Origin of the sequence: Anabaena sp. FACHB-1237 (assembly GCF_014696225.1) — a bacterium.
Taxonomy (GTDB): Bacteria; Cyanobacteriota; Cyanobacteriia; order Cyanobacteriales; family Nostocaceae; genus FACHB-1237.
Map to the genome: position 1 here is coordinate 1 of NZ_JACJPV010000031.1, position 44,835 is coordinate 44,835.

Genomic DNA, 44,835 nt, shown 5'->3' on the forward strand with positions numbered 1-44,835 from the left:
TAATTAAGTTTAGTAAATTTCATCGTTAATTAATTTCTTAATGTACCCTATCATCATTCTCTCATAAAATTAATACCCGTCATTTATTTAATCTATTACTATTAACAATTCTCAATCAGTCTGATTCCATAACATCTTCATTATTGCAGTACACATATACTAATAATTAGCGATCGCTGTGCCAGTTGCGTAAGTCCTGGTTATAAGTGAAGGTTGTCATGAGGATTGATTAACCTATATTTAAAGATAAGATACACTACTAAATTGGCACTGCTGAGTTGGTTTGTGATATTGGCTTCGTGTATCAACCTAAGTTAAGTGAAGCACTTTCATTGCGTTAGACCTCAAGGAGCTACGAGCAAAGTTGCAAATTTTGAACTTCTCAATTTCATAGCTAAGTTCAGCAACACCCCAAATTCAAATCAGATACGTATTTTTCAGAATCTTTTTAGAAATATTTCACTTATAAGGATTCTTCACTTTACGTTTTTTCCGATATGTCTAACAGACACTTTTGACTAATACCGTCTCATTGATATCATATCAAAAGCAGAAATGTTGAATGTCATTACAAAAGTTTACATATTCAGTTATAGTAGTTCTATTAAGGGTGAAAATGTCAACATCTCATGACATCTTCCATCCAATGAACATAACTGATTTGTTGACACATACAAGCTTGAAGATAGCGGAATTTATCTAACATTTTATTACCCCATTCTTTAGGAACTGATACAAGTTGTAAAATTAGATAAGCGATGAGACTTGCATAAATTTGTATGCCAATACCATTAACATTTTTAGTAATTAATCTATCTAGTTTTAGAGGATGTTTGAAAAGTCGGAAAGGATGTAAAAAAGCTCTCTCAGTATAAGCTGTGAATAGATAATAAACAGAACCGAGAGAGTAGTATGAGTAAAGCATACCCCAGTAACCTGACCCGCGACCAATATGAATTAATCAGCGACCTGATTCCAGAGCCTAAACCTGGAGGACGCAAGCGTGAAGTCAATATGTGGGAAGTCCTAAACGCGATTTTTTATCCCACATTCCGCACTTCAAATTGTAGTACATATACAAGTATTATAAGCAGCATAAAGACTTAAATATAAATACGCAATTAAGACAGTAAAAATATAGACGTTAATTTACATTTGACTACTAAAGAGAAATTCATAAGGCATTGATAATAAATTCGGGAAAAAAATGAGAGAATAAGACTGAATTAAATAAAAATGCCAAGAAATATGAATTACCAAAAAGAAGAAATGGAGAGCAAAAACATAGATCACTTAGGAATAATAGCAGGAATAATAGATGAAATAGGAATAGTAGAAAAAATCAACGAGATATTTTCAATAGATATCACAGAGAAAGTAAACACAGGAGAAGTAGTTAAAGCAATTATTCTCAATGGACTAGGCTTTGTATCAAGACCACTATATTTATTTTCAGAATTCTTTAAAGATAAAGCTGTAGAACATTTAATAGGAGCAGGGATAAAAGCAGAAGATTTAAATGACGATAAAATAGGCAGAGTAATGGATAAGCTCTACAAATATGGCTTAACTAAATTATTCCTAATAATCGCCTTAGAAGTAGTAAAAAAATATGGAATAGACACAAAATATTCCCATTTAGACTCAAGCTGATTACATTTACATGGAAAATATGATAATTGCCTCAATAATCTAGAGAAAGAATTAGGAATAAATCGAGAACATCCCATCCAATTATGATTACACAAGGATATTCTCGTGACCATCGCCCAGACCTAAAACAATGTATCTTAGATTTAATAGTAAGTAGTGATGGGGATATACCATTATTTTTTAGAAGAGCATCAGGAAACGAATCAGATAAAGCAGTATTCGCTCACATCTTAGTAGAATATTCCCAACAAATAGATTTTGAAAGTATCATGGTAGCTGACAGTGCATTATATAGCGAAAGTAATTTAAAATTAATGTCAAACATGAAATGGATAAGTCGAGTACCATTATCCATTAAAAAAGCCAAGATAAGAGTAAAAGCCTTTATAAATAAAGACCTGAAAGCCTCTAAAATAAAGGGTTATAGCTATCTCGAAGAGAAAGTATCTTATGGAGGAATAGAGCAAAGATGGTTATTAGTAGAAAGTGCAGAAAGAAAAAAAGCAGACTTAAATAAACTAGACAAAAAAATCCAAGAAGAGTTATTAAAAACTAACAAACAAATAGCGAAATTAGAACAGGAAGAATTTACAGATGAATCTTTGACCGAATTAAAAGTCAAAGAAATAACAACCAAATTAAAATATCATCAAATATCAGATCCTCGAATTACTGAAACCAATAAAGGAAAAACAACAGTTTATAGAGTGAAATGTAAATTAAGAGAAAATCAGGAGTTAATTACACAACAGCAAAACTCTTGTGGCAGATTTATTTTAGCCACCAATATTTTGGATACACAGGAGTTAGAGTCAGAAGAAATCCTCAAAATATATAAAGAACAACAATCTACAGAAAGAGGATTTAGATTTATCAAAGACCCATTATTTTTCACGGATAGTCTATTTGTGAAAAATCCCCAAAGAGTAGAGACAATGATGATGTTAATGGCATTATGTCTTTTGGTTTATAATTTAGGACAAAGACAATTAAGAATATCATTGAAAGCACAAAAATCCACAGTTAAAAATCAATTGAATAAACCCACAGAATCTCCCACATTAAGATGGATATTTCAATGTTTTCAAGGGATTCATCTTTTAATGACACAAGGATTTCAACGAATTCTTAATTTAACGGAGTCGCATTGTCATATCTTGCAATTCCTACCTGCTACTTGCCAAAAATATTATTTATTATCTTAGTTGTTCTCTCTGGTTTGACGATTTCATTGGTTATCTTTTTGATAACTGATTGCACACCTTGAATTAAATATTATTGTTTAAACAGCTTTTAAACACAAATAAAAGCTCAACTTTGTGTGTTCATAATTTTGTTTTCCACTGATACGTAATTGTTCAAACCATAAGTTTTAATTGACCATTAATGTAGTTTAATTATGCTACTTTATGAAGTGCGGAATGTGGGTTAAATCATACTACTTTTTGAAGTGCGGAATGTGGGATAAAAAAAGCCCGTAGTTACGGACTTAATTTATCTTAATATTTAACTGGGGTTATTTGGCATCATCTTGATAGGAAGTGTAATAAACCTTATTTCCTGTATCTGGAACAAAATGACAAACCTGAGAAGAATGTAATAAAGCCTTCCAAATAGGAACATCAGACTTGTGATAGTAATCGCCTAAAATTGGTTTAATCGCCTCAGTTGCCTTTAATAAATTATAATGAGGCATATTCAAAAAGATATGATGGGCAACATGAGTACCGATATCATGATGGATATGATTAAAAATGCCATAATCTCTATCAATAGTAGAAATTGCACCTTTTAAAAAAGTCCAATTATCACCACGATACCAAGGTAAATCTTGTTCTGTGTGATGTAAATAGGTTACTAAATCTAGCCAAATTACAAACACAATGTAGGGTACTGCATAGTTCTTTAATAACCACATTCCACCCCATTGATAGGTTAATAAACCTAATAAACCTACCATAGCAATCCATAGGGTAGTGCTAGTAACAATATCCCACTTTTCATTAGGTTTAAACAACTCACAACTAGGAGAAAAATGTGAACCACTTTTACCAGGAGTACGTTGAAACAAGTAAATAGGATAAGCTAGAGGTAAAAACAGATAATACCTAACTAACTTTTGCAGAAAAGGTAATTCTTGATAAGCAGACTCACTTAAAGGATACCAACTTTCATCATTTTCCAAACTGCCAGTATTTTTATGATGGGTTCTATGGCTAATTCTCCAACCATGATAGGGTACAAGAATGGGAGTATGGGAAAGATGACCAATTAAATCATTTAACCATTTATGCTTAGAAAATGATTGATGTCCACAGTCATGGCCAACCACAAATAAAGCCCAAAACATTGTACCTTGCAAGAACCAAAAAATTGGCCAAAAATACCAAGAATCTAAATAATTGGCCACCGCATAAAGTCCAGCAATAATGGCAATATCACGAAAGAAATAATAAAGAGATTTTGCCACATTGGGTTGAAAACATTCTGCTGGAATAGCCGCTTTTAAATCTTGCAAAGTAAAGGGCAGTTTATCTTCTTGTGAAGATGTAGTTTGAGAATTGACGTTGAGTCTAACTGAATCTAATTGCACTGGATTTTAGCTTGTTGAATGTGAACTATTTACAGATATTGAGAAAATATTAACAGGCAAGATGCCTGTACCACAATTGTAGAGAATTGGTTATTTTTGGGCGTAATATTTGTCAAAAGTTGTATAACCAATGTCAGTTTCATAAAGTTGACATTCGTTAGTAATTTTGTTCATTAAATCCCAAGAAAATGTTAATTCATCATGGAGATATGGACCCCAATTCTCTTTGATACTATCATAAGCTAACCGCAAATTATAGGAAGGAATAGCGGTGGAAATATGATGGGGAACGTGAACATTAATATCGTGACAAAGAACTTCTACCCAACGTGGATAATCACAATGAATAGTACCAAATAGTTGGGCTAAAGCCTCATTCCACTTATTAGCAGAAAGGAAAGGAACATCAGCAATAGTGTGATGAACAATAGTAAAGGTACTCATCCAGAAATGGTAAACCATCCAGGGAATAAACCAGAATTTAATAAAGCCCCAAAACCCAGTAGTAATAATTAAAGTTGGGAACACAATAGCCGCAAAAGCTACAACTACCGCAATGGATAATTTAACGCTTTTATGGTCTTTTTTATGGAAATTATTCAAATTAAAATGAATAACCGCCCAATGGCCAATAGAACCTACCCACCACAGTTTCTTTTTCATAAACAATTCAAAAGCGGACTGTCTAGGTTTATCCCAACTAGCAAAAACTTCTGTTCTTATAGGATGCCAAGCATTATCTTCATCAAGTTTATTAGTATGTTTATGATGATGATTATGTTTAATTCTCCAACTGTGAAAAGGATATATTAAAAACATCATGAAAAAATGACCAACTAAGTCATTTACCCACTTACGATCAGAAAAAGAACGATGTCCACAGTCATGGCCAATAACAAAAAATCCAGTTAACGCCGTTCCGGTGAAAATCCATGCTATGGGTAGAAGAAACCAGGGAGAAACTGCTAGAAAATAATAACCTAATGCTGCCATAGATAGACTAAGAATTACACTAGTCCAGGCTTTACGGCTATCTTTTTGGAAACATTCCTTGGGAATACTCTTGATAATATGTTTTAGTTTAATTTCGTTTTTGGGAATGTTGTTAAAAACGAAAGTTTCCTGGTTTTTGATAATGGATGTAGTCATGAATACCTGAAAAACAACAAGCTAAGTTACAAACCCGTGAAACTTCTCGTTCCTGAGTTTGTTGCGAAGTTTTGTAACATTAATTTCTGAGATTATAGCAACATAAGAGTCACTTAACATAGCAATTAAAAAATAAAAATTTTTCAGAAATTTTTCGGAAATTTTATATTTTAACTGCTGGAGTTAATGGGCGGTTAGAAACCGCATCTACACAAACAAAACCCTTTATTGCTGATAGCTGAAAGCACACAAAAAGCCAATAGTTTCGCACTCCAATGTAGCATCCAAAACTATTGACTTTAAGTATAAATTATGACTTATGCTTTTTTCTCTGCCAGCTTGATATTTGTAGCTAGACCTAGTAATTGCAGTAATTGAATAGTCATCCAAGTCATATCAATTTCCCACCATTCTAAACCATGACGGGCAGAATACTGAAAAGCATGGTGATTATTATGCCAACCTTCTCCAAATACTAACAAAGCAACCCACCAGCAATTAGTGGACTTGTCTCCAGAATCATAACTTTGATAGCCAAACTGGTGTGTAGCGCTATTTACCAACCAAGTACAATGATAAACCCAAACGATGCGAACAAAAATACCCCAAACTACGAAGGACCAACCGCCCAAAAGTAATAAAGCTATTCCCAAAGCGACTTGAATGAGAATAAAATATTTTTGTAAAAACTGGTAAACTGGGTCTTCGGAAATGTCTTTTGTAAACCGAGGAACTTGAGAATGTGACGGAGAATGATAAATTAACCAACCGATATGACTCCACCAAAAACCTTTGTTAGAATCATGGGGATCTTCCTGAGTATCAGAATGTAAATGGTGTATTCGGTGTGTACCCACCCATTCAATTGGTCCACCCTGACAAGCCAGAGTACCACATAATACTAAAAAATATTCTAACCACTTAGGGGTTTGAAAACTACGGTGAGTAACCAGACGATGAAAACCGAGAGTAATACCTAAACCACCGCTAACCCAGTAAAGAAATAAAGCCACAGCAACCGCTTTCCAGCTAAAATTACCAGGAACGAAGGCCAATAAAGCGCCGATGTGTAAAGCGATGAAGAATAGGGTATTAACCCAGTTAATTTGAGGTTTAGTGGAAGTAGCCGTTGTCATGCAGTAACCTTGATATGAGTTGTCAAGCCCAATCTGCGAGATGCATAAATCCGCATATTTATTATTTTGTTTAGTGAGGAAACAATGAACAGCGTAGAAATGCTGCGAGTAGCAGAACAGGCATTAATAGAGATTTTTTCCGTAATGGACACCCAGGTTAAGCATAACCTAAAAAGAGTGCTAGATGCCTTTCGTGATCATCGAGTGGGCGCACACCATTTTGCTGGAGTAAGCGGTTATGGACACGATGATTTAGGCAGAGAGGTATTAGATCAAGTATTTGCTCAAGTCATGGGTGCAGAAGCAGCGATAGTGAGAGTACAGATAGTTTCAGGAACTCATGCGATCGCTTGTGCATTATATGGAGTATTGCGTCCTGGGGATGAAATGTTAGCAGTAGCGGGATCTCCCTACGATACATTAGAAGAAGTGATTGGCTTGAGAGGACAAGGCCAAGGCTCCCTAATTGATTTTGGCATAAAATACCGCCAATTAGAATTAACCCCAGAGGGAAAAATAGATTGGCCAACTTTAAACAATAGCATAACAGAAAATACCAAACTAGTTTTAATTCAAAGATCCTGCGGATATTCTTGGCGGCCAAGTTTATCCATAGCTGACATAAAAAATATTGTTCACGTTGTCAAACAGCAAAATCCTAACACCATATGCTTTGTAGATAACTGCTATGGAGAATTTATCGAAACGCAAGAACCTACTCATATTGGTGCTGACTTGATAGCGGGATCATTAATTAAAAATCCTGGGGGTACACTCGTTACAGCAGGTGGTTACATAGCTGGACGCGCTGACTTAGTAGAAGCAGCCGCTTGTAGACTTACCGCTCCAGGAATAGGGAGTGCTGGTGGTGCAACCTTCGATCAAAATCGGCTATTATTCCAGGGACTATTTTTAGCACCGCAAATAGTTGGAGAAGCGATGAAAGGGACATATTTAACCGGATACGTATTTGATAAACTAGGTTATTCCGTCAATCCTGCACCCCTAGCGCCAAGAGGGGATGTAATTCAAGCCATTAAACTAGGTTCAGCCAAAAAGCTGATAGCATTTTGTAAAGCGATTCAACAAAATTCACCCATTGGTTCATATTTAGACCCTGTACCTGACCAAATGCCAGGATATGAAAGCCAGGTAGTGATGGCTGGAGGTACATTTATCGAAGGAAGTACCTTGGAATTATCAGCAGATGGGCCATTAAGAGAGCCTTATATTGTGTATTGCCAGGGAGGTACACATTGGACTCATGTATCTATTGCGTTACAGGCGGCTATTGATGCTGTGGGGGAAATATAGGAAGGGTTTCGCGCAAAGTCGCTAAGGAGCGAAGGCGCGAAGGAAGGGTTTCGCGCAAAGTCGCTAAGGAGCAAAGGCGCGAAGGATGCGTTTCGCGCAAAGTCGCTAAGGAGCAAAGGCGCAAAGGATGCGTTTAAAGTTTGTTGGCTATTCGTGTAATACCGTTTTTAATGAGGACTTCACCAAAGTTGATGAGTAGACCAAGGCGTTTATTAGCAAGAGTAACATAAGTAATTAGCTGTTTTTTGTGGACGGGATGCAGGGTTTCTAGTGATTTGAGTTCAATAATGACCTTATTTTCAACTATCATATCTGCCCGAAACCCTTCATCTAAATGAATATTCTCATAAACTACAGGTATTGCTTGTTGTCTTGCTACCTCTAAACCTCTACTCTCTAACTCATAAGCCAAAACAGTCTCATACACAGATTCAAATAACCCAGGTCCTAATCTAGTATGAATCTTATATGCAGCATCAACAACCTGAGTTGCTATTTCATTCTCTGTCATCTCAACCTCCTTTTTCTTACCTTTGTATCTTAATTCTTAACTCTGCGTCTTTGCTCCTCTGCGTCTTTGCGCGAAACTTTTCTTATTCCGGTAATTTATACTGCGCTACTATCTGCTTGGCAAATTCTGGTACGTGCGCTGCTAATTTCTCAGCATAATTTCGCTTAACATATAAGTAGTTTCTTGTAAAGTGGGAATCTATGGAAAATTTGGCATATTCTAAGCCTCTAGGTCCAATTTTATCTATGACTACTCCCATCAATTTGGCTACCCACATCGGTAAAGTGACGGCTTTATCGTAGGCTTCTATACCTTGTTGTACCGCAGCTTTGCGATCGCCTTGGGACATAACTGGCTGGGTTTGTAGTTGATCTTTCACCAGTTCTAACATTTCTTTACCTGTATCATTTCTCACTACTATCCATTGCCAGGGGTAGGGTGCGCCCATATAACCCACTACTAAATCAGCAAGGGAGTTAACGTAATCAAAGCAACTCATACAAGATGGGGCAAAAACATCTTTAAGCACATTGGTTTTTAAACCAAAGAAGGGTACTGTTTCTTCTGATCCGTCTTCGTGTTTGAAGTGTACTCGGAAGTCTTGCATAAATTCGTAACTTACCACTGTTTGCGGGGATCTGCTGGTGGTTTCTAGGAATTTTTGCAGTCCAGAGCGGGTAACATTGTCTACGCAGGGTGTTCCCAGTACATAGAGTTTTTCTAAACCGAGTTTTTTCTCAACTGCCCGTAATGCTTGGATTTGACAACCTACTCCGATCACTAATAACCGTTTCATTCCTGATTTTTCTATCTGTTCTAATACGGATAGATTGGGGGATAATGTGGGTTTATTTACTTTAGCTGCTAGTATTTCTGCGGGTGTACGGGCAATGATGGGTACTGGTTGAAAGCGATCTTCTTTGGAGTTTTGGACACATACAACGCCTTCTACTAGTCCGCGATTGAGCATTTCTATGGCTAGGGTGCTGACTATTCCTGTCCATTGTGCGCCTTCTATGGGTTGTGTTTTGCGGGCGGCCATCATTTCTTGATGTACACCAAAATAGAGTTCGTTTTCGTTTTCTATGTTGCGGGGGCGGTTATGGGTGCTGGTTTCTAGTTCGTCTATTCTTTGGGTAATAAAAGCGCAGGCTTCTTTTACGTAGTGGATGTAGTAGGTGTCACATAGTCCACATTCGCTACAGAGTTCTTTGGCGGGGCGTTTGCTTCCGGGTTTGAGGGCTTTGGCTTTTTTGTGGGATTCTATGGATGTCATTGATTTTGTTGATTTTTGCTAAATATGGCTTTTATTAAGATACCTTTACAGGTTGTGAAGTGGGTGTTTAAGGTTGAATAAGAGGATTCGCTCACCCAGAGACGCGGAGAGTATAAAATAGTAAAATTTAGTTTCTATGTACTACTTGCTAGGCTTTTTTGATGTGTGCCAGTTCAGGGTGCGGAATGTGGTTTATAATTTTTGTTATGTTTGATGATGTGGACTCCAGAACGTCCTATGTCTCGTTTGACCGAGTTACGACCCTGGCGTAAAGAAATTAATTAGTTTTCAAGTACAGCCCCCTAGATGCGATATTTTTAGGGGGTTTGTCTTTAATAAAATAAATAAATTAAAATCTTTTATTTAGTAGAGCATACCATATAAAATATACAACAATCTGGCAATATTTAGTTAAATTACTGAAGATTTCACGTAAGTCCTAATTTTAAAATTCTATCTGTTGCGTTTTTTAAATCATCCTCATACTCGCAAGTCATCAAATCCCAGATTTTGAACAAGATATCAAGAACTTGCAGGAAATGGGTAGAATAATGATTATTGTCAGCGATACTTCACCTATTAATAATCTTGCAGCTATTAACCATAGACAACTTAACAAAAGTTAACAAATGTCCAGAAAAGATATTTTCCATGATTTGGTGAAAGATGCTCTTACTCAAGACGGTTGGAATATCTCTCATGATCCTCTATACTTAAGCATGGGCAATTTGAATATTCAGATTGACTTAGGTGCTGAACAACTTATTGGTGCTGAGAAAGATAACCAAAAAATTGCAGTTGAAGTTAAAATTTTCCTCAGAGCTTCAAAAATTACAGATTTTTATGGTGCTTTGGGACAATATCTTTCCTACAAAATTGCTCTCCAGGAAAACGAACCAGATAGGATATTATATTTAGCAGTTCCTGATTCAACTTATGAGTCATTATTTAGAGAAATTTTGATCCAAAAAGTCTTAGAAAACTATCCTATTAAAATAATCGTTTATGATGAAATAACAGGAGTAATCAATTTATGGATAAACTAAATTACTATCGTCAATGTTTGCGAAAATTTCTTACACAATACGCTAGTTATGGTTCACAGAATCAAAATATGGAAACTCAATTGATATTTGATGGTGAAAATGATCATTACCTTTTACTGCGAACTGGTTGGGATAAAAAACGGCGAGTTCATTCCTGTATATTTCATTTTGATATCAAAGATGGTAAAGTTTGGATTCAGGAAAATAATACAGATATTGATGTTGGCGAAGAATTAGAAGAAATGGGAATTTCTAAACAAGAAATTCTGATTGGTTTTCATTATCCTTCACTTAGACAATATTCTGAATATGCTGTTTCTTGATTAAAATATCTTAGTTCAGCTTTAAATGTAAACTATAAGATCCTGAACTTCTTTAAAAAGTCCGGGATCTGAAGATAAAAATTTTCGTATGATAATCTCATCCATAATATGAATAAACCTACATCAATTAACAGTATAGCAGTGAAGCAAAAAGCTCAGGAGTTGGGTTTTCATCGCGTGGGTATTACTACAATAGGTGAAGATCATCAGGCACAAAACCGTTTACAATCTTGGTTAGATGCAGGTTTTCACTCTCAAATGGCTTGGATGAAAAACCCTGCTCGTGAGAATATTAAGTTAGTTATGCCGGATGCGCGATCGCTCATCTGTGTAGCATTAAATTATTATACCGATCATGCACATTCCTTAAATCCAAAACATGGTAAAATCTCCCGCTATGCTTGGGGTAGGGATTATCATAAAGTAATGGGTAAAAAATTAAAAATGTTGGCCAGTTGGTTGCAATCATTAGATCAAAATATTCAAGTTCGGTATTATGTTGATACTGGACCAGTGCAAGATAAAGTATGGGCAGAAAAAGCGGGTATTGGTTGGATCGCTAAAAATGGTAATTTGATTACTAGAGATTATGGTTCATGGGTGTTTTTAGGAGAGATATTAATTAATATAGAATTAGACAGCGATCGCCCAGCAACACAACACTGTGGTACTTGTACAAGGTGTTTAGATGCTTGTCCAACTCATGCCATTATCAAACCTTATGTAGTAGATGCAAATAAATGTATTGCCTATCATACCATAGAGAATAGAGATGAAAAATTACCGCCAGCGATCGCCCAAAATTTGCAAGGTTGGGTAGCAGGATGTGATATTTGTCAAGATGTTTGTCCTTGGAATCAAAGATTTGCTAAAGTAACTGATATAGAGGATTTTCAACCTTATCCTGGGAATTTATCTCCTCATCTGGTAGAATTAGCGCAAATATCAAATCAGGAGTGGGATCAACAATTTACAGCATCTGCTTTAAGAAGGATTAAACCAGAAATGTTCAGACGTAATGCTCGCGCTAACCTTGACGCATCCAGACAAAATAATGACCCAAAAAGTAATAATTTTTGATTTTGATGGGACGATTGCTGATACACTAGATGCTCTTGTAACTATTGCCAATCGTTTAGCCTTAGAATTTGGTTATATTCCCATTAATGCTCAAGAACTGGCCTTATTAAGAAACTTAACCGCTAGAGAAATTATCAAATATTCTGGTGTTTCGTTGTTTAAAATGCCGTTCCTTGTGAAAAAAGTGAAAGGAGAATTAAAAGCTCACATTACCGAATTACATCCGATAGAGGGAATTGAGCAAGCATTAATGCAATTGTATAAACGTAATTATCGCTTAGGAATTATTACCTCTAATTCTCAAGAGAATGTCATCGCATTTTTGCAATGTCATAATTTAAATTATTTATTTGATTTTATTTATTCAGGAGTAACTATTTTTGGTAAAACTACAATTATTAATAATGTATTGCGACAAAAACAACTCAAACCAGAAACAGTAATTTATGTAGGAGATGAAACCAGAGATATAGAAGCAGCTAAAAAATCTAATATTCAAGTAATTGCAGTGACTTGGGGGTTTAATTCAGCCGCAGCATTAGCTGATCAAAAACCAAATTTTTTAATTCATCATCCTAGTGAATTATTAGAGGTAATTAGTTAGTTGGATGCAGAGTTGCGAATTAGTAAGTAGTAAGCTGTTGTGCATTTAATTTGTATAACTTTAGCAGGCAAGATGCCTGCACCACAGAACTTAACAATATCAGGATTATTGGATTTAGCTGCGTAATAGCTTATAATTAGTCGGTTTTAAAGGAATTGAGCTTTTACACAGGGAATTTATTCCCTGGCTAATGTCGAAGAGTGCGGAGTCAGAATAAAGAACCTCCTCCCCCGCACTCCACACACTTTCATCTATCATCTGCAAATAAACGAAAAATAGGAGCAAGAATAATACCAAAAATAAAACCTCCTAAATGCGCCCAATAAGCAACTCCCCCAGTTTCCACAGTCATATTAGCCGCAGTTTGCAAACTGGCAAAACCTGCAATGAGATTTTGAATCACAAAAATTCCAATCATTACCATCGCAGGAACATTAATAGTAGTGATAAAAAATCCTAAAAAGATTAAAGTGGTAATTTTTGCACGGGGAAACCAAATTAAATAAGCTCCTAATACCCCAGAAATTGCCCCACTAGCACCCAAAGAAGGAATTACAGAATTGATGGCAATAGACCATTGACATAAAGCTGCTAATACTCCACAAAGGAGGTAAAATAGCAGATATTTAAAATGTCCTAATCTATCTTCGATATTATTACCAAATACCCAAAGATAGACCATATTAGAAATTAAATGCCACCATCCGCCATGAAGAAATTGTGATGTAAATAACGTCGTCCATTCTCTTGGTAAATTAGTGGTTAATTGTTGTGGTACTACTGCATATAATTGAAAAAATTGCTCTAATTGTAAGTTAGATAAACTAATTTCATGCACAAATACCACAATATTAATTCCTATTAACCCGTAGGTAATATAGGGAGTGATGCGAGTAGGGTTTTCATCATAGAGGGGAAACACAAATGTTAGTCCTCACATTATCGTAATTGGTAATTGGTAATTGGTAATTGATGATTCGTTGATCTCCTGACAACTGACTCCTGACTACAACAGATTTGCTGATTCATAGAGTCTTCGCAAAATAGCAACAATTTTTACACCATAATCTAAATCTGCTGACCAACGGCCAGATAATTGATAAATTGAAGGTGCAACTCCTCTAGTGACAAAGCGAAATCTCGGATCTACTTCTTCTTGTACTAAAGGTTCTAAATTAGCGTAGGCCTTTAAATGTTGAATATGCGCTCTCACTCCTATTCTAGCACTAGGAAATGATGCTCCCTCTGCTCCTCCACCTACTGCTCCTAAACCTGCAAAGTTATTTTGTTGAGGTTTAATATCTACACCAAATCTTAAAAATCCTGTTTCTAAACACATTTGACAAAATGCTATATCGTGATTTACTCCTTCAATCGCGCCTTCTTCTCGATAAAGTTTGGGTAAGTCGGAAAATTGTGTAATTGCTGCTTCATTATTACTTTTTAGAAATAGTTGTAGTTGTACTTCTGTGGTGTTACCATTGGACATAATTTTTTCAATTTGTCCAGGACAAATGATGGAAATAGAACGCAATTTTACTGTGCGACTAGCAGCATCCCAATTAACAGAAACATGAAAATCTCTTAATTCAACAGCTTTGATATAAACTATTTTTCGGTATGTGATGCGGCCAATATTAGGCGATTTAGAAATATCTACTCTGAGGCGATCTACTAAATCAATGGGAATATAGGCATTACCATTAATTAATACTCCTTGTTCTGAGTTATTTTGACCATTAATGTTAATATTAATATTGGTATAGGCGGGTTCATTGGGGTTAGTTTGTGGAGACTGTACTGTTTGATTCCATGCTGCTAAACCTTCAGCAATTCCTATGGCAAAATCACGACGACGAGTTTGTAATAAGTTACGATCATCAGGGTTAGTGAGAAAGCCTACTTGTAAGGATAATGCAGCGATCGCTGTTTGTCTACAAAATTGTAAACTACCAAAACCCGTTTCTGTATCTGGTTTTACCCCCCGGTTGGGTAATTGCTGCACACGACGCAAAAGTGCCATGAGTAAGGTTTCAGCGTGTTGTTTACGTTGTTGGTTTGTAGCAATATAAAATACACTTGCTCCCCGTACTGATGGAGCGCTGGCAGCATCACAGCTAATTTCTAAGGCTATATCTTTATTTTGAGCGCGGGAGTTAATCCAAGAAATTGTTTGAGCCGCACTTAAATCATCAGGAACGGCTAAAACTTCTATGTTACGGCTTCGCAATTCTCTAACGATTAAATCACGCAAGAGGATCATTTCTTGGGCTTCTGTTGTACCTCCAGCGATCGCTCCTGGATCTTTTTTACCACCTTCTATGCCACCATGTGCAGCAGAAATAAAAATACGTGCCATTTTTGTATGTTGTTAATTTTTATACAATTGGTAAGCATTCAGCTAAGGGCAGTAAGAAGGTTAAATTGACTTCTCACTCCTGAATTATTACTGTAATTGTAATTTTATCTAGGATTTTGCATTTTGCAAGATCCCGAACTTGTCAAATTAGCTGATAATTTATTGATATAATTAAAATATCTGAACAACAAGATCCCCGACTTCTTAAAGAAGTCGGGGATCTGACCCTTGCAATGTTTATAAATAAAAAAGGACTGCTATAATTAAAATATCATCAAAATATCTTTGGAGGATCTGATCATTAATGAAAGTTCCCACTTTACATCAAGATACCATTGAAGAAGTTAAAAGTCGGGCTGATATTGTAGATGTCATTTCTGACCATGTAGTATTGCGAAAACGAGGTAAAGATTTTCTCGGTTTATGTCCTTTTCACGATGAAAAAACTCCTAGTTTTACCGTTAGTCCCACTAAACAAATGTATTATTGTTTTGGTTGTCAAGCTGCGGGTAATTCCATTAAATTTCTCATGGAATTGGGAAAGCGTCCTTTTGCTGAAGTAGTATTAGATTTAGCGAAACGTTATCAAATTCCTGTGAAAACTTTAGCACCAGAACAAAGACAGGAATTACAAAAACAAATATCATTAAGAGATCAATTATATACTATTTTAGCTACCACTGCCCAATTTTTTCAACATACTTTAAAACAATCTCATGGTAAAAATGCTTTAGATTATATTACCAAAAAACGGCATTTTTCAGAAGCAACGATTCAACAATTTGGTTTAGGTTATGCTCCCGCAGGTTGGGAAACATTATATCATTATTTGGTGGATAAAAAACAGTTTCCAGTGCAATTAGTGGAACAAGCAGGACTAATTAAACCCAGAAAAGAAGGGGGAGGATATTATGATGTATTCCGCGATCGCCTAATGATTCCCATTCGGGATATTCAAGGAAGAGTCATCGCTTTTGGAGGCAGAACATTAACAGAAGAACAACCAAAATATCTCAATTCTCCTGAAACTGAATTATTTAATAAAGGTAAAATATTATTTGCTTTAGATGCAGCAAAAGACAATATTTCTAAATTAGATCAAGCAGTGGTTGTAGAAGGTTATTTTGATGCGATCGCCCTGCATCAAGCTGGAATTAATAACGTAGTTGCATCATTAGGAACAGCATTAAGTATCGAACAAATTCGCCTCTTATTACGTTACACAGAATCAAAACAATTAATCCTTAATTTTGATGCCGATAAAGCTGGAAATAACGCCGCATCCAGGGCAATTGGAGAAGTAGAAACCCTTGCATATAAAGGAGAAGTACAGCTAAAAATATTGAATATTCCTCATGGTAAAGATGCAGATGAATACTTACAAAATAACACAGCAGAAGACTATAAACAATTATTAATTAAAGCCCCATTATGGTTAAATTGGCAAATTGATAAAATCATTGAAAATAAAGACCTAAAACAACCAGCAGACTTTCAGCAAACCACCCAAAGAATAGTTAAATTATTACAAAATATTCAAAATCAAGATACTCTAAATTATTATATATCTCACTGTGCAGAAATTTTGAGTTTAGGAGACTCTCAACTAATTCCCTTAAGAGTAGAAAACCTAGTTACACAAATTAAACCACAAACATATAAACCCAGTAAACCACAAATAACAAATCAGGAGAAAAAACCAAAATTAACAATAGTAAATAGTGAAGCTGGGTTATTAGAAAAAGCAGAAGCATTAATATTAATTATCTACCTACATGATGTAGATCACAGACAAATAATTATGGAAGAATTAGAAAACCGTAATTTAGAATTTAGTCTTTCCCATCATCGCTTATTATGGCAACAAATAGCAGAATTTTCTATAGAAGAAAATGATTTAATTTCTCATATACAAACAAGATATTTACAAATAGATGAAGAATGGAGATTTATTTCTCATTTATTTCATCTCAACGAAAAAATGAAAAAGGAAATATTAAGAAGTCCCCAAGTAATTCAAGCAGCATTAGCTTGTATGGAAAGAGTATATAGAGAAAAACGTTGTCGTTATTTTCGAGAACAATGGGAAAAAATAGATCCTCAAACAGAACCAGAAAAAGATAAATATTATGCAGAAGCGATATATATAGAGAAACTGCATTTACAAGATTTAGAAAAACAAAGACAATTTGCTATTACTGATTTATTGTAATTATAAAAATAGATTACAAGAGTCAGATACCCAACTTCTTTAGGATATTTTTCCGCTAAGAGTTTACAAACGTTGTCAAAACTCATGGATTTATTAATTTTGATGTGATGATGAAAATTATAAGTTAAATGTGCTTCCCCATTTTCTTTCTTTTTGACTCAATTATTTCTTAATCTTCGTTAATCTTTATTAACTATTTGTAAGCTAATATAAACTAATGTAAACTAATATAAATTAAACTTTAAAATCCAGTAAAGTTGGGATATTTTTGATATTATTTTGATATTAATATTAATGAGAATTACTCAAAATTATGTTTAACTTTAATCAATACATCCAAAACCTACAAAAAAATATTAAACATGGTGGAGAACGCAGTCACTACTCCAGTTTACAAAGTTTAATAGAAGGTTTAGAAATTGGCATTAATACCATAGTAGAAGAAAAAGGTAATCAAGCGGGAATACCCGATTTAACTATCAGAAAAGATGATAGAGTTGTGGGATATATAGAAGCTAAAGATATTGATGTCACCATCACTAAATTAACTAAAAAAAATGAACAGCAAGTTAAACGTTATTTAGAATCAAATATAGGTTATAACTTCATTTTAACTAATTACCTACAATTCCGTTGGTATGTAGATGGAGAATGTGAAAAAATCGCTGAATTAGCTACTTTAGAAGAAGGAGAAATTACTCTAGTTGATGATTTAAAACCTATCAAAGAATTATTACAATCATTTCTGAATCAAAAAGCTAAAGATATTAATAATTATTATGATTTGGCTAAGGAAATAGCCGCTTATACTAAAACTATTAGAAATGCCATTGAATTATCTTTAGTAAGAGAAGATGCTACCGAAGAATTAAATCAGTTAAAAGAAACATTTAAAAAATTGCTATTGTTAGATATAGATAATGATAAATTTGCAGATATGTACGCCCAAACTATTGCTTATGGGTTATTTACTGCAAAAATTGGTCATACACAAAACCCTGAAGAATTTGCATTTAATCGCACTACAGCCAGTATTTATATTACTGATAGAATCCCTTTTTTAAAAGGTTTATTTGATTTAGTTTTAGGAACTGGTAGCGTTAGTAAAATTCACAAATCAATTGAAAATTTAATTGAATTATTTAACAGAATAGATATGGCCAATATTTTAGAAAATTTTGGTCGAGAAACGCGCACAGAAGATCCTGTAATTCACTTTTATGAAACATTTTTAGCAGCTTATCAAGCATCATTAAGAAAAAGTCGCGGAGTTTATTATACTCCTGAACCTGTGGTTAAATTTATTGTGCGCGCTGTGAATGATATTTTAGTAGATAGAACAATTTTTGATTTAGAATATGGTTTAGGAAATAGAAGAGTAACAATTCTTGATCCGGCAACAGGAACAGGAACATTTTTATATGCAGTTATTCAACAAATTTGTCATAATTTTGCTAAATATGATGTTCGTGGTTTGCATAATTTATTAAGAGATACAGAACTTTTAAATCGTCTTTTTGGTTTTGAGTTGTTAATGACTCCTTATACCATAGCACATTTAAAAATAGGTGTATTATTGGGATATTTACAATATAAATTTGCACCAAATGAAAGATTAAAAATCTATTTAACTAATGCGTTGGAAGAAGGAATAAAACAAGGTGATTTAATCTCTGGTATTACCCAAATTATCGCGGAAGAATCAAGTCAAGCAGCAAAGGTAAAAACAGAAATTCCCATTACTGTGGTGTTAGGAAATCCTCCCTATTCTGTCAGTTCTCAAAATGCTAGTAAACGCAAAAGAATCTTAAATCAAGATGAAAAATATTTAGCAGATGTGGAATATACTGGTTTAGCTTGGAATAGAATTTATAAAACTGGTAAAGCAGGGAAAACTATTACAGAATTAACCCATATTGGGGAACTGTTAGAATTATATAAAGGTAGGGTAAGATTAGAAGGGGAGAAAAATATTCAACCTTTGGATGATGATTATATTAAATTTATCAGATTTGCCCAATATCAAATAGAAAATAATAGTCAGAATGCGGGTATTATTGGTTTTATTACTAATCATTCCTATCTTAATGGTTTAATTCATCGGGGAATGAGGGAGGAATTATTAAAGTATTTTGATACTTTATATATTATGGATTTACATGGTAATTCTTTATTAAAAGAAACTACTCCAGATGGTAATATTGATCAAAATATTTTTGATATTCAACAAGGTGTAGCAATTTTAATTGCTGTGCGCGAAAAAAGTAAACCTGATCTTTTTTCTAGTGCTTATAAATCCAGAAATGGTATTAAGGAAATGGCTAAGGTGTTATATTATGATTTATGGGGAAATCGTGAGGATAAATATAATTTTTTAGAGTCTGCAAGTTTAGATAACGTTGATTGGATAGAGGTACAAGCTACTGAACCTAATTACTTTTTTGCACCGAAAAATTTTGATTATGAAGATGAATATAAAAGAGAGTTAAGTATTACTGATATTTTTTCCATTTATGCTGCGGGAGTGAAAACTAGAAGAGATAATGTATGTGTTGAATATGATAGGGAACAATTAATAAATCGTTTTCATGATATTGCTACAAACACTAACTTAGAAGAATTAAAAGAAAAGTACAATATCAAAGATACAGAATATTGGACTTTAGAAAAAGCTAAGTTAAATATCCAAGAAAATGAAGTTGAATCAAATATATTATTATATGCTTATCGGCCATTTGATAATCGTTGGGTTTATTATAATCCTAAGATTATTGAAAGAGGGGATAGTCGTCAAGAATTAATGACACATTTATTAAAAGGTAATAATATTGCTTTACTTTCATGTCGTCAACAAGTTGAACCAGGTTTTTATCATATATTTTGTTCAGAAATTTTAACAGAACATTGTACTGTCTCATTGAAAAGTAGAGAAGCAACTTATGTTTTTCCTCTTTACACTTATCCAAATACAGAAAATAAACAAACTAACCTTTTCTTAGAAAAAACTCCTAATTTATCCTCACAATTTTTAGAAGCTATCAAAGCTAAACTGGGTAAAATACCAACTCCAGAACAAATATTTTACTATGCTTATGCAATATTTCATAGTCCCACTTATCGCACTAGATATGCTGAATTTCTCAAGATTGATTTTCCTCGTCTTCCCTTAACTAGTAATTCTCAATTATTCAACTCTTTAGCTATTAAAGGAGAAGAATTAGTTAATGTACATTTAATGAAATCGGATATATTCAATAATTTAATTACAACCTATCAACAAATAGGAGATAATCAAATTACCGAAATTACTTATCATGCAGAATTACAAAGAGTTTATATCAATAAAAAAAGTTATTTTACCGATATTCCTGCACATATTTGGCAATTTAAAATCGGTGGATATCAAGTATTAGATAAATGGTTAAAAGACAGAAAAAACGCAAGTCGAAAATTATCAAATGAGGAAATTATCCATTATCAAAAAATTGTTATTGCGTTAACTAGAACTTCAGAAATAATGCAGCAAATTGAGACAATGATTCCATCATTTCCCATTGAATAATAAATAAAAAAATCAAGAAAAGAAAAAAATCAAGATCCCGGACTTCTTTAAGAAGTCCGGGATCTGAATTAAATGAATTAAAGATATTTTTGCTTTACATACTCAAGTAACCCGCTACAAGCATCCATCAATAAATCAATTACTTGATGAAAACCCTCTGTTCCTCCATAATAAGGATCAGGAACTTCTTTAAGAGTAAATTTAGTACAAAAATCACACATTAATCTCACTTTATCATCATATTCACCATAACGATCAAGTTTGATAATTTGATGATAATTATCTTCATCCATCGCTAAAATTAAATCAAATTCCTTAAAATCAGAAACTTGAAATTGTCGCGCTTCTCCACGCAGTTTAAACCCTAATTTATTATATGCTGCTGCACTCATTCTTGAATCAGGAGATGCACCAATATGGTAACTGGAAGTACCCGCAGAATCGCAAATGATTTTATCACTTAAACCCTGTTTTTCTACGAGATGATTCATAATATTTTCTGCTGACGGAGAACGACAAATATTACCCAAACAGACAAATAACAATTTGTAGGCCATGACTAACTCCTATAAATTAATAATTACCAATGATCATTACCAAGTTACCATATTTTCCCACTTTTCTAAAGTTTTTTGACTAATTCCTAATACTCTATCTAAATCTTTCAATGATGTAAATTTTTGCTGTTCTCGTGCTAAAATTATTTTTTGGGCTAATTTTTTACCTACTGCGGGAGGTTGTTCTAATTCTGCTGTGGTTACGTTGATTTTCTAAAGATAAGCTGTTGTGCCTTTAACTTGAATGATTAATACAAGCAAGATGCTTGTGCTACTGTAACTTCAGGTTTTTTAATTATACAGTGAGTGCTGCACATTAGCTTATTACTTTTTTAATTTGTGGACATGATTTTTCTTCCGCATCTATTTTAGATTTAATTCTCGCTGGTAAACCTATTCTAGCTTTTTGATAAAGACGGTTAAATTCTTGTTGATAATGCGCTGCGATGACAGGATTTTCAATGATAATTAATGTTTCATCATTATTATTATTACCTGCTGCTGACCAATTATGAGATCCTGTAATTACTGTTTTATTGTCAATAACTGCAAATTTATGATGTAATAAATCTCCTTGTGGTAATATGGGAACTCCTACGGTAGTGAGAGGATTTTTCCAGGGTTTATTATCAATTTGATATTGGCATTTATTACTTAATGCTAATCCCATCATATCCAAAATATCACTATAATCACGATATGCAAATTGGGGTTCAATTAATGCTTTAATATCCACTTTTTGATCATGTTTTTTTTCCAGAATATTGGCAAGTTTTTGTTCCGAAAATATAAACAATGCAATATCAATATTTTTGGTCGCTGTATTTAGGGTTTTTCCTATTAACCCATTACTGGATTTTTCCCAAGTTTGAGTAGGAGAAATTGGAGAAAAATTCACGGTGATTTGACTATTTCCCAAGGTAATTTTTTGAGGTTCACGGATGGGTTTTTGTAAACCAAATTTACTATCTTTTTGTTTTCCTACTCCATCTCCCCACATTATATTAAATTCTTGAGTAAATAATTTTGCTAATTCGGGACTATCTATTTTTAATAGGTTATTAGCATTACCTAAACTTTGATTATTGCTAATATCTCCCGATGTGTCACTAAAGGTAAAATTTGCTGAGGTAATAATTACAAACTGATTATCAACAATGGTAAATTTATGGTGCATTAAACTACTACCTTTTGAACCATCTTCTGTATCATCTATCCAAGGAATTTGGGCATTTTTGATAATTGCGATCGCGTCTTTTTCGTTAATTTCATTATTGGTAAGTTTTCCATCTTGGTTAATATCAGCAAATTTGATAAATTCTTGATATTTTTCCTGTTCTCTTGTTTGTAATTTGGCTATTTCCTGTGGTGTCAAACTACTCCAAGGACGAGAATAGTTATTTTCTAATATTAATCTAATTTTGACACCTTCTTGCTGTTTTTTAGCTAATGTTTGGGCAATTTTTGGTAATCTTAATTCTTGTACTGCTATATCTATGGTAGATTTTGCGGTAGATATGGTATCTATTATTTGTTTTTCTAAATCATCTCCTAAACGGGTTTTTTGACGGTAATTTTCTTGATAGGAGGAAGTTTGAGAATTGTTAAAATAAACTTTGATTAATTCATCTTGGGGAAGTGGAGGTAATGTTTGATTTGATAATTGATTTGATGATTGCACTTGTTGACAACCAATGAGAGATAAAATTAATAAAAATATATAGGTAAAATAATAAAAATTATGAATTTTCTGCATAGTGTCCACCTAAATCTGATAAAATTAAATCACTAAATAACAAACACACACTACAATATACATTACTATCCTTTGACAAATTATGCAAATCTATTTAGATTATAGTGCAACTACTCCCATTCGTCCAGAAGCGATCGCTATCATGGAAACAGTTATGAAAGAACAATGGGGTAATCCTTCTAGTTTACATGAATGGGGAAATCGTGCAGCTTTAATATTAGAAAAAGCGCGTATTCAAGTGGCAAGTTTAATTAATGCTGTTCCTGAATCAATTATTTTTACATCGGGAGGAACAGAAGCAGATAATTTAGCAATTATGGGGGTAGCAAGAAGTTATTCTGTTCCCCAACATATCATTATTTCTCGTGTAGAGCATTCGGCTATTGCTGAACCTGTGAAAATGTTAGAAAATTGGGGGTGGGAAGTAACCCGTTTACCAGTAAATCATCTGGGAAAAGTTAATCCTGATGATTTAAAAAAGGCTTTACGACATAATACAGTGTTAATATCAATTATTCATGGACAAAGTGAAGTGGGAACTATTCAACCAATAGCTGAATTGGGAGAAATTGCTAGAAGACATGGAACTTTATTCCATACAGATGCAGTACAAACTGTGGGAAGATTACCCATAGATGTGCAAAATTTACCTGTAGATTTATTGAGTTTATCTAGTCATAAATTATATGGTCCGATGGGATCTGGTGCTTTATATATTCGTCCAGATTTACAGGTAAATTCTCAAATTTTACCATTATTATGTGGAGGAGGTCAAGAAAAAGGACTGCGTTCAGGAACACAAGCAACTGCGATAATTGCAGGTTTAGGAATAGCCGCAGAATTAGCAGCAAAAGAGCTAGAATTAGAGAGGTTAAGATTAATAGAACTACGCGATCGCCTATTTACTAAACTATCACAAATTCCCCAATTAATTCCTACTGGAGACTTAGTTGATCGCTTACCTCATCATCTCAGTTTTTGTCTACAATATGATCATGATCATCTTCATGGAGAAAAAATTACGGGTAAAACTTTAGTACGTCAATTAAATTTAGCTGGTATTGGTATTAGCGCAGGTGCGGCTTGCAATAGCGGCAAAATTACACCTAGTGCCATTTTATTAGCAATGGGTTATTCAGAAAAAGCAGCTTTAGGAGGAATTAGACTCACATTAGGTAAACAAACCACAGTAGCAGATATTGACTGGACAGCAATAGTAATTGCACAAATTTTACAAAGATTAACACAAAATCACACGACATTTATTTTTAATTAAATTAGATATGAAATTAGATATAATTGATCAAACAGTTGTAAAAAATGCCCCATCAATAGAGATATTTATTATGAATAACCAAAAAAACACCATATCAGGAAAATTCACTTTAACTAAAAACTTAATCATATTATCACCATTATTAATAATGGCGATTTTTAGTCAAGGAAAATTAGCTGTAAATGCTCAAAATCTATCAAACCAGGAACAACAAGAATTACAAAAATTAAAAACAGAATCAGACAATCAAAAAAAACTTCAATCAGACTTAGAAAAGACCTTTACTCGCACCAATACTTTACTAAATATCTGGTTAACAATTTTAAGTTTATTTCCCGTAGCATTAATTGGAACATTATGGTTATTCCGTCGCACAATAATTAAAGAAATTGTTGATAAAGCAACTCAACAAACCACAAATTTAGCAGCATTAAATTCTCAATTAACAGCTGTAAAACAAGAAGCAGAAAAGTTAATTACCCAATCTAAAAAAATCAATCAAGAACTATTAGCACAGGTTAATACTATTAAACAAAAAGTACAAGGAGAAGAAGAAAATTTATCCTTACTTTTATCTGACTTACCTAAAACTAAGGAGGAATTTTTAACAGCATTAGAAAATGAAATACAATCTGCACAAGCAGTTATTAGTAATTTAGAATTTAGACTGAATACACAATTAGAACAATTAAATATTTCTCAGCAACAACAAAAAATATCTTTAGAAAATAGCAAGAAGTTAGAAACAGATTTAATTATTCAAGTTACCCAATTAACTTCAGAATTAGAAAACTACAAAAATACCACTATTGCTAATATTGAAAAATCCCATCAGCAGTTAATAACTCAAGTGGATAGTTATTATCAAGAAACCCAAAATCATCAACAAAATACTCTGGCCAACTTTACACAATTAGCAGCAGATACCCAAAATCAAAAAGATACGGTTATAGCAAATTTACAGAACTTAAATAATATATTAAAATCACAAATCGCGGAATTACAAACTGATGCAAAAAATGAACATAGTCAATTATTAGCAAGTTTTAAAAACTTACACAATGAATTTTCTAACCAGTTAGTGAAATTAGAAAATACTGCAAAACAGCAACAACAGAAGTTAATAGAAAATATCCAAGCATCTACTTCAGAAATTACCATTGATGTGCAAAAACAACAAAGCCGTATTTTAGCAAATCTGGAGAAATTAGCAACAGAATTAAATAACCAAATTAAAGAATTACATCAAGAAATTATTGCTAGTTTAAAAACATCTGCAAAGGAATTTACTACTGATGTTTCTGGTTTAAAAAATGATATTCAACAAAGACAAAATCGCATTTTCCAAGGTTTAGAAAAACTAGATCAGGAATTTATTCAGCAAATTAAAGAATTACATCAAGAAATTATTGCTAATTTGCAAACATCTGCAAAGGAATTTACTACTGATGTTTCTGGTTTGAAAAATGATATTCAACAAAGACAAAACCGCATTTGTCAAAGTTTAGAAAAATTGGCAAGAGAATTTACTCAACAAATTACCGAGTTACATCAAGAAATTATTGCTAGTTTGAAAACATCTGCAAAGGAATTTACCTCGGATTTTTCTAGTGTGAAAACAGATACTCAACAACAGAAAAATCAAGTTTTACAAAGATTGCAAAAATTAGAACTTGAATTTACTCAACAATTAAAGGAATTACAAATAGATGCGAAACATCACAAAGAGACTATTCGACAACAATTACAACAATTAGCAGAAATTAAACCTGTACCTAATTCTACTTCTGATAATGTAGTTAATAATCTATCAGAAAATGTGCCATTAGAACCTATAAAAAGTGAAGATGTTGATTATATTAAACAAGCAGAAAACCTATTTTCAGAAAAACGTTATGAAGATGCTTTAGCAATTTATGAACAAATTGTTAAATTACAACCAGATTTTGCTGAAAATTGGTTAAAACGTGGTATAATCTTTGCCAGATTAAAACGTTATAAAGATGCGATCGCTTCCTACAACCAAGCTATCAAAATTAATCCTGAATATCATCAAGCATGGTGTGATATTGGGGTAGCTTGTGGTAATTTAGGAAAACACAAGGAAGCCTTTAATTGTTTTGATAAAGCTACTCAAATTCAACCTGATGATGGAGTAGCATGGTTAAATCGTGGTTTATCATTGGTAGAATTAGAACGTTATGAAGATGCAGTTTTATCCTTTGATAAAGCCTTACAATTCCAAGCAGATTCTCCTAAAATATGGGATAAAAGAGGTTATACACTAATAATGTTAGGAGAAGATGAGGAAGCAATTAAGAATTTTGATAAAGCTATAGAAATTAAACCAGATTATCATGCTGCATATTATCATAAAGCCGCCTGTTATGCACTACAAAGACAGGTAGAACCAGCAATAGAAAACCTGAAAAAAGCCATAGAATTAAATCCAGAATATCGGGAAGAAGTAGCAACAGATATTGACTTTGATGATCTTAAAAAAGACTCTAGTTTTCAAGAAATTATCTCTAATTAGAATCAAACATTCCCAGTAATCTTGTAGAACAGGCATCTTGCCTGTTAAACTTATACAATCTGTACCCCATATCTTAGGAAACTACTGTATCTAGCTACCAAGAAGGATTTTTATACTCAATACCAAGACGCTTTAAAATGTTCACGTTGAAGAGATGGTAAACAACCCTGCGGATTATTTTACCAATCAGCAATTACCCATCACCAATTACCCATCACAAAAAATACTTGACAAAAAATAAAAAATCTGTTAATAATAGTTATTTGTGGAAACTTTACCCTTTAATATAATCTCTTGGCTAACGTCATTGTCATAGGCTCTCAATGGGGCGATGAAGGAAAAGGTAAAATAACTGACTTACTCAGCCGCTCCGCAGATGTGGTGGTACGTTACCAGGGAGGAGTAAACGCTGGACACACTATTGTCGTCCAAGGTCAGACTTTTAAACTGCACTTAATCCCCTCTGGTATATTGTATCCAGGTACTGAGTGTATTATCGGCTGTGGAACAGTGATTGATCCACAGGTATTGATAAAAGAACTCGAACAACTAGAACAATTAAATATTTCTACCAAAAATCTGCTGATATCTCAGACTGCCCATGTTACTATGCCTTATCATCGTCTAATTGACAAGGCATCAGAGGACAAACGCGGCAATCATAAAATTGGTACTACTGGTAGAGGTATTGGTCCTACCTACGCTGATAAATCGGAACGGACGGGGATCAGGATGTTGGACTTGATGCACCCGGAAGAATTACGTAAACAGTTAAAATGGACCATTAACTATAAGAATAGCGTTTTAGAAAAGCTGTATGATCTACCACCGCTTGATCCCGAAGCAGTGATTGAGGAATATTTAGGTTATGCAGAAAGATTACGTCCTTTTGTGGTAGATACATCATTGAAAATATATGATGCTGTGCAGAAGAAGCGTAATATTCTGTTTGAAGGTGCCCAAGGAACTCTTTTAGACTTAGATCATGGGACTTATCCCTATGTAACTTCATCTAATCCTGTCGCTGGTGGTGCTTGTGTGGGTACAGGTTTAGGTCCGACGATGATAGATCGAGTTATCGGTGTATCTAAAGCCTATACTACTAGAGTTGGTGAAGGTCCTTTCCCAACAGAACTAGAAGGGGAAATTGGTGATATATTAGGCGATCGCGGTGCAGAATTTGGCACAACTACAGGGAGAAAACGCCGTTGTGGTTGGTTTGATGCGGTGATAGGTCGTTATGCAGTACGCATTAATGGCATGGACTGTATGGCCATTACTAAATTAGATGTACTGGATACATTGGACGAAATCAAAGTTTGTGTAGCTTACGAAATAGATGGCCAACGTACCGAACATTTTCCCAGCAGTGCGAGACAATTTGCCCGTTGTCGTCCCATTTATCAAACCTTACCTGGTTGGAAAGTATCTACAACTGAGTGCCGGACATTAGAAGACTTACCTAAAAAAGCGCTAGAATACTTAAAATTCCTAGCGGAACTAATGGCAGTTCCTATTGCTATTGTATCCTTGGGAGCAAGTCGAGATCAAACCATCATAGTTGAAGACCCCATACATGGTCCAAAACGCGCCCTACTACACGCCGATGGGACACCAGTAGCAGTTTAAAACAATTGAAAACCTAGAGACAATTAATAAATTGTCTTTAGTGAAAGATTGTGCGGAAAATTTGATAGAATAATAAACTTCCACAGTAGAAAAACAGTAGAAATTTTAGAATATGGCGATCGCAGTAGAATCTCAAAAACGCCCTGAAGGTAGCAAACCTAAAGCCTTACGTCGTGCTGGCTTAATTCCTGCTAACTTATATGGTCATAATGGTATAGAATCAATTTCTTTAGTAGTAAATGCCAAAGTAGTTGAACGTTTGTTAAAAGTTGCAGCACCTAATAAAACGGAAGTTGAATTAAATATACCTGAATTGCAGTGGACTGGTAAAACCGTGATCCGTGAAGTGCAAATTCATCCAGCGAAGGGAACTCCTTATCATTTGAGTTTTTTTGCTACTAAAGGTTAATTTATCCGCAAGATTAAGATCCCTGATTTCTTTAAGAAGTCGGGGATTTTGTTGTTTAATTTGTATTATCTTCTAGTAAATCAATGATCAAGGGTATCTGTAGCTTTAAAGGCGATCTTGCCAATATTTTGGTTTGCGACTACAGTGCATAACTGCTACAATTAAAATGTATTCATCTTCTATGGTATAGAGTATTGCATAGGGAAACTTACGCACTAAACACCGACGAATATCTTCATCGGTAACTGGATAGAGTTTAGGTGATTCAATAATTCGGAAAATGGCATCTTCAACAGCATTGATAAAATTTTGTGCTATGTAAATTTCATTTTCTGCATAAAATTGGACTGCTTCTGAGTATTCTGTTAATGCAGCAGGATGGAAGTTATATTTCATTTTTCATTTTTCTAAAATTTGTCTAATTTGAGCTAAAGCGATTTCTCCAGAAATTGGCTCAACGGTATGATTACGTATTTCATCCCGGCGTTTTTTAGCTGCTGTGTTCCAAATCTTTTGGATATTTTCATCAATATCAGATTCTAGACTTTCAATTAGTTTTTCTACTAAAAATACTCTGCTAGAATTTGGTAAAGACAAGGCTTCTTGAATTAATTCTTCAACTGATAGCATAATTATTTATCTTCTTGTGTGAATTGAATTGAGAATAGGCACAAACAAAGACTTTATTCACAAACTATTTTATCATTGTTTCTGTGGAAATATCTATAATGATGTTGGTATCAAGCAAGATTTTCACAGATTATGTTTCTCCTTTAAATATTCCCATTTAGCTTGATCTGGATCAAAATCTGCTGGAACAGGAGGAGCATTTTCAAAGCAGTTTTGCAAGGCTTTGATTTTAGTTCGTCTTTTTGGTGTGTCTGGTGCTGGTTCACTGGTTGGGGCTGTGGTAGGATCAAGGGTATCTGTCACTGGCCAAACTACAATTTCCACATTTCCGGGGGGTAAATTCACGGGTTCGGTAATCAGCAAGTTACCAGATTGATCAATTTTTCCTTTGAGTTTGTATGCTTGCATGATATTTTTCATGAGACTCTGTTTATATATTATCTCGCGTTGATCAAAATTCAATCTCTAAATTTGGGTTTAAATTATGATAACTACACTCATTGAACGAGAAGCAGAACCAATTTTAATTAGTGACTTAACCTGGAGAGAATTTAAAGCTGTTGAACAGCTAATTGATCGCCCAGGGTTAAGGTTATCTTTTTTAGATGGAGTTTTGGAGATTAGAAAAATGCCAGGGAAAAAACACGAAACTATCAAAAAACGTATTGCTTCTTTAGTAGAAATTTATTTAGAATTTTTAGACTTAGATTTTACTCCTACTGGTTCTGTTACTTTAGAAAATGAATTTGAAAAGGTTAAAAAAGAAGGTGATGAATCTTATGAATTGGGAGCAAATAGCAAACGTGCTGATTTAGTAATTGAGGTGGTTGTTAGTAGTGGAGGAATTAATAAACTAGAAGCATATAAACGGTTACAAATTCCTGAAGTTTGGTTTTGGATGAATGATGAATTATTGTTTTATAGTTTAGGAAATGAGGGGTATGAAGCTGTTACTAAATCGCAACTTTTACCGAGTTTAGATGTAGATTTATTGATGCGTTGTGTTAATATAGAAAATCATGCTCAAGCACTGCGGGAATTTCGAGCAGGGATAAAAATTACAGGATAAAAATAACATAATCTTCAGGGAATAGCGATTAAAGCAGCAGCAGATAATTTAGGTCATACTGTTGATGAACATACAAAGACTTATCAAAGATGGTTTGGTATCCCAAATCGCACCTAATTGTAACCCAATATCATAAGGTAAGACATTGACAGTAGATCCAGTGTCCAGCAGTGCATTTGCAGAAATAGAAGAGTCTGCATAACTCAGAATAATAGGAATTGTGGGTAATGCTTCATCATCATTAAAGGGAAATTCCACTGTACTAGCCATCAGTAGATGCCTCTTGGTGATCCTGAATCATCTGCATCAGGATGTTTGCAGCTTCCGTTGAGTCGTAGGGCGACCAAATCGGATACTCTGAAGCAGAAAAGATAACTTGTAATTCAGCGTTGGGGATTTGTGCAGCTAGGAGTTTGAAGAGTGATAATTTGTCTGACTGACTCAGATTATTGACTAGAGGAATTAACTCAGCGAGTGACATATTTTAAAATTTGAGATATACAATAATACATTGATTATAAGTGATCTGTGAGATACGGTCTAACGGATCTGTTAAACATCTTTGAGAAAAGCATTTTTCGGTAAACTATAATCAGGGAAACAACAAAATCAAATTATGAACTTAAATACAATTCAACAAGATATTGCGTCTCTTCCTCCCGATGCACAACAAATCATAGTAGAACTTGTAGAAGTCCTGAAAAAACGCTATCTTCTGAATCAACACCAATCCTTGTGAAAATTCCTTGCCACACTGGTCAGACTTTATCGGTTGCATAGAAGCTGAAACAGACCTCTCAAAAAACTATAAAAACTACTTAAACCGTGAACTTAATCAAAAATATGATCATTGTAATATAGTCTCTGTAATTCATAAGTAGCAAGTGCATTTCTATTTTAGTGATTTTCTGAAAAACTTGTAGTACAATATAAACTAAATTATAGCACTATCTCCACATCGTTTTGATCATCACTGTTCAATATGTCATATAACTTTATGTACCAAAATTATAACTACATCAACCACAAAAGTATAAAAATATTTCTTTTATCCATAACACTATTATCTCTCACATCTTGTACAAACATTCCCAATACATCCCAACTAAAAACAAACAATGAATCCTTAAAAGTTGCTATTCCTGAAAATAAAATTACCCCGAAAACACAACCACCAACTAAAGTGGAAAACCTCAATTTTACCGTTACTCCTAAATTTGCAGGAAAGACAGTTTATAAAATCGAACCCACAAATAAAGAGAAAGTTATTGCTTTAACAATTGATGATGGACCCTGGCCAAAAACCACCACAGAAATGTTAGATATCCTCAAACAAAATGATGTTAAAGCCACATTTTTTTGGGTAGGAAGTGCTTTACAAGAAAATCCCGAAATTGCCAAAGAAGTAGTAGCTGAAGGTCATGCAATTGGTAATCATACTTGGCATCATTGGTATAAAAAAATGGATGCAGCCACAGCTAAAAATGAAATTGAAAAAACAAATCAATTAATCTATAAAACCACAGGTGTAAAAACATCGTTTTTCCGCCCACCAGGAGGCTATTTAAACAACGGATTAGCCGCTTATGCTAAAAGTCAACAAAACTCGGTTATAATGTGGTCTGTGACTTCCGCAGATACCGATCGCCGTGCCAAATATCAAGTATTTGTTAAAAATGTTCTCAGAGATGCTAAACCCGGTGCAATAGTTTTAATGCACGATGGTGGTGGAAATCGTGAAAGAACAGTAAAAGCACTACCAGAAATTATTAGCGGACTGAAAAAACAAGGTTATCAATTTGTAACAATTCCTGAATTATTAGCAATGGAAAAATAATCAACAAAAATTTTTCTACCTAAATTTGATACCTAAAAATTAAGAAGTTTTTGAATTTAATGGTAAAATTCCGGTATATCCTGGTATAATGTCATAGTTCAGGTGATATTAGGCTACCGCCAACACCAATTATAAATTCCAAAACAAAATTACAAAATAATGGAAACTAATTTACCTCCCTTAATTACAGAAATGTTAAAACCAGGATTTTATCCCCATCCTGTGATAGAACCTATAGAATTAGTCCAAACCCATGTTTCCTATGTTTTATTAACCGGAAACTACGCTTATAAACTCAAGAAAAATGTCAACTTTGGCTTTTTAGACTTTTCCACATTAGAAAAAAGAAAACATTTTTGTGAACAAGAATTTAGTTTAAACCAAAGAGGTGCAGGAGAATTATATTTAGAAGTTTTACCTATTACTTTATCAGATAAAAACTTAGAACATAAATATCAATTAAATGGCACTGGTGAAGCGGTAGAATATACTGTAAAAATGGTACAATTTCCCCAAGAATGCCTATTTAGCGAAATGTTTGCTAATGATAAATTACAAGAAAGTGATTTAGAAAAATTAGGTCAAGTTGTGGCTGAATATCACGCAAAATCCATAACTAATGATCATATTCGCAGTTTTGGGGAAGTGGAACAAGTCCAAACAGCATTTAATGATAATTATGCTCAAACTAGTAAATATATTGATGCAGATGGGCCCCAAACTCATGAACAATTTTTAGCCACAAAATCCTATACAGATCAGTTTTTTGCAGAACATCCAGCATTATTTAAAAGTCGCATTGATCATAATTATATTCGAGAATGTCATGGCGATTTACATTTAAGAAATATCGCTCTATATCATGACAAAATTATGTTATTTGATTGTATAGAGTTTAATGAACCTTTCCGTTTTGTGGATGTGATGTATGATGTCGCATTTACGGTGATGGATATTGAAGCAAGAGGACGTAAAGATTTAGGTAACGCTTTTTTAAATGCTTACGTTGAACAAACTGGCGATTATGAAGGCTTACAAATATTACCTTTATATTTAAGTCGTCAGGCTTATGTGAGAGCAAAGGTAACATCTTTTTTATTAGATGATCCTAGTATCCCGGAAACAGTAAAAGAAGAAGCCAGACAAACCGCTTCAGATTATTATTATCAATCCTGGGAATATACTAAGCCCAAGGAAGGTAAAATAATCTTGATGTGTGGTTTATCTGGTTCTGGTAAAAGTACCACAGCTAAATATTTAGCGCGACAAATTGGGGCGATTCATTTACGTTCTGATGCGGTGAGAAAACATCTCGCAGGTATTCCGTTATTAGCTAGAGGTGGAGATGAAATTTATACCAAGGAGATGACGGAAAAAACTTATAGCCGATTATTGGAATTAGGGGTTAAACTAGCTGGTCAAGGTTGGAATGTGATTTTAGATGCGAAATATGATCGTGAAGTTTTGCGGAAACAAGCGATCGCCCAAGCAACACAAAAGGACATACCAATACAGATTATTAATTGTACCGCACCTGTCGAAGTCATTCAAGAACGGTTGAAAAATCGCACTGGTGATATTGCGGATGCAACAGTTGATTTATTACCATCACAAATCAAGCAATTTGAACCATTTACACAAGAGGAAGAACCCTATATAACAATAGTGGATACTACTCAACCATTGTTAGGTAATTGGTGATTCGTGATTCCTGCAAGGTTTTAGTAATACAATACTTAATGGTGTAAACTTAGGTTAGTCATAACTTATTTGTTTAGCTTCCACACCCAGATGAAAATGAATTTCCCGGCTAATAGCTAAAGTTTATTAAAGTAGACTAATAAACTAATATAATTTAAAATAAAAAATTTTCCCGTGATTTTAGTCATCTAAAGATGACTTTTGCTATTAGACACAGGAATTCATTCCCAACGGGGTGATGGGTTCTACTAGAAAAGAACTTCTGAATATTCTCACCTCTAACTCCTTAATATCCTATACTGCTATGGCTAAAAAAAATCCCCTCTCGGAAATATTCGGTTCTGAAAATATACTTCCACAACTGTTACTGGGAGTGTTTATATTCATTATTGCCAGAATAGCTAATGCTACCTTACCTTTAAGTATATTTTTAGGTGTGTTAGGTGCTTGTGCGTTAGGATGGTTCACAAGTGCAAATGAAAATAATCCGCAATCTTCCACAGTAGCATCTAATGATGGTATTGATACAGGTTTAAAATATTGGTTATTTTTCATGCTGGCCTGTTTATTTTTAGGTTATTCTACACTAACAAGCATTTTATTTGGAGCGATCGCTGGCATTGGTGGAGGAATAACAATAGCTTGGTGGCGTAGCAAGGAAACGACAAATACACAAATATCAAAAGATGTTTTAAAACTAGATGAAGAGACAGACGAACCTAGAACTAGAGTGAAAAGATCACGGAAAACTTTTCCTCGTTATCGTCGTGCTTCTGGTAGTTTTAACTTTAGATTTTGGGAAAGATCATAATATAGTTATTAGTTTTCAGCCGTCAGAATATAAAGGAATATTCTACCAATCACCAATCACCAATCACAAAAATAATGTTTCTATATCTTTCCAAGTTACTACCTTTATTTTTGTATCCTTTAGGTTTAACTTGTGTCAGTTTAATAGTAGCTTTAATAACTTTATGGAAACGTCCCAAAATTGCTGCTATTTGTATTTCTCTATCCTTAATCTTATTATTAGTTTGCAGTAATGCTTGGGTAGCCAAAAATTTAGTAAAATCCCTAGAATGGCAAAATATCCCATCTGTAGAAATACCCCAAGCTGACGCTATGGTAGTATTAGGAGGAGCAACAAAATCAAAAATCTGGCCACGAACTGTGGTAGATTTAAGTGAAACAGGAGATAGAGTAATTTATGCCGCTCAATTATATTTACAGAAAAAAGCACCTGTGATAATATTAAGTGGAGGACGCATTAATTGGCGTGGTAGTGGTACTTCAGAATCAGCAGATATGGCAGATATTTTAATATCTTTAGGTATTCCTAAATCAGCCATTATTCAAGAACCAAATTCTTTAAATACCTATCAAAATGCAGTCAATGTCAAAAAAATTCTCACAGAAAAAGGACTTAAAAAGATATTATTAATAACCTCAGCAATGCACACCCCTAGATCATTAAAAATATTTCAACGTCAAGGAATAGATGCAATACCAGCACCCACTGATTTTTTAGTAAGTGAAGGGGAATTAAATGAATTAGTGGATACTCCTAAATCTGCTATTCTTAATTTATTACCAGATACCAATAATTTACACCAATTTACTAACGCATTGAAAGAATATATAGGTAATTTTATTTATGCTTTGCGAGGATGGTTATAGTTTTTAAAAACAAGTCAGAGTGTAATCAGCTACTTTAAAAATCTGACTTTTTACTTATGAAATAACTAATAAACAAAAAGAACTCAAGCACATTATACTACTAAAGATAGCATATCAGAAAACACCTCAAAAAGTCAAGGGCTGAAATGACGTATTTGCGTGAAATTATTGATATTATTCTCAATAATCTTGAGAATAGCTATCATTATTAATCTTAAACTTTTTTAATAATTGTATTTTAGGGTATAATAAATTACTTTAAATTTAACAAATTAGAAACAGCACAAGCAGATTATACTACTAAAGATAGCATATCAGGAAACACCTCAAAAAGTCAAGGACTGAAATGACGTATTTGCGTAAAATTATTGATATTATTCTCAATAATCTTGAGAATAGCTATCATTATTAATCTTAAACTTTTTTTAAACTTTAGTAGATGAGAAGTAGATGGGGGTGTTTTAGAGATGGATATTATTACAGCACATTCCATCTACATGAGAGACACTATGAACAAGCAAGATGCCCGTGTTACAAGGGTTTTATTATTAACGGTAAGTCCTGGGATATTATTAACTAAATATATCTAAAAGATTAGAAAACAGGAAATATCAAAAAGTCAGCCAATGGAAGAAATTCCAGCAAGAAATTCAAGAAAGAAATTAGAATTATTAAGGATCTGATAATTAAGTAAATGAATGATTTAACATAAGAGAGGGATATTTGACAGAAGAATGTTGAGCATAACTATGAAACAAGAGGAAAAATCTGAGAAATTGACAGACGGTAAAGAACAGAAATATCTAAAATCCCTAAAATCCCTAAAATATGTCTTTATTAAATATCCTTGGTTGTGGTTATTAGTGTTATTCATTTTACCATTAGGAGTAGGATGGATGGCCTATGATATATTAACCTATTCTGGAAATAGTTTGCCAGAAAGAACATTAGAAACTGTAACTTTTCCTATTAAAACAACTACTAGTACATTCATAAATACTAAGAACAACAGTAAGAGAAATAGCGATAGCAATAGCAATAGTCAAGAATTACCATTGTGGTTAATATTAGCGATCGCTTTTTGTTGTGTATCAGGAAGTGTAGTAATCTTCATTATTCTTCATAATGCTCAACCCATAAGAAAAACTAGGAAAGCAGTGGGAAAAAGACAATAAAAGAGAATATCAAAAATTTGTTTCCTTTAAAAATCGGATAATTTCCTGATAGATGATTTGAGGAGAACCTCCAGAAGCATCATGATTACAGTTTGGTAAAATTTTCAAACGAGAATTAGGTAGATTTTGATGTAATTTTTCTCCATGTGTAGGAGGAAACCAACTATCTTGTTCTCCCCATAATATCAAAGTTTCGCATTCCACCATATTGAGATTTTTTTGAATATCAGTTAACATATTTGGTTGTTGTTTTGCTACCTTATCAATTTCCTGAATAGCAATTTGTATATCTTCAGTAACCTTAACTAAAGTACCAGGAATTTCGATAAAAGGATAAGTGATCCAATAAACATCTTCTGGTGTTAAAATCGTGGGATCGAATAATACCTTACGTCTCTCATTACCCATAACTTCTCTTACCAAAGGTGCAAACAAATAAGGTAATCTCAAATAATCAATAACTTCAATAATTTCTATGGGTGTTTTCGCCAATAAACCCATAGCCCAATGTGGTAAACTTTCTGTAAAAATTGGGGCATTAATGACAACTAACCTAGAAATTAGACGATGATTTTTAGTAGCTAAACCTAAAGCAATTAAAGCACCTATAGATTCAGAAACTATGATAGGAGGTTGATCACATAACGCTGCGATAATTCTTTCTAACTCTATTACTTGATGTCCAGTTACTTCTCTTCTAAATAATGCTTTTTCAGAAAATCCAAAACCTTTTGCATCACAACAAATAACGCGAAAATGTGTTGATAATGGTGTAATAAGATGTCGCCAATTATAACTCCAACTACCTAAACCATGTAATAATATTAATGGTCTACCTTGACCTTTTTCACCATAGGCTATAGTGGTAGGATATCCTTGAGCATCAGTAATAATTAAGGTCTGTTTTCCTTGGGGAAATGTTTGTTCCCACCAATCTTTTGTCATTTTCTTAATTCCTCTAAAGTCATGAACATAAATAAACTTGGGGAGATATACTATTTTGAATTAGCCGTGAAAATTCCGTGAGAAAATTAACGCTAATACTTTCTAAGTGTATTTGTTCCAAAATAGACATATCTTCAACTTTGTTAATGGTGTTAATCAAACTTTCAGGAACATCACCAAAGCATTTTTGCAACAATTTGAAAATATCCTGTCTGCCATATTAGTTAATAAAAGCATTTTTTGTCTCTCCTGATATTCATGTAATTTCTGTTGATAAAGCCATTAAGATATCAATGACTTTATACAAATCCGCAATTTCTTGACAATTATATCCTCCTTTGATACCATCATCAGTATAATTGCTATTTCCACTGTTCTTTTTCGGTTAAATTGCTATTAGTAGCTTTAGTTTTTAGATCTACCATTACAATATGTTATTACTTTGTTATTATTCCTGCGATATGATGAACTATTGCTGATAAGAAGATTGTTTCAAATGTTCTTCTAATAATTCTAGGTTATAAATGTTGGCTTTCCAAGCAAAATCGAAAAAGTCTCCTAAAATGGGAAGAGTACCTACTAAAAAATCAATGATGACATTGATGATCATTTTACGCAATATGACTTTAGAAACTCCCATTTGTGACGCTTCCATGATAATATAACTAGAAAATATTAATCCTAAGATATCTCCACCTACAGGTAATAATCCTACCAGAGAATCTAAACCTATGCCAGCTTTTGTTCCTGGAATGAGAATCATTTCGTCCAATATTGTACTTAATTTTTGCAGACGTTTTAATCTTGGTGCGTAACCGTCTCTGGGAGTTTGGGAAGAATTAGTCATGGTAATGATTTTTAATTACTAAGTTACTAAGTTGACAAATTGGAGTGATTTTATCATTATTTTGCTAATTTCTGTGATGGTTAATGCCGATAATTTCTTATTTTGAAGTGTGAAATTAATAAATTAGGACTTACCCAAGTGTCACACTAAAAAATCTGTTGAGTGGGTGCGTCAGATATCAACAATTTGATTATTTACATGATTTATACTGTCTGACGTGGTTGGTGAGCTTGTTGAACCACACCCTACCAATGCGCCAGTTGCGTAAGTCCTGTAAATATCTTGGGGCTTTGCTTCCCATAACCTCCTCTAAGATACAAGGTTGGGTGGAGGTACAAAACCCAACCTTGTATCTTGATTTGAGGAATATGTTGGGTTTTGCTTCGCTCAATCCAACCTACAAAAAATAGTATACTGGTTACTGTAAAAAAACTTTATTCCAGAAAAGAGAACTAATATTTATGAGTCAAGACTTAACACAAAAGTGGTTAGGAGAAATTAAAACTTTAACAGAACAAATGTTACAATTCCAACGTGAACGTGATGAGGCTTGGGCTAGTTCACAAAAGTGGAGACAGTTGTATAATACTGAGGCTGAACAACGTCGCATAGATGCTAAAATGTACCAAGAAAGAATCACATCTTTAGAAGCTAAAATTCAAACTTTTTCTGGTGTGAATGGGGAAATTTCTCTTGACGCTGATAAAACAACAACTACACAGGCAGAAATTGATAAAATTGATTCTCTGGAGGAGTTAAAATCTCAATTATTAGATGTCATTACCGAAAGAGACTGTTTATTAAAGGCTTTAAGGTTGGAACAGCAAAACCATTCTCAAACTCGTAAGAGTCTTACTACTGCTTTAGGTGATGCTATTGATGGTTTAACTCAAGCTCGTTCTCAAGTAGAAAAGTTTAAGGAGTCTCAGTCTCAAATGTAGCTATTAGTTATCATGAAAAAAGTTCTGCTAAGTTCTAAATTTGGCAATAGTCTGGTTTTTAAAAACTTTTAGGGTTAATAATACAACTACGTAAAATACTCAACTGCTCAAATTTAAACATTATCTAAAAACCAACTTGACAGCTTTTTTAATAATTAACATTCCTTCTCAAGCTTTCCTCTGTCAGACTCTGTGACTCTGCGTGGAAGAACATAATCTTACTCAACAGATAATTTTCGGATAATTTTCTGATTATATATTCAAAAGTTAGCACTTCCAAATATCAGAAATTACCAACTTTTGAACTCAACAATTAACCCTGAACAATTAACAATAAAAAACAAGAATTAATTCTCAATTCTCAAATCCCATTGCTTCTGCTACCGCTTTTAATTCTGCGGGAATACCTTGTTTAAATTGTGCATGACTATGTTTAATGGCTGTATCAGGATCTTTTAATCCATTACCAGTTAAAACACAAACCACCGTCGCTCCAACAGGAACTTGATCTTTCACTTTTAATAAACCAGCTACCGATGCAGCACTAGCAGGTTCACAAAATACTCCTTCTGTTCCCGCTAATAATCTATATGCGTCAAGTATTTCCTCATCCGTAACGGCATTAAAACTGCCTTTACTCGCTGTTTGGGCTGCGATCGCTTTATCCCAACTAGCAGGATTACCAATTCTAATAGCTGTAGCAATTGTTTCTGGATGTGCTATAATTTCACCCTTGACTAATGGTGCTGATCCTGCTGCTTGAAAACCCATCATTTGAGGCAAGCGATCGCATTTACCATCTTGATAATATTGATTAAAACCCATCCAATAGGCTGTAATATTACCTGCGTTTCCCACTGGAATACATAACCAGTCCGGAGCATTTCCTAGCGCATCTACCACTTCAAACGCTCCTGTTTTCTGTCCTTCTAATCTATAGGGATTAACAGAGTTGACCAAGGTAATGGGATAATATTCGGCCATGTCCCGCACTATTTCTAATGCTCGGTCGAAATTACCTTTAATTGCTAATACTTCTGCCCCATATAATAATGCTTGGGCTAATTTACCTAAAGCTACATAACCATCGGGAATTAACACAAAGGGACGCATTCCTCCCCGTCTTGCATAGGCAGCCGCAGCAGCAGAAGTGTTACCTGTGCTGGCACATATTACCGCCTTAGCACCCGCTTCCTTGGCCTTAGAAATTGCCATTGTCATTCCCCGATCTTTAAAGCTACCGGTGGGGTTAAGTCCATCATACTTAACAAATACCTGTACTTGCTTACCGATACGTTCTGCTATAGCTGGTACAGGAATTAAAGGCGTATTACCTTCTAACAATGTGACAACAGGGGTTTTTTCACTTACAGGTAAATATTGACGATAGGCTTCTATCAGTCCAGGCCAAGGCCGATGATAAGATTTAGCAGTAGACAAGCTCAAAGTCACGGGATTCAAAAGTTGTTAACTAAAGATTAATAAAATGTTAGCTTTCAGGAGTCAGGAGTCAGGAGTCGAAAGTTGGGAATAAAAGATGGTAAAATATAGTGAAGATAATCATTAAAATATATTTTACTATATTTCCCTTTGAATGCTGACTGATGACTTCTGATAGTTGACTCTTGACTATTGTAGTCTTTTTGTGGATCTTATCTCAAGTTCCGTCTATAAAAAATTTTACTACAATTTACTATGATTTACTACGATTCTAATTTCCGTCACTGCTAATCTATGCAAACCAGCAAAACCAGAAACATAACTAGTAAATACAAATTGATGTGCACCACATTTAATTAACGCACCATACAGATAAACTAAATTGGTTAATACATATTATGGTGCGTTACATTTCATTAACTCAACCTACAGATAAAGATATTTTTCAGCCACTTGCCAATAACGGGAAAATCTCTTTAAATCAATAAACCCATCATAATCAAAAAATGGTCGAACTTCAAATATTTCCAATTTTAATTTTTTCTCAATTTGATGACAAATATCATCAAATTTGGGACTAGGACTATCCGTAGTCACCACCATTTTAGCATCATGTTCCTGAGCAAATTTAATAACTTCCTCAGCCACATTTCCCCGACGAATTTCCACAGGTAATTCTAACAGACATTCATAAATAAAAGTTATCCTTTTCAAACTTAATTGCCATTCTTCAATTAAAGCATCATCCCAAACCCAAACAGCTGGAGTATTAGCATATTCTTCTAAAGCAGGGTTAGTGGGACTTAAACAATCTCCATTTATCCAAATAATTGATTTAGTCATAGCCGTTCCTGAATTTTATCGCAGTTTGAAAATTTTTGAGAGTTAAGTTTGGTGCTAAACTTAACTCTCAAAAATCCCCACCACTAATTTATAAACCACATTCTGTACATCTCGAAGCAGACAAATTCAAATTTTACCTTCTTTTTTTCCCTTTTTGCCAACTTTGACTATTAGGTTTTTTACTAAACTCGCCCTTGGGAAAAAGTCGCTTTTCCAACTCGTCATAAGTCCCCTCAAAATCACAACTACCATAAAGTGGACATTGACGACAATAAACTCCCTGAGTGTAACGTTCTAAATTTTCCCGATTGAAAAAATAAGGTTTATGACTAAAGGTACTTGCTACCCATTGCCATGACATATTATTACTAGCAGGATCACCATCTAACAAATGTTGCAAAAACCATTTCGCGCCTGCTTGCCATTGAATACGTCGCCAATGGATAATATAGGCTGCTAACCACATCCTTATATGGTTATGTAAATAGCCTGTTTGTCGTAATTCCTGAGTAAAACTATCAATACAAATCAGTCCCGTTTTCCCTTCTTTAATATCTGACGGTAAATTTTTTGCGTAATCTGTCACCTGATAACCGGTTTTATATTCTTCTTGATTTTCCCAAATACCTTTTCCTAGCTTAACATATAGCCTTTGCCAATAATCACGCCAGCCTAATTCATTAATTAATTTACTGGCATCTTCTGGACTTTTTACCCGATCTAAAATATCATCTCTAATTTCTCGCAAACTCAATACACCATAACGAATATAAGGTGATAACTTAGTAACAGCACCAGTTAGAGAATTGCGTGTTTTTGCGTAAGCAACAGGATCTATTTGCTTGAGCTTTGCTTTTGCTGCTTTCCTTCCTCCCACAGTTTCGCTGATGTGATCATCTCGTTCTGCTGCTTGGGGAAACTGTTCCCGTAGGTAAGCTATTAACTCATCTCGACTCGTAAAATCACGTAACATAGTTTTCTTGGTTTAGACTTTAATGTAATCAGAGTTAACAATGGTGGCAGTTTGAAATATAACTGTATAGCTTTGAAATCTGACTACTGACTGCTGACAGTTGACTCCTGACTATTGTAATTTTTTTTGGATCTGATCTCAAGTTCCATCTATAAAAAATTTTACTACAATTCTAATTTCTGTCACTCTCAACACTGTATTTCTTTATTGTCTAAGTTTGATACATTTTGTATAGGTTCGTCAATAGCATTCTTGAGATGATCTTTGATTTCTTTGGAGTAATTTCTCAATCCGTACAACCGACAAGAAAAGCAGTGAATAATTGCCATTAGGTCTTTATTTCTCAGGCTTTTGGTGTTATTCAGCAAGCACTTATTACTGATTATCTATAGGTTATAAATATCACAATTATGTATTTTTTAATAAAAATGTAAAATTTATCTAAAAATGGGTTATAATATTATCCTTAAATGGTGTGAGTTAAAAATTCTTTAAATAAACATTCCATGTCAACCACTATGCCCACTTTATCATCTACCGTATCTGAATGCGAATCCCACGCTAACTTAGTTAAAAAACTAACTAAGGCTTACTATCAAGATGATCAACAAGTTAAGTTTCTCAATTTACAAGCAGAGATAGACTCCCTTTTAGAGCAATTACAAAACCTCAAAAGCGAAAAATTGGAAACTTCTGAAGAAAACTAAAAGTTAATAAACACTTAATAAGATAGTAGTCTGCTGATTACTGCTACTCTTTCGTTGCTTAATAGCAGTGTAGGAGTGGCAAAGGTAGTTGTTTAAATTAAAACTTTGTTCGGATATTGAGCAATGTAGCAGACTATAATCTGTTCTAACTTCTACCAGTAACGCTAGAGATTGATCACTCTTTAATTGAGCGATCGCAGTCAGCGTTTGCTGGTTTTTAGATGCAAAACCATGATAAATTACTTTACCTCTGAAGATCCCCGAAATTATCCAAAAAGTCGAGGATCACTAATTTGACATACTCACCGACCTAAAGGCGCGGTGATTCTTGACGCTTCACTGACTGATGCTACCTAAGTAGTCTTACTCTGCCTCTGCGTCCGTTTAGAGTCGTGGCAATGCCCTATCCTGACTTTATTGATATTTTTGGTTTTCATCGCGGTGGTGTTCAGTTCCACAATTTAAACACTGAATTTTCCGAATTTTTAAATCAAGTTTACCCCATTTGTATCCACATTAAGAGCCAACTTGACTTGTTGCTTCCCATCTACTAATAACACGGAACTCTCTATTAAACTTTTGTGACTTAGCTTCACATAAAGTTCTAAATTGTCTCCATCCTTGTAGGCTAATAGGTATGGGCAAGTTTGCGGTTTTTAACCATACCCGACACATTCAAATCTTGCAAAACAATAACTTGGTTTTTGCTAACAATCTTGGTAGATAATTTGTGTAAAAAGTCTTTACGAGTATCGCTAATTTGATTATGCAGTTTTACAATTTTAATTGGAGTTTTATTTCTGCGTTTTGAGTCTTTAGATTGACGCGCTAATTTCTTTTGGAATTTACGGATTTAAAGATTCATTTGGTCTGCGTTACTAAATATCGTCGGTCTGTATTGGAGAAAGTATTAATTTAATTGAAAAATCATTTCGAGAAGTCGCTGAAAAAATGAATTTTCAAGTGCTTGAGTTTAATGGTGAAGATAATCACGTTCATGCACTTATTGAGTATCCGCCCAAACTATCTATCTCCCAGATAGTAAATGCTTTAAAAGGCGTATCTAGTC

Annotated in this window: 42 protein-coding genes and 4 pseudogenes; 23 read left to right on the forward strand and 23 right to left on the reverse strand. The window is 34.0% G+C overall.

Going from position 1 to position 44,835, the window contains the following annotated elements:
- Nucleotides 1-619 precede the first annotated feature (619 nt).
- A pseudogene (locus tag H6F32_RS14695) lies at nt 620-835 on the reverse strand (IS4 family transposase); the annotation flags it as partial.
- Between the two features lie 77 nt (nt 836-912).
- Here H6F32_RS14695 and H6F32_RS14700 point away from each other — a divergent pair.
- Nucleotides 913-1,044: pseudogene (locus H6F32_RS14700) on the forward strand (transposase); the annotation flags it as partial.
- A gap of 204 nt (nt 1,045-1,248) precedes the next feature.
- Nucleotides 1,249-2,858 (forward strand): annotated as a pseudogene (locus tag H6F32_RS14705) (IS1634 family transposase).
- Between the two features lie 311 nt (nt 2,859-3,169).
- On the opposite strand, the gene H6F32_RS14710 reads toward H6F32_RS14705, so the two are convergent.
- The 3 genes from H6F32_RS14710 to H6F32_RS14720 form a co-directional block, all read right to left on the reverse strand.
- Complete coding sequence (locus H6F32_RS14710; protein ID WP_190370065.1) at nt 3,170-4,246, reverse strand: fatty acid desaturase; 1,077 nt, start codon at nt 4,244-4,246, stop codon at nt 3,170-3,172.
- Between the two features lie 90 nt (nt 4,247-4,336).
- Nucleotides 4,337-5,395 (reverse strand): fatty acid desaturase, encoded by a 1,059-nt coding sequence (locus tag H6F32_RS14715; protein WP_190370066.1) that lies wholly within the window; start codon nt 5,393-5,395, stop codon nt 4,337-4,339.
- Nucleotides 5,396-5,712: 317 nt separating this feature from the next.
- Entirely contained in the window at nt 5,713-6,531 is an 819-nt protein-coding gene (locus H6F32_RS14720; RefSeq protein WP_190370067.1) for an acyl-CoA desaturase, read from the reverse strand.
- Between the two features lie 84 nt (nt 6,532-6,615).
- Between H6F32_RS14720 and H6F32_RS14725 the strand changes: the two genes are divergently transcribed.
- Nucleotides 6,616-7,845, forward strand: coding sequence for a methionine gamma-lyase family protein (locus tag H6F32_RS14725; RefSeq protein ID WP_190370068.1), 1,230 nt, complete (start codon nt 6,616-6,618; stop codon nt 7,843-7,845).
- 133 nt (nt 7,846-7,978) lie between these two features.
- On the opposite strand, the gene H6F32_RS14730 is transcribed toward H6F32_RS14725, so the two are convergent.
- A complete protein-coding gene (locus H6F32_RS14730; protein WP_190370069.1) occupies nt 7,979-8,356 on the reverse strand; it encodes a GxxExxY protein in 378 nt (125 codons plus the stop codon).
- An 82-nt stretch (nt 8,357-8,438) separates the two neighbouring features.
- Entirely contained in the window at nt 8,439-9,632 is a 1,194-nt protein-coding gene (locus H6F32_RS14735; RefSeq protein ID WP_190370070.1) for a Coenzyme F420 hydrogenase/dehydrogenase, beta subunit C-terminal domain, read from the reverse strand.
- 629 nt (nt 9,633-10,261) lie between these two features.
- Between H6F32_RS14735 and H6F32_RS14740 the strand changes: the two genes are divergently transcribed.
- The 4 genes from H6F32_RS14740 to H6F32_RS14755 all read left to right on the forward strand — a co-directional run bounded on the left by H6F32_RS14740 (nt 10,262) and on the right by H6F32_RS14755 (nt 12,685).
- On the forward strand, nt 10,262-10,678 hold the full coding sequence (locus H6F32_RS14740; RefSeq protein WP_190370071.1) for a XisH family protein: 417 nt from the start codon (nt 10,262-10,264) through the stop codon (nt 10,676-10,678).
- Nucleotides 10,666-11,001 carry a XisI protein gene (locus tag H6F32_RS14745; RefSeq protein ID WP_190370072.1) on the forward strand — a complete coding sequence of 112 codons (336 nt, stop codon included), beginning with the start codon at nt 10,666-10,668 and terminating at the stop codon, nt 10,999-11,001. The genes H6F32_RS14740 and H6F32_RS14745 overlap by 13 nt, the downstream gene beginning before the upstream one ends.
- Before the next feature lie 108 nt (nt 11,002-11,109).
- Nucleotides 11,110-12,081 (forward strand): tRNA epoxyqueuosine(34) reductase QueG, encoded by a 972-nt coding sequence (queG, locus tag H6F32_RS14750; protein ID WP_190370073.1) that lies wholly within the window; start codon nt 11,110-11,112, stop codon nt 12,079-12,081.
- Complete coding sequence (locus H6F32_RS14755) at nt 12,056-12,685, forward strand: HAD-IA family hydrolase (protein ID WP_190370074.1); 630 nt, start codon at nt 12,056-12,058, stop codon at nt 12,683-12,685. The genes queG and H6F32_RS14755 overlap by 26 nt, the downstream gene beginning before the upstream one ends.
- A 247-nt stretch (nt 12,686-12,932) precedes the next feature.
- Here the strand turns inward: H6F32_RS14755 and H6F32_RS14760 are convergent, their stop codons facing one another.
- A complete protein-coding gene (locus H6F32_RS14760; RefSeq protein ID WP_190370075.1) occupies nt 12,933-13,607 on the reverse strand; it encodes a rhomboid family intramembrane serine protease in 675 nt (224 codons plus the stop codon).
- Between the two features lie 84 nt (nt 13,608-13,691).
- Entirely contained in the window at nt 13,692-15,044 is a 1,353-nt protein-coding gene (locus H6F32_RS14765; RefSeq protein ID WP_190370076.1) for an N-acetylmuramoyl-L-alanine amidase, read from the reverse strand.
- A 304-nt stretch (nt 15,045-15,348) separates the two neighbouring features.
- Between H6F32_RS14765 and dnaG the strand changes: the two genes are divergently transcribed.
- Nucleotides 15,349-17,256, forward strand: coding sequence for a DNA primase (gene dnaG, locus H6F32_RS14770; RefSeq protein ID WP_190370077.1), 1,908 nt, complete (start codon nt 15,349-15,351; stop codon nt 17,254-17,256).
- A gap of 313 nt (nt 17,257-17,569) precedes the next feature.
- Complete coding sequence (locus H6F32_RS14775; RefSeq protein ID WP_190370078.1) at nt 17,570-20,818, forward strand: type ISP restriction/modification enzyme; 3,249 nt, start codon at nt 17,570-17,572, stop codon at nt 20,816-20,818.
- A gap of 77 nt (nt 20,819-20,895) precedes the next feature.
- Here H6F32_RS14775 and H6F32_RS14780 read toward each other — a convergent pair whose 3' ends face one another.
- The 3 genes from H6F32_RS14780 to H6F32_RS14790 form a co-directional block, all read right to left on the reverse strand.
- On the reverse strand, nt 20,896-21,375 hold the full coding sequence (locus H6F32_RS14780) for a low molecular weight protein-tyrosine-phosphatase (RefSeq protein WP_190370079.1): 480 nt from the start codon (nt 21,373-21,375) through the stop codon (nt 20,896-20,898).
- 36 nt (nt 21,376-21,411) lie between these two features.
- Nucleotides 21,412-21,585, reverse strand: coding sequence for a DUF655 domain-containing protein (locus H6F32_RS14785; RefSeq protein ID WP_190370097.1), 174 nt, complete (start codon nt 21,583-21,585; stop codon nt 21,412-21,414).
- Between the two features lie 106 nt (nt 21,586-21,691).
- A complete protein-coding gene (locus H6F32_RS14790) occupies nt 21,692-23,131 on the reverse strand; it encodes a phospholipase D-like domain-containing protein (RefSeq protein WP_190370080.1) in 1,440 nt (479 codons plus the stop codon).
- Between the two features lie 82 nt (nt 23,132-23,213).
- Here H6F32_RS14790 and H6F32_RS14795 point away from each other — a divergent pair, with 82 nt between their 5' ends.
- The 4 genes from H6F32_RS14795 (at nt 23,214) to rplY (ending at nt 28,981) form a co-directional block, all read left to right on the forward strand.
- Entirely contained in the window at nt 23,214-24,407 is a 1,194-nt protein-coding gene (locus H6F32_RS14795) for a cysteine desulfurase family protein (protein ID WP_190370081.1), read from the forward strand.
- Nucleotides 24,408-24,477: 70 nt separating this feature from the next.
- Nucleotides 24,478-26,943 (forward strand): tetratricopeptide repeat protein, encoded by a 2,466-nt coding sequence (locus H6F32_RS14800; protein WP_190370082.1) that lies wholly within the window; start codon nt 24,478-24,480, stop codon nt 26,941-26,943.
- 294 nt (nt 26,944-27,237) lie between these two features.
- Nucleotides 27,238-28,572 carry an adenylosuccinate synthase gene (locus H6F32_RS14805; RefSeq protein ID WP_190370083.1) on the forward strand — a complete coding sequence of 445 codons (1,335 nt, stop codon included), beginning with the start codon at nt 27,238-27,240 and terminating at the stop codon, nt 28,570-28,572.
- A 112-nt stretch (nt 28,573-28,684) separates the two neighbouring features.
- A complete protein-coding gene (gene rplY / locus H6F32_RS14810; RefSeq protein ID WP_190370084.1) occupies nt 28,685-28,981 on the forward strand; it encodes a 50S ribosomal protein L25 in 297 nt (98 codons plus the stop codon).
- Between the two features lie 105 nt (nt 28,982-29,086).
- Here rplY and H6F32_RS14815 read toward each other — a convergent pair whose 3' ends face one another.
- The 3 genes from H6F32_RS14815 to H6F32_RS14825 form a co-directional block, all read right to left on the reverse strand.
- Nucleotides 29,087-29,377 (reverse strand): type II toxin-antitoxin system RelE/ParE family toxin, encoded by a 291-nt coding sequence (locus H6F32_RS14815; RefSeq protein WP_190370085.1) that lies wholly within the window; start codon nt 29,375-29,377, stop codon nt 29,087-29,089.
- 3 nt (nt 29,378-29,380) lie between these two features.
- Nucleotides 29,381-29,611, reverse strand: coding sequence for an addiction module protein (locus H6F32_RS14820; protein WP_190370086.1), 231 nt, complete (start codon nt 29,609-29,611; stop codon nt 29,381-29,383).
- A gap of 123 nt (nt 29,612-29,734) precedes the next feature.
- Nucleotides 29,735-30,019, reverse strand: a complete 285-nt coding sequence (locus H6F32_RS14825; protein WP_190370098.1) for a hypothetical protein — start codon at nt 30,017-30,019, stop codon at nt 29,735-29,737.
- Between the two features lie 76 nt (nt 30,020-30,095).
- Here H6F32_RS14825 and H6F32_RS14830 point away from each other — a divergent pair, with 76 nt between their 5' ends.
- On the forward strand, nt 30,096-30,680 hold the full coding sequence (locus H6F32_RS14830; RefSeq protein WP_190370087.1) for a Uma2 family endonuclease: 585 nt from the start codon (nt 30,096-30,098) through the stop codon (nt 30,678-30,680).
- Between the two features lie 48 nt (nt 30,681-30,728).
- Here the strand turns inward: H6F32_RS14830 and H6F32_RS14835 are convergent, their stop codons facing one another.
- Together H6F32_RS14835 and H6F32_RS14840 are read right to left on the reverse strand one after the other, a co-directional pair.
- A complete protein-coding gene (locus H6F32_RS14835; protein WP_190370104.1) occupies nt 30,729-30,950 on the reverse strand; it encodes a hypothetical protein in 222 nt (73 codons plus the stop codon).
- The gene (locus H6F32_RS14840) at nt 30,943-31,161 is read right to left on the reverse strand and encodes a hypothetical protein (RefSeq protein ID WP_190370088.1); all 219 of its coding nucleotides are present in this window, start codon (nt 31,159-31,161) and stop codon (nt 30,943-30,945) included. The genes H6F32_RS14835 and H6F32_RS14840 overlap by 8 nt, the downstream gene beginning before the upstream one ends.
- A 135-nt stretch (nt 31,162-31,296) precedes the next feature.
- On the opposite strand from H6F32_RS14840, the gene H6F32_RS20945 reads away from it, so the two are divergent.
- The 6 genes from H6F32_RS20945 (at nt 31,297) to H6F32_RS14870 (ending at nt 37,070) form a co-directional block, all read left to right on the forward strand.
- Nucleotides 31,297-31,419, forward strand: coding sequence for a hypothetical protein (locus H6F32_RS20945; RefSeq protein ID WP_277875073.1), 123 nt, complete (start codon nt 31,297-31,299; stop codon nt 31,417-31,419).
- A 258-nt stretch (nt 31,420-31,677) separates the two neighbouring features.
- A complete protein-coding gene (locus H6F32_RS14850) occupies nt 31,678-32,517 on the forward strand; it encodes a polysaccharide deacetylase family protein (RefSeq protein WP_190370099.1) in 840 nt (279 codons plus the stop codon).
- Nucleotides 32,518-32,673: 156 nt separating this feature from the next.
- On the forward strand, nt 32,674-34,218 hold the full coding sequence (locus tag H6F32_RS14855) for an AAA family ATPase (protein ID WP_190370100.1): 1,545 nt from the start codon (nt 32,674-32,676) through the stop codon (nt 34,216-34,218).
- Between the two features lie 304 nt (nt 34,219-34,522).
- Entirely contained in the window at nt 34,523-35,029 is a 507-nt protein-coding gene (locus H6F32_RS14860; RefSeq protein ID WP_190370101.1) for a hypothetical protein, read from the forward strand.
- A gap of 74 nt (nt 35,030-35,103) precedes the next feature.
- Nucleotides 35,104-35,895 (forward strand): YdcF family protein, encoded by a 792-nt coding sequence (locus H6F32_RS14865; RefSeq protein WP_190370089.1) that lies wholly within the window; start codon nt 35,104-35,106, stop codon nt 35,893-35,895.
- A gap of 734 nt (nt 35,896-36,629) precedes the next feature.
- Nucleotides 36,630-37,070: a hypothetical protein gene (locus H6F32_RS14870; RefSeq protein ID WP_190370090.1), complete on the forward strand. Its 441-nt coding sequence runs from the start codon at nt 36,630-36,632 to the stop codon at nt 37,068-37,070.
- A 9-nt stretch (nt 37,071-37,079) separates the two neighbouring features.
- On the opposite strand, the gene H6F32_RS14875 is transcribed toward H6F32_RS14870, so the two are convergent.
- From H6F32_RS14875 to H6F32_RS14885, 3 genes are all read right to left on the reverse strand, one after another.
- Nucleotides 37,080-38,015: an alpha/beta fold hydrolase gene (locus tag H6F32_RS14875; protein ID WP_190370091.1), complete on the reverse strand. Its 936-nt coding sequence runs from the start codon at nt 38,013-38,015 to the stop codon at nt 37,080-37,082.
- A gap of 19 nt (nt 38,016-38,034) precedes the next feature.
- Nucleotides 38,035-38,211: a hypothetical protein gene (locus H6F32_RS14880; RefSeq protein WP_199294587.1), complete on the reverse strand. Its 177-nt coding sequence runs from the start codon at nt 38,209-38,211 to the stop codon at nt 38,035-38,037.
- Nucleotides 38,212-38,484: 273 nt separating this feature from the next.
- Nucleotides 38,485-38,862, reverse strand: a complete 378-nt coding sequence (locus tag H6F32_RS14885) for a DUF4112 domain-containing protein (RefSeq protein ID WP_190370092.1) — start codon at nt 38,860-38,862, stop codon at nt 38,485-38,487.
- A gap of 461 nt (nt 38,863-39,323) precedes the next feature.
- On the opposite strand from H6F32_RS14885, the gene H6F32_RS14890 reads away from it, so the two are divergent.
- Nucleotides 39,324-39,803, forward strand: a complete 480-nt coding sequence (locus H6F32_RS14890) for a hypothetical protein (RefSeq protein ID WP_190370093.1) — start codon at nt 39,324-39,326, stop codon at nt 39,801-39,803.
- 354 nt (nt 39,804-40,157) lie between these two features.
- Here H6F32_RS14890 and thrC read toward each other — a convergent pair whose 3' ends face one another.
- The 3 genes from thrC to H6F32_RS14905 all read right to left on the reverse strand — a co-directional run bounded on the left by thrC (nt 40,158) and on the right by H6F32_RS14905 (nt 43,059).
- A complete protein-coding gene (thrC, locus tag H6F32_RS14895) occupies nt 40,158-41,255 on the reverse strand; it encodes a threonine synthase (protein WP_190370094.1) in 1,098 nt (365 codons plus the stop codon).
- Between the two features lie 414 nt (nt 41,256-41,669).
- Complete coding sequence (locus H6F32_RS14900; RefSeq protein WP_190370095.1) at nt 41,670-42,086, reverse strand: hypothetical protein; 417 nt, start codon at nt 42,084-42,086, stop codon at nt 41,670-41,672.
- 133 nt (nt 42,087-42,219) lie between these two features.
- A complete protein-coding gene (locus H6F32_RS14905) occupies nt 42,220-43,059 on the reverse strand; it encodes an FAD-binding domain-containing protein (protein WP_190370096.1) in 840 nt (279 codons plus the stop codon).
- Between the two features lie 518 nt (nt 43,060-43,577).
- Between H6F32_RS14905 and H6F32_RS14910 the strand changes: the two genes are divergently transcribed.
- A complete protein-coding gene (locus H6F32_RS14910) occupies nt 43,578-43,766 on the forward strand; it encodes a hypothetical protein (RefSeq protein WP_190370103.1) in 189 nt (62 codons plus the stop codon).
- A gap of 628 nt (nt 43,767-44,394) precedes the next feature.
- Here H6F32_RS14910 and H6F32_RS20640 read toward each other — a convergent pair.
- Complete coding sequence (locus tag H6F32_RS20640) at nt 44,395-44,619, reverse strand: transposase (RefSeq protein WP_313926649.1); 225 nt, start codon at nt 44,617-44,619, stop codon at nt 44,395-44,397.
- Between H6F32_RS20640 and tnpA the strand changes: the two are divergent.
- Nucleotides 44,605-44,835 (forward strand): annotated as a pseudogene (gene tnpA / locus H6F32_RS14920) (IS200/IS605 family transposase); the annotation flags it as partial. The gene H6F32_RS20640 and the pseudogene tnpA sit on opposite strands and share 15 nt — an antisense overlap.

What these genes read in the sequence shown, in the direction of transcription:
- H6F32_RS14715 (WP_190370066.1), bottom strand. Translation starts at nt 5,395, where the DNA reads ATGACTACATCCATTATCAAAAACCAGGAAACTTTCGTTTTTAACAAC.
- H6F32_RS14720 (WP_190370067.1), bottom strand. Translation starts at nt 6,531, where the DNA reads ATGACAACGGCTACTTCCACTAAACCTCAAATTAACTGGGTTAATACC.
- H6F32_RS14725 (WP_190370068.1), top strand. Translation starts at nt 6,616, where the DNA reads ATGAACAGCGTAGAAATGCTGCGAGTAGCAGAACAGGCATTAATAGAG.
- H6F32_RS14730 (WP_190370069.1), bottom strand. Translation starts at nt 8,356, where the DNA reads ATGACAGAGAATGAAATAGCAACTCAGGTTGTTGATGCTGCATATAAG.
- H6F32_RS14735 (WP_190370070.1), bottom strand. Translation starts at nt 9,632, where the DNA reads ATGACATCCATAGAATCCCACAAAAAAGCCAAAGCCCTCAAACCCGGA.
- H6F32_RS14740 (WP_190370071.1), top strand. Translation starts at nt 10,262, where the DNA reads ATGTCCAGAAAAGATATTTTCCATGATTTGGTGAAAGATGCTCTTACT.
- H6F32_RS14745 (WP_190370072.1), top strand. Translation starts at nt 10,666, where the DNA reads ATGGATAAACTAAATTACTATCGTCAATGTTTGCGAAAATTTCTTACA.
- queG (WP_190370073.1), top strand. Translation starts at nt 11,110, where the DNA reads ATGAATAAACCTACATCAATTAACAGTATAGCAGTGAAGCAAAAAGCT.
- H6F32_RS14755 (WP_190370074.1), top strand. Translation starts at nt 12,056, where the DNA reads ATGACCCAAAAAGTAATAATTTTTGATTTTGATGGGACGATTGCTGAT.
- H6F32_RS14765 (WP_190370076.1), bottom strand. Translation starts at nt 15,044, where the DNA reads ATGGCACGTATTTTTATTTCTGCTGCACATGGTGGCATAGAAGGTGGT.
- dnaG (WP_190370077.1), top strand. Translation starts at nt 15,349, where the DNA reads ATGAAAGTTCCCACTTTACATCAAGATACCATTGAAGAAGTTAAAAGT.
- H6F32_RS14775 (WP_190370078.1), top strand. Translation starts at nt 17,570, where the DNA reads ATGTTTAACTTTAATCAATACATCCAAAACCTACAAAAAAATATTAAA.
- H6F32_RS14780 (WP_190370079.1), bottom strand. Translation starts at nt 21,375, where the DNA reads ATGGCCTACAAATTGTTATTTGTCTGTTTGGGTAATATTTGTCGTTCT.
- H6F32_RS14790 (WP_190370080.1), bottom strand. Translation starts at nt 23,131, where the DNA reads ATGCAGAAAATTCATAATTTTTATTATTTTACCTATATATTTTTATTA.
- H6F32_RS14795 (WP_190370081.1), top strand. Translation starts at nt 23,214, where the DNA reads ATGCAAATCTATTTAGATTATAGTGCAACTACTCCCATTCGTCCAGAA.
- H6F32_RS14800 (WP_190370082.1), top strand. Translation starts at nt 24,478, where the DNA reads ATGAATAACCAAAAAAACACCATATCAGGAAAATTCACTTTAACTAAA.
- rplY (WP_190370084.1), top strand. Translation starts at nt 28,685, where the DNA reads ATGGCGATCGCAGTAGAATCTCAAAAACGCCCTGAAGGTAGCAAACCT.
- H6F32_RS14815 (WP_190370085.1), bottom strand. Translation starts at nt 29,377, where the DNA reads ATGAAATATAACTTCCATCCTGCTGCATTAACAGAATACTCAGAAGCA.
- H6F32_RS14820 (WP_190370086.1), bottom strand. Translation starts at nt 29,611, where the DNA reads ATGCTATCAGTTGAAGAATTAATTCAAGAAGCCTTGTCTTTACCAAAT.
- H6F32_RS14825 (WP_190370098.1), bottom strand. Translation starts at nt 30,019, where the DNA reads ATGCAAGCATACAAACTCAAAGGAAAAATTGATCAATCTGGTAACTTG.
- H6F32_RS14830 (WP_190370087.1), top strand. Translation starts at nt 30,096, where the DNA reads ATGATAACTACACTCATTGAACGAGAAGCAGAACCAATTTTAATTAGT.
- H6F32_RS14835 (WP_190370104.1), bottom strand. Translation starts at nt 30,950, where the DNA reads ATGGCTAGTACAGTGGAATTTCCCTTTAATGATGATGAAGCATTACCC.
- H6F32_RS14840 (WP_190370088.1), bottom strand. Translation starts at nt 31,161, where the DNA reads ATGTCACTCGCTGAGTTAATTCCTCTAGTCAATAATCTGAGTCAGTCA.
- H6F32_RS20945 (WP_277875073.1), top strand. Translation starts at nt 31,297, where the DNA reads ATGAACTTAAATACAATTCAACAAGATATTGCGTCTCTTCCTCCCGAT.
- H6F32_RS14850 (WP_190370099.1), top strand. Translation starts at nt 31,678, where the DNA reads ATGTACCAAAATTATAACTACATCAACCACAAAAGTATAAAAATATTT.
- H6F32_RS14860 (WP_190370101.1), top strand. Translation starts at nt 34,523, where the DNA reads ATGGCTAAAAAAAATCCCCTCTCGGAAATATTCGGTTCTGAAAATATA.
- H6F32_RS14865 (WP_190370089.1), top strand. Translation starts at nt 35,104, where the DNA reads ATGTTTCTATATCTTTCCAAGTTACTACCTTTATTTTTGTATCCTTTA.
- H6F32_RS14870 (WP_190370090.1), top strand. Translation starts at nt 36,630, where the DNA reads ATGTTGAGCATAACTATGAAACAAGAGGAAAAATCTGAGAAATTGACA.
- H6F32_RS14875 (WP_190370091.1), bottom strand. Translation starts at nt 38,015, where the DNA reads ATGACAAAAGATTGGTGGGAACAAACATTTCCCCAAGGAAAACAGACC.
- H6F32_RS14885 (WP_190370092.1), bottom strand. Translation starts at nt 38,862, where the DNA reads ATGACTAATTCTTCCCAAACTCCCAGAGACGGTTACGCACCAAGATTA.
- H6F32_RS14890 (WP_190370093.1), top strand. Translation starts at nt 39,324, where the DNA reads ATGAGTCAAGACTTAACACAAAAGTGGTTAGGAGAAATTAAAACTTTA.
- H6F32_RS14900 (WP_190370095.1), bottom strand. Translation starts at nt 42,086, where the DNA reads ATGACTAAATCAATTATTTGGATAAATGGAGATTGTTTAAGTCCCACT.
- H6F32_RS14905 (WP_190370096.1), bottom strand. Translation starts at nt 43,059, where the DNA reads ATGTTACGTGATTTTACGAGTCGAGATGAGTTAATAGCTTACCTACGG.
- H6F32_RS14910 (WP_190370103.1), top strand. Translation starts at nt 43,578, where the DNA reads ATGCCCACTTTATCATCTACCGTATCTGAATGCGAATCCCACGCTAAC.